Origin of the sequence: Nonomuraea sp. NPDC050310 (assembly GCF_040655795.1) — a bacterium.
Taxonomy (GTDB): Bacteria; Actinomycetota; Actinomycetes; order Streptosporangiales; family Streptosporangiaceae; genus Nonomuraea.
In genome coordinates, this window is the sequence record NZ_JBFAKP010000016.1 from 1 (window position 1) to 57,244 (window position 57,244).

Annotated in this window: 45 protein-coding genes (1 of these 45 cut by a window edge); 25 read left to right on the forward strand and 20 right to left on the reverse strand. The window is 72.6% G+C overall.

Features of this window, described 5'->3' with window-relative positions:
• Positions 1–211: 211 nt before the first annotated feature.
• From AB0I67_RS29770 to AB0I67_RS29780, 3 genes are read right to left on the reverse strand one after another with little or no spacing between them, the layout of a single operon-like run.
• Positions 212–1,111 (reverse strand): ABC transporter permease subunit, encoded by a 900-nt coding sequence (locus AB0I67_RS29770; protein ID WP_357929939.1) that lies wholly within the window; start codon positions 1,109–1,111, stop codon positions 212–214.
• On the reverse strand, positions 1,098–2,063 hold the full coding sequence (locus AB0I67_RS29775) for an ABC transporter ATP-binding protein (RefSeq protein ID WP_357929942.1): 966 nt from the start codon (positions 2,061–2,063) through the stop codon (positions 1,098–1,100). The genes AB0I67_RS29770 and AB0I67_RS29775 overlap by 14 nt, the downstream gene beginning before the upstream one ends.
• A gap of 5 nt (positions 2,064–2,068) precedes the next feature.
• The gene (locus AB0I67_RS29780; RefSeq protein ID WP_357929945.1) at positions 2,069–3,130 is read right to left on the reverse strand and encodes a DUF2092 domain-containing protein; all 1,062 of its coding nucleotides are present in this window, start codon (positions 3,128–3,130) and stop codon (positions 2,069–2,071) included.
• Positions 3,131–3,248: 118 nt separating this feature from the next.
• On the opposite strand from AB0I67_RS29780, the gene AB0I67_RS29785 reads away from it, so the two are divergent.
• From AB0I67_RS29785 to AB0I67_RS29795, 3 genes are all read left to right on the forward strand, one after another.
• The gene (locus tag AB0I67_RS29785; protein WP_357929948.1) at positions 3,249–3,923 is read left to right on the forward strand and encodes a response regulator transcription factor; all 675 of its coding nucleotides are present in this window, start codon (positions 3,249–3,251) and stop codon (positions 3,921–3,923) included.
• Entirely contained in the window at positions 3,916–5,259 is a 1,344-nt protein-coding gene (locus AB0I67_RS29790) for an ATP-binding protein (RefSeq protein WP_357929951.1), read from the forward strand. Before AB0I67_RS29785 ends, AB0I67_RS29790 begins: the two co-directional genes overlap by 8 nt.
• Before the next feature lie 64 nt (positions 5,260–5,323).
• A complete protein-coding gene (locus AB0I67_RS29795) occupies positions 5,324–5,467 on the forward strand; it encodes a hypothetical protein (protein ID WP_357929954.1) in 144 nt (47 codons plus the stop codon).
• Positions 5,468–5,557: 90 nt separating this feature from the next.
• Here the strand turns inward: AB0I67_RS29795 and AB0I67_RS29800 are convergent, their stop codons facing one another.
• Complete coding sequence (locus AB0I67_RS29800; protein ID WP_357929956.1) at positions 5,558–8,371, reverse strand: BTAD domain-containing putative transcriptional regulator; 2,814 nt, start codon at positions 8,369–8,371, stop codon at positions 5,558–5,560.
• A 123-nt stretch (positions 8,372–8,494) separates the two neighbouring features.
• On the opposite strand from AB0I67_RS29800, the gene AB0I67_RS29805 reads away from it, so the two are divergent.
• Positions 8,495–9,889 carry an aspartate aminotransferase family protein gene (locus AB0I67_RS29805; protein ID WP_357930397.1) on the forward strand — a complete coding sequence of 465 codons (1,395 nt, stop codon included), beginning with the start codon at positions 8,495–8,497 and terminating at the stop codon, positions 9,887–9,889.
• Here the strand turns inward: AB0I67_RS29805 and folP are convergent.
• The 5 genes from folP to AB0I67_RS29830 all read right to left on the reverse strand — a co-directional run bounded on the left by folP (position 9,871) and on the right by AB0I67_RS29830 (position 16,128).
• Positions 9,871–10,713: a dihydropteroate synthase gene (gene folP / locus AB0I67_RS29810; RefSeq protein ID WP_357929959.1), complete on the reverse strand. Its 843-nt coding sequence runs from the start codon at positions 10,711–10,713 to the stop codon at positions 9,871–9,873. The genes AB0I67_RS29805 and folP overlap by 19 nt on opposite strands.
• A complete protein-coding gene (locus tag AB0I67_RS29815) occupies positions 10,710–11,477 on the reverse strand; it encodes a family 16 glycosylhydrolase (protein WP_357929962.1) in 768 nt (255 codons plus the stop codon). The genes folP and AB0I67_RS29815 overlap by 4 nt, the downstream gene beginning before the upstream one ends.
• Complete coding sequence (locus AB0I67_RS29820) at positions 11,474–13,348, reverse strand: acyltransferase family protein (protein ID WP_357929965.1); 1,875 nt, start codon at positions 13,346–13,348, stop codon at positions 11,474–11,476. The genes AB0I67_RS29815 and AB0I67_RS29820 overlap by 4 nt, the downstream gene beginning before the upstream one ends.
• A 97-nt stretch (positions 13,349–13,445) precedes the next feature.
• Positions 13,446–14,798, reverse strand: coding sequence for a cellulose synthase catalytic subunit (locus AB0I67_RS29825; RefSeq protein ID WP_357929968.1), 1,353 nt, complete (start codon positions 14,796–14,798; stop codon positions 13,446–13,448).
• 454 nt (positions 14,799–15,252) lie between these two features.
• Positions 15,253–16,128 (reverse strand): LysR family transcriptional regulator, encoded by an 876-nt coding sequence (locus tag AB0I67_RS29830; RefSeq protein ID WP_357929971.1) that lies wholly within the window; start codon positions 16,126–16,128, stop codon positions 15,253–15,255.
• 334 nt (positions 16,129–16,462) lie between these two features.
• Here AB0I67_RS29830 and AB0I67_RS29835 point away from each other — a divergent pair, with 334 nt between their 5' ends.
• From AB0I67_RS29835 to AB0I67_RS29850, 4 genes are all read left to right on the forward strand, one after another.
• Entirely contained in the window at positions 16,463–17,788 is a 1,326-nt protein-coding gene (locus tag AB0I67_RS29835; RefSeq protein ID WP_357929974.1) for a neutral zinc metallopeptidase, read from the forward strand.
• Positions 17,789–17,888: 100 nt separating this feature from the next.
• Complete coding sequence (locus AB0I67_RS29840; RefSeq protein WP_357930400.1) at positions 17,889–19,439, forward strand: LCP family protein; 1,551 nt, start codon at positions 17,889–17,891, stop codon at positions 19,437–19,439.
• 197 nt (positions 19,440–19,636) lie between these two features.
• The gene (locus AB0I67_RS29845; protein ID WP_357929977.1) at positions 19,637–20,995 is read left to right on the forward strand and encodes a S8 family serine peptidase; all 1,359 of its coding nucleotides are present in this window, start codon (positions 19,637–19,639) and stop codon (positions 20,993–20,995) included.
• Positions 20,996–21,000: 5 nt separating this feature from the next.
• The gene (locus AB0I67_RS29850) at positions 21,001–21,213 is read left to right on the forward strand and encodes a hypothetical protein (RefSeq protein ID WP_357929980.1); all 213 of its coding nucleotides are present in this window, start codon (positions 21,001–21,003) and stop codon (positions 21,211–21,213) included.
• A gap of 4 nt (positions 21,214–21,217) precedes the next feature.
• Here AB0I67_RS29850 and AB0I67_RS29855 read toward each other — a convergent pair whose 3' ends face one another.
• Both AB0I67_RS29855 and AB0I67_RS29860 read right to left on the reverse strand, forming a co-directional pair.
• Entirely contained in the window at positions 21,218–21,940 is a 723-nt protein-coding gene (locus AB0I67_RS29855; protein ID WP_357929983.1) for an ABC transporter permease, read from the reverse strand.
• Positions 21,933–22,634: an ABC transporter ATP-binding protein gene (locus AB0I67_RS29860; protein WP_357929986.1), complete on the reverse strand. Its 702-nt coding sequence runs from the start codon at positions 22,632–22,634 to the stop codon at positions 21,933–21,935. The genes AB0I67_RS29855 and AB0I67_RS29860 overlap by 8 nt, the downstream gene beginning before the upstream one ends.
• A 53-nt stretch (positions 22,635–22,687) precedes the next feature.
• Here AB0I67_RS29860 and AB0I67_RS29865 point away from each other — a divergent pair, with 53 nt between their 5' ends.
• The gene (locus tag AB0I67_RS29865) at positions 22,688–23,320 is read left to right on the forward strand and encodes a TetR/AcrR family transcriptional regulator (protein ID WP_357929989.1); all 633 of its coding nucleotides are present in this window, start codon (positions 22,688–22,690) and stop codon (positions 23,318–23,320) included.
• Positions 23,321–23,381: 61 nt separating this feature from the next.
• Here the strand turns inward: AB0I67_RS29865 and AB0I67_RS29870 are convergent, their stop codons facing one another.
• Positions 23,382–23,693 carry a DUF4190 domain-containing protein gene (locus AB0I67_RS29870; protein WP_357929991.1) on the reverse strand — a complete coding sequence of 104 codons (312 nt, stop codon included), beginning with the start codon at positions 23,691–23,693 and terminating at the stop codon, positions 23,382–23,384.
• Between the two features lie 111 nt (positions 23,694–23,804).
• Between AB0I67_RS29870 and AB0I67_RS29875 the strand changes: the two genes are divergently transcribed.
• Complete coding sequence (locus AB0I67_RS29875; protein ID WP_357929994.1) at positions 23,805–24,275, forward strand: nitroreductase family deazaflavin-dependent oxidoreductase; 471 nt, start codon at positions 23,805–23,807, stop codon at positions 24,273–24,275.
• A gap of 71 nt (positions 24,276–24,346) precedes the next feature.
• A complete protein-coding gene (locus AB0I67_RS29880; protein WP_357929996.1) occupies positions 24,347–25,141 on the forward strand; it encodes an ion transporter in 795 nt (264 codons plus the stop codon).
• A 24-nt stretch (positions 25,142–25,165) separates the two neighbouring features.
• On the opposite strand, the gene rpsD is transcribed toward AB0I67_RS29880, so the two are convergent.
• Complete coding sequence (gene rpsD / locus AB0I67_RS29885) at positions 25,166–25,780, reverse strand: 30S ribosomal protein S4 (RefSeq protein ID WP_357930403.1); 615 nt, start codon at positions 25,778–25,780, stop codon at positions 25,166–25,168.
• Positions 25,781–25,845: 65 nt separating this feature from the next.
• Between rpsD and AB0I67_RS29890 the strand changes: the two genes are divergently transcribed.
• Entirely contained in the window at positions 25,846–26,547 is a 702-nt protein-coding gene (locus AB0I67_RS29890) for a DUF2470 domain-containing protein (RefSeq protein ID WP_357929999.1), read from the forward strand.
• Here the strand turns inward: AB0I67_RS29890 and AB0I67_RS29895 are convergent.
• Positions 26,544–29,627, reverse strand: coding sequence for a M14 family zinc carboxypeptidase (locus AB0I67_RS29895; RefSeq protein ID WP_357930002.1), 3,084 nt, complete (start codon positions 29,625–29,627; stop codon positions 26,544–26,546). The two genes, AB0I67_RS29890 and AB0I67_RS29895, sit on opposite strands and share 4 nt — an antisense overlap.
• A 124-nt stretch (positions 29,628–29,751) precedes the next feature.
• Between AB0I67_RS29895 and AB0I67_RS29900 the strand changes: the two genes are divergently transcribed.
• From AB0I67_RS29900 to AB0I67_RS29925, 6 genes are all read left to right on the forward strand, one after another.
• A complete protein-coding gene (locus AB0I67_RS29900; protein ID WP_357930005.1) occupies positions 29,752–30,294 on the forward strand; it encodes an MFS transporter in 543 nt (180 codons plus the stop codon).
• 139 nt (positions 30,295–30,433) lie between these two features.
• Positions 30,434–30,973: a copper chaperone PCu(A)C gene (locus tag AB0I67_RS29905; protein WP_357930008.1), complete on the forward strand. Its 540-nt coding sequence runs from the start codon at positions 30,434–30,436 to the stop codon at positions 30,971–30,973.
• On the forward strand, positions 30,963–32,216 hold the full coding sequence (locus AB0I67_RS29910; RefSeq protein WP_357930011.1) for a Dyp-type peroxidase: 1,254 nt from the start codon (positions 30,963–30,965) through the stop codon (positions 32,214–32,216). Before AB0I67_RS29905 ends, AB0I67_RS29910 begins: the two co-directional genes overlap by 11 nt.
• A gap of 159 nt (positions 32,217–32,375) precedes the next feature.
• Positions 32,376–33,671, forward strand: coding sequence for an ABC transporter substrate-binding protein (locus tag AB0I67_RS29915; protein ID WP_357930014.1), 1,296 nt, complete (start codon positions 32,376–32,378; stop codon positions 33,669–33,671).
• Positions 33,672–33,699: 28 nt separating this feature from the next.
• Positions 33,700–34,551, forward strand: a complete 852-nt coding sequence (locus tag AB0I67_RS29920; RefSeq protein WP_357930017.1) for a sugar ABC transporter permease — start codon at positions 33,700–33,702, stop codon at positions 34,549–34,551.
• Complete coding sequence (locus tag AB0I67_RS29925) at positions 34,548–35,441, forward strand: carbohydrate ABC transporter permease (RefSeq protein ID WP_357930020.1); 894 nt, start codon at positions 34,548–34,550, stop codon at positions 35,439–35,441. Before AB0I67_RS29920 ends, AB0I67_RS29925 begins: the two co-directional genes overlap by 4 nt.
• A gap of 4 nt (positions 35,442–35,445) precedes the next feature.
• Here the strand turns inward: AB0I67_RS29925 and AB0I67_RS29930 are convergent, their stop codons facing one another.
• A complete protein-coding gene (locus tag AB0I67_RS29930; RefSeq protein WP_357930023.1) occupies positions 35,446–35,814 on the reverse strand; it encodes an ArsC/Spx/MgsR family protein in 369 nt (122 codons plus the stop codon).
• A 106-nt stretch (positions 35,815–35,920) separates the two neighbouring features.
• Between AB0I67_RS29930 and AB0I67_RS29935 the strand changes: the two genes are divergently transcribed.
• Positions 35,921–38,056 (forward strand): hypothetical protein, encoded by a 2,136-nt coding sequence (locus AB0I67_RS29935; protein WP_357930026.1) that lies wholly within the window; start codon positions 35,921–35,923, stop codon positions 38,054–38,056.
• On the opposite strand, the gene AB0I67_RS29940 is transcribed toward AB0I67_RS29935, so the two are convergent.
• Positions 38,053–39,090, reverse strand: coding sequence for a glycosyltransferase family 4 protein (locus AB0I67_RS29940; protein ID WP_357930028.1), 1,038 nt, complete (start codon positions 39,088–39,090; stop codon positions 38,053–38,055). The two genes, AB0I67_RS29935 and AB0I67_RS29940, sit on opposite strands and share 4 nt — an antisense overlap.
• 54 nt (positions 39,091–39,144) lie before the next feature.
• Here AB0I67_RS29940 and AB0I67_RS29945 point away from each other — a divergent pair, with 54 nt between their 5' ends.
• The 5 genes from AB0I67_RS29945 to AB0I67_RS29965 all read left to right on the forward strand — a co-directional run bounded on the left by AB0I67_RS29945 (position 39,145) and on the right by AB0I67_RS29965 (position 49,652).
• On the forward strand, positions 39,145–41,118 hold the full coding sequence (locus AB0I67_RS29945; protein ID WP_357930030.1) for a glycogen debranching N-terminal domain-containing protein: 1,974 nt from the start codon (positions 39,145–39,147) through the stop codon (positions 41,116–41,118).
• Between the two features lie 186 nt (positions 41,119–41,304).
• Positions 41,305–45,498 carry a HAMP domain-containing protein gene (locus tag AB0I67_RS29950; protein WP_357930033.1) on the forward strand — a complete coding sequence of 1,398 codons (4,194 nt, stop codon included), beginning with the start codon at positions 41,305–41,307 and terminating at the stop codon, positions 45,496–45,498.
• A 46-nt stretch (positions 45,499–45,544) separates the two neighbouring features.
• Positions 45,545–47,896, forward strand: coding sequence for a SpoIIE family protein phosphatase (locus AB0I67_RS29955; protein WP_357930035.1), 2,352 nt, complete (start codon positions 45,545–45,547; stop codon positions 47,894–47,896).
• Entirely contained in the window at positions 47,893–48,492 is a 600-nt protein-coding gene (locus AB0I67_RS29960) for a hypothetical protein (RefSeq protein ID WP_357930037.1), read from the forward strand. The genes AB0I67_RS29955 and AB0I67_RS29960 overlap by 4 nt, the downstream gene beginning before the upstream one ends.
• Before the next feature lie 77 nt (positions 48,493–48,569).
• The gene (locus AB0I67_RS29965) at positions 48,570–49,652 is read left to right on the forward strand and encodes a methyltransferase (RefSeq protein WP_357930040.1); all 1,083 of its coding nucleotides are present in this window, start codon (positions 48,570–48,572) and stop codon (positions 49,650–49,652) included.
• Here the strand turns inward: AB0I67_RS29965 and AB0I67_RS29970 are convergent.
• The 4 genes from AB0I67_RS29970 to AB0I67_RS29985 form a co-directional block, all read right to left on the reverse strand.
• Positions 49,603–50,547 carry a hypothetical protein gene (locus tag AB0I67_RS29970; protein ID WP_357930042.1) on the reverse strand — a complete coding sequence of 315 codons (945 nt, stop codon included), beginning with the start codon at positions 50,545–50,547 and terminating at the stop codon, positions 49,603–49,605. The genes AB0I67_RS29965 and AB0I67_RS29970 overlap by 50 nt on opposite strands.
• Positions 50,544–53,753 (reverse strand): SMC family ATPase, encoded by a 3,210-nt coding sequence (locus AB0I67_RS29975; protein WP_357930045.1) that lies wholly within the window; start codon positions 53,751–53,753, stop codon positions 50,544–50,546. The genes AB0I67_RS29970 and AB0I67_RS29975 overlap by 4 nt, the downstream gene beginning before the upstream one ends.
• Complete coding sequence (locus AB0I67_RS29980) at positions 53,750–54,880, reverse strand: exonuclease SbcCD subunit D (protein ID WP_357930048.1); 1,131 nt, start codon at positions 54,878–54,880, stop codon at positions 53,750–53,752. The genes AB0I67_RS29975 and AB0I67_RS29980 overlap by 4 nt, the downstream gene beginning before the upstream one ends.
• A 104-nt stretch (positions 54,881–54,984) precedes the next feature.
• Positions 54,985–56,706 carry an ATP-binding protein gene (locus AB0I67_RS29985; RefSeq protein WP_357930051.1) on the reverse strand — a complete coding sequence of 574 codons (1,722 nt, stop codon included), beginning with the start codon at positions 56,704–56,706 and terminating at the stop codon, positions 54,985–54,987.
• 149 nt (positions 56,707–56,855) lie between these two features.
• On the opposite strand from AB0I67_RS29985, the gene AB0I67_RS29990 reads away from it, so the two are divergent.
• Positions 56,856–57,244: the 5' portion of a DUF6232 family protein gene (locus tag AB0I67_RS29990; protein WP_357930054.1), read on the forward strand. The gene runs 121 nt beyond the window's last position; 389 of the gene's 510 nt are visible here — the first part of the coding sequence; the start codon lies at positions 56,856–56,858; its stop codon lies off the right edge, out of view.

Sequence of the window (57,244 nt, forward strand, 5' to 3'; positions counted from 1 at the left end):
GCCGGCCCCGGACCACACTGCCCCGGGCCGGCGCGCGGCGGCCCGCCGAAAGAGGGGCGCGGGTGCCCGCCAGAAGAGCGGCGGGCCACCGAAAGAGAGGCGGGCCACCGAAAGAGAGGCGGCCCGCCGGGAGAAAGGCGGGGCCGCCCGAGGAGAGGCGGGCCGCCGAACGGAAGGCGGGCGCACAGGACGGGTCCGGAGCGCGGCCGGTCTAAGAGCTGATGTCCTTGCCGGTGAAGCGGGCCCAGGCGATCGACCCCGCCACCACGACGTACGCGCCGAAGGTCAGCAGCCCGGAGACCAGGTCCCCGGTGGCGACCGGGTCGCGCAGCACGCCGTCGAAGCCGGTCCAGCGGGTGGGCAGCAGGTAGGGGGCCAGCCAGTCGAGCTGCGGGATGGCCCGGAGCACCTGGGTGACGACAACCAGCACCACGGTCCCGGCGACCGCCCCGATGGCCACCTCGGTGAAGACCGACAGGGCCAGCCCGACGGCGGCCAGCGCCGCCATGCCCGCGGTTACGTAGCCGACGATGAGCAGGGTGCGCAGCAGCCCCTCGCCGAAGGAGATCGTCGTGCCCGACAGCAGCGTGAGCTCTCCGGTGGGGAACAGCAGCAGCCCGGTGAGCAGCGCGGTCGCCGCGACGACGAGCGTCAGGACCAGCGCGAAGATCACCGCGTTGAGGTACTTGACGGCCAGCAGCCGGGTCCGCCCGGCCGGAGCGGCCAGCAGGTAGCGCAAGGTCCCGGCGCCGGCCTCGCCGGCCACCGCGTCGCCCGCGACGACGGCGACCGCGACCGGCATGAGCAGCGGCACCAGCACGAAGAGCGAGGCGAAGGTGAGCATCAGGCTGTTGCCGGCGGTGGCCGCGAGCAGCCCGCCCGCGCCGCCCTCGCCGCCCTCGGCGCCAACGATGCGGATGACCACGCCGAGCAGCACCGGGACCACGCCGAGCAGCGCGAGCATCACCAGGTTGCGCGGCCGGCGGAAGGTCAGGCCGAGTTCGGAGCGCAGCAGCCGGCCGAACTGCCGGGCCAGACGGGCCGGCCGGACGGCCCCGTCGGCGGGCATCGGGCGGGCGGGCCTTGGACGTGCCGTGTCAAGCGCCGACATCGAATCCCTCTCCGGTCAGTCCGACGAAGACCTCTTCCAGGCTGGGCCGCGCGACCGCCAGCCCGCGTACGGCCACGCCCTGCCGTACCAGCTCGGCGGTGACCTCCTCGGGCGCGACGGCGCCCAGCTCGGCGGTGACCTCCTCGCCGGTGGCGCGGACGTCGGCCAGCCCGAGCGCGGCCAGCACGCCGGCGGCGCTGGTCAGGTCGGGGGTCTGCACGCGCACGCGGGCCGCGCGGCCGGCGTGCAGCGAGGCCAGGTCGCCCTGGGCGACCAGCCGGCCGTTGCTCATGATCCCGGCGTGCGTGCACATCTGCTCGACCTCGGCCAGCAGGTGCGAGGAGACGAAGACGGTGGTGCCCTCGGCGGCGATCTCCTTGACCAGCGCGCGGACCTCCCGGGTGCCCTGCGGGTCGAGCCCGTTGGTGGGCTCGTCGAGCACGAGCAGCTCGCGCGGCATCAGCAGCGCGGCGGCCAGGGCCAGGCGCTGGCGCATGCCGAGGGAGTAGGCGCGGTAGCGCTTGCCCGCGGCGGCGGTCAGCCCGACCCGGTCGAGCGCCTCGGCCACCCGCCAGGGCGCGTCGTGCGCCGAGGCGTGCGGGTTGGCCGCGTCGAACCGCAGCAGGTTGGCCGTGCCCGACAGGTACGGGTAGAAGGCCGGGCCCTCCACGACCGCGCCGACCGAGGGCAGCGCCCGGTCCAGCGGCCGGCCGAGCAGCTCGTGCGAGCCGGAGGTGGGCGAGACCAGCCCGAGCAGCATGCGGATGGTCGTCGTCTTGCCCGAGCCGTTGGGCCCGAGGAAGCCGAAGACCGAGCCGCGCGGCACGGTCAGGTCGAGCGAGTCGACGGCGACCTGCCCGCTTTTGAAGCGCTTGGTCAGGCCGCTGGTGGCGATGGCGGCGGGCACGCCCGCCCCGGAGACCGGGACGGGACGTGCCACTGCCTGCGTCATGGAGGTCACCGCTGACCGGCCGTCTCGACCAGCTTGTCGGGGGTGACCGCGCCGGCCAGGATGCGGCCGTCGTCGGTGACCAGCACGGTGAGCAGCTTGCTGGTGATCAGCTTGCCGCTGCCCCACGTGCCGCTGACCGGCTTGGCGGCGCTCAGCAGCTCGTCGAAGGACTCGCTCCGCTGGTACGGCAGAGCCGCGACCGTGCTCCACCCCGAGCCGAGCGTCTTGATCGCCGGGGTGGCCTGGTCGGCCTGGTGCTCGGCGAGGGCGCCGAGGTCGAGGGGGCGTTCCTCGACCTTGACCCCGGCCGGCGGGGTGAAGGTGAAGTTCTCCTCCGCCGGGGCGGTGAAGTTCACCTCGGTGAAGCCGACCTCGAAGGCCGGCTCGGCCGAGCCCTTGGCGTAGAGCTGCACCCGCATCGGCAGGTAGGTCTCGCCGTCGAGCGCGACCCGCACCTCCTGCACCAGCGTCCCCGCGTCCTTCGGAACCAGGGAGAGCTGGTAGACCGCCCGCCCGGCGACCTTGTCGTTGCCGCTCACCGAGACGGTGCTGTGCTGCTCGGCCTGGTTCAGCACCTTCTCGGCGACCTGCTGCGGGGTCAGGTCGGAGGGCTTGGGCGCCGGCGGCTGCTCGGCGGTGCCGGCCGGGAGCTTGAACTTGGTCGCGGTGTTGGTGGAGCTGTCCCACAACCAGGCCTGGGTGCCGTCGTAGATGAAGTTCTTCTCACTCATCTCCTCGGGCACCGCGAGCCGTACCCGGTCGCGCGAGCCGTACCAGACCTTCAGCTCGTGCGCGCCGGTCAGCAGCGCGGCGGGCGATTCGGGGCCGCCGGGCAGCGCGGGCAGCCCCAGGGAGGCGGTCTTGGTCACGGTTCCGGACATCGGGGGCAATCCCTTGCCGTCGCGGCTGGCGGCCGCGGCGTCGGCCAGCAACTGGCTCGCGGTCTTGCCGGGCAGCACCGGGTCGGCGCCGACCGCGGCGACCACCGGGCCCGCGGCGACCGCCGCGCCGATCACCGCGACCGCGGCCACCGGGACACCCCACCTCACGAGCTTGCCTGTTCGCATGTCACTCCTTCACGGTATTCGCTGATCCGTTCTGTGGTGGAGCCTGCGGCATGCGTCCTGTGCGGAGGCTGAGACCGGCTGAGAGGGCTCTCAGGCGGGAGCGCCTACACTCCACGCCATGAGGGTCTTGGTCGTCGAGGACGAGCGCCGGATGGCCGCGGCGCTGCAGCGCGGGTTGCAGGCGGAGGGCTTCGCCGTCGACCTGGCGCACGACGGCGAGGAGGGGCTGCACCTGGCCCGGGTCGGCGAGTACGACGTGGTCGTGCTGGACATCATGTTGCCGCGGCTGTCGGGCTACAACGTGTGCAAGCAGCTCAGGGCCGAGGAGAACTGGGTCCCGATCCTGATGTTGTCGGCCAAGGACGGCGAGTACGACATGGCCGACGGGCTCGATCTGGGCGCCGACGACTACCTGACCAAGCCGTTCTCCTACGTGGTGCTGGTGGCGCGGCTGCGTGCCCTGCTGCGCCGCGACGCCGGGCGGCGGCCGGCGGTGCTGGCGGCGGGCGACCTGTCGCTCGACCCGGCGCGGCGGCGGGTGCAGCGCGGCGAGGAGCCGGTCGAGCTGACGCCGCGCGAGTTCGCGCTGCTGGAGTACCTGCTGCGCCGGCACGACGAGGTGGTGTCGAAGGCGGAGATCCTGGAGCACGTCTGGGACACCTTCGACACCGACCCGAACGTGGTCGAGGTCTACGTCGGCTACCTGCGCCGCAAGATCGACACGCCGTTCGGCCGCAGCGCGCTCCAGACCGTGCGCGGCGCCGGGTACCGCCTGGCCGGCGACGGTGGCTGAGTCGCCGCTGACCTGGTGGCGGCAGCGCAGCCTGCGCTTCCGGCTGACCGCGGTGGCCTCGGCGGTGCTGGCCTTCGCGCTGGCCGCCTCCGCCTCGGTCCTGCTCAGCGTGCTCGCGCGCGCCCTCACCGACACCAGCGACGAGGCGATGCGGCAGCGGGCGCAGGCGCTGCGGGTGATGGCCGACGCCGGGACCATCCCGCGCGTGCTGACCTCGACCGACGGCACCGCCCTGCAGGTCGTGGAGAGCGGCGGGCGGATCACGCACGCCACCCCCGGCACCGACCGGCTGGTGCCGCTGCTCAACGAGCGCCGGCTGGCCCGGGCATTGGCCACCGGCGAGCCCGACTTCGCGCACGGCGCCTCCGGGCCGCTGCGGGTCATCGCGATCCGCGCCGACCAGGGCCGGATCGTGCTGGCCGCCCGCTCGGCGCGCGAGTTGGACCAGAGCATGGCGGTGGCGGGCAAGGTGCTGCTGGCCGGCACCCCGCTGCTGACCGTCGTGCTGGCCGGGGCGAGCTGGCTCATCATCGGCCGCTGGCTGCGGCCGATCACCTCGCTGCGCCAGAGCGCGACCGAGATCACGCACACCGCCCGCGCCCGCCGGCTGCCGGTCCCCACCTCCCGCGACGAGGTGCACTCGCTGGCCACCACGCTCAACGAGATGCTCGCCCGGCTGGAGGAGGCCGAGCAGCGCCAGCGGGCCCTGGTCTCCGACGCCGCGCACGAGCTGCGCAGCCCGCTGGCCAGCATCCGGCTGCAACTGGAGGTCGCGCTCGGCCACCCCGAGGGCCAGGACTGGCGCGAGACCGCCGAAGGCGTGCTGGAGGACACCCTGCGCCTGTCGCGGCTGGCCGAGGACCTGCTCGCGCTGGCCCGCCTGGACGAGCGCGGCGGCAGCCCGGCCCGGCACGACCCGGTCGAGCTGCACGAGGTGGTCAAGCGGGTCGCCGAGCGCTACCCCCTGGTCCGGGTCGGCCGCTGCGACCCGGTGATCGTCGAGGGCGACGAGCTCGACCTCAGCCGGGTGCTCACCAACCTGCTCGACAACGCCGTACGGCACGCCGCCACCGGCGTCGAGGTCACCCTCGACGCCTCCGGCAGGCTCACCGTGACCGACGACGGCCCCGGCGTGCCGGCCGAGGACATGGAGCGGGTCTTCCACCGCTTCACCCGCCTGGACGAGGGCCGAGGCCGCGACGAGGGCGGCGCGGGGCTCGGGCTGGCGATCGTCCGCGAGACGGTCCTGGCCCACGGCGGCCGGGTCCACCTGGAGGACGCGGCCCCCGGGCTGCGGGTGGTGGTCGCCCTGCCCTCCGGCCCGGGACCGGCGTAAAGCGAATCGATAGCGGTCCCGCCTACGCTCCCCCGCACGGATTCGTCCGTAAAGGAGGGAACATATGCGGAAATTTCTAGCCGCTATAGCCATCACTCTGGGGCTGCTCGGCGCCTCCTGGGCCACCGCGGGGGCGGCTCTGGCGGCCGACGAGGGCGGCACCCACAACCCGTGGCCGCGGCCGGACATGCCGCCGCCCCCAGACTAGCCGCCCCGGACTAGTCGCCATCGGACTGGTCGCCATCGGATTAGTCGCCCTCAGGATCGAGCCCGGCTGACCACAGCCGGGGTCCGGGGCTCAGGGCAGGCGGGCGAGCGCCTCCTCGGCTCTCGCCCGCAGGCTCTCCGCGCCGATCTCGGCGAACATGCCGCGCGCGTGCTCCAGGTGCTCGGCGCTGCCCAGCAGGGAGCCGAGGCTGAGATGGATACGGCCGGTGATGAGGCGGTCGCCCAGGGGTTCGGCGACCGCGAGCACCTCGACCAGGGTGCGTTCGGCCTCCTCGGGCCGGTCGAGGGCCCGCCAGGCCTCGGCCAGGCCCTGCATGACGTAGACCTCGCCGATCCGGTCGCCGATGGCGCGCACGATGGCGGCGGCCGACTCGAAGGCCCGCTGCGACTCCTCGGCCCGGCCCTGCCGCAGCAGGAGGCGGGCGAGGCTGTCGAGCGCCTGTGCCTCGCCGCGCCGTACGCCCTCGGTGCGGAAGATCTCCAGGGCCTTGCCGAGCAGGGCCTCGGCGCCGCCGGGGTCGCCGCCGGCGTCCTGGAGGCCGGCCATGTTGACCATGGCGTGTGCCTCGGCGGGCCGGTCGCCGGCCTCGTGCAGCAGCGGCAGGGCCTGGCGGTAGCGTTCCAGCGCCCGGCGGTCGTCGCCGCGGAAGGACTCGACCTGGGCCAGGTTGCGCAGCGCCAGGCCGAGGCCGTGCCGCTCGCCGGCGTGCGAGAACAAGACGATGGCGCTCTCCAGCAGCTCGCCGGCCTCGCCGTAGCGCTGGGCGAAGACCTGGACGGTGCTGAGGGCGTAGCGCATGGCGGCCTCGCCGCGCACGTCGCCCGCGCTGACGCACGCCTCCAGCGCGGTGCGCGCCGCGGTGCGCCAGTCCTCGAAGTAGCCGTAGTTCTCGTAGAGCGCGACGGCCGCCATGGTGATGCTCCAGCACAGTTCGGCCAGCCCGTGCGCGGCGGCCTGGCGGACGGCCGCGAGCAGGGTGACACGTTCGTCGTCGAGGCCGGCCAGGGCGTGCCGGGCCAGGTCGGCGGGGAGTTCGACGCGCGGGGCCGAGCCGCGGGGCAGCCGGTGGGAGTCGCCGTAGCGCTCCTCGTGGGCCCGTTCGGCGAGGGCGAGCAGGATCAGCCCGGCCCGGTGCACGGTGGCGGCGCGGGCCGGTTCGTCCTCCTCGGCGCGGGCGCGCTCGCCGGCGAAGGCGCGCACGAGGTCGTGCATGCCGTACCGGCCGGCCGAGTGGCGCAGCAGGGCCGCCTCGACCAGTTCGCCGAGGGCGGCGCCGGGCTCGGCGCCGAGCAGCGCCGCGGCCAGCCAGCCGGGCACCTGCGGGAAGTCGAGCAGGCCGATCGCGCGGAACAGCGCCTGGGCGGGCGCCGACAGGCCGCGGTAGCTGACGTCGAGGCTGGCGCGCACCGCCCGGTCGCCCTGGCGCAGCACGTCGAGCATGGTGCGCGAGTCGCTGAGCAGCTCCACCAGGGTGCGCACGCGCCAGCGCGGCCGGACGGCCAGCCGCCCGCCGGCGATGCGCAACGCCAGCGGCAGGCCGCCGCACTGCTTGGCCAGCACCGCGACCTCCTCCGGCTCCCCGGCGGCGCGCTCCAGCCCGATCTCCTGGGCGAGCACCTCGACGGCGCTGTCGTGGTCGAGCAGGCCGACCCGGACGACCTGGCCCTCGGCCAGGCCGACCAGGCGCTCGCGGCTGGTGATCAGCACCCCGCTGGGCGGGCCGCCGGGCAGCAGCGGCCAGACCTGGTCGAAGCCGGCGGCATTGTCCAGCACGATGAGGAGCTGCCGCTCGGCGACGGTGGAGCGGAACAACGCGCTGCGCTCGTCCAGCGTGGTGGGCGCGGCGCCGACGCCCAGGGCGCGCAGGAAGCGGCTGAGCACGTCGGCCGGCTGGAGCTGGCCGCCGCGCAGGTCCACGTAGAGCTGGCCGTCGGGGTAGGCCGGGGCGAGCCGGTGCGCGGCGTGCAGCGCGAGCTCGGTCTTGCCGACGCCGGCCCGGCCGGTGAGCGCGGCGACCGGCAGGCCGCCGCCGGCCTCGTCGGGCCGCAGCAGCAGCTCGACCCGATCGAGCTCGGCCTGGCGGCCGGCCAGGGCGCTGAGCAGCGGGGGGAGCTGGCGCGGCACCGACGGCCGGGGCGCGGGGCCCTCCAGGCGCGGCTCCTGGTTGAGGATGGCCAGCTCCATGCGGCGCAGCTCGTCGCTGGGCTCCAGGCCGAGGTTCTCGCGCAGCGTGTCGCGGATGGCCCTGTAGACCTCCAGCGCCTCGGCGTGCCGCCCGGAACGGTACAAGGCGAGCATGAGCTGGCCGTGCGGCCGCTCGCGCAGCGGGTGCTCTTGCACCGCGGTGCGCAGCTCGGCGACGAGCTGCTGGTGGCGGCCGAGGCCGAGTTCGAGGTCGACGCAGCGCTCGTGCGCCAGGATGCGGCGTTCCTCCAGGTCCTGGCCGATGCGCCGGATCAGCTCGCTTTCCACGTCGGCCAGCGCCGGGCCGCGCCACAGCGCCAGCGCCTCGCGCAGGCAGGCCACCGCGCGCACCGGCTCCTCGCCCTGCGCCCTGGCCACCAGGGCGTCGAATTCGGCCAGGTCGAGCGCGCCGGGCTCCAGCCGCAACTGATAGCCGGGCGGGCGGGTGAGCAGCAGCCGGTACGGCTGGGCCACGTCGCCGAGCATGCGGCGTAACTGCGAGATCCGGATCTGGATCTGGTTCCGTGCGGTGCTGGGCGGCTCCTCGCCCCAGGTGGCCTCGATCAGCCGGTCGAGCGGAACGATCCGGCCCGCGTCCAGCAACAGCAGGGCGAGCACCACCCGTTGCAGGCTGCCCCCCGTGCGCAACTCCTCGCCGTCCCTTTCGACGACGAGCGGTCCGAGAACCTTGAAACGCATCTGTCTCCTCTCCGGCCCTGGATCGTCTCAGCAGATCTTGCACCCCGCTTGCAGGGTGCCGACCCCGTTCGCCGGAATGCTTCGTTGACCGGACTATGCCATGCGCCGTACGGTCGTGTCGTGATCGACGAGCTACTCGCAGAGCTGGCCCGGCTACGGGCGCACGACTTGCCGGTGCGCGGCGGCAAGGTGACCGCCTACGTCTACGACACCGGCCGGCCCGAGGTGCACGAGGCCGCGGCCCGCGCCTATCTCGAGATGCTCGAGGTCAACATGCTCGACCCCACCGCCTTCCCGAGCGTGGTGGCGATGGAGCGCGAGGTGGTCGGGGCGGTCTCCCGGCTGCTGGGCGGCGGCTCGGGCATCTTCACCAGCGGCGGCACCGAGTCGATCATGCTGGCGGTGAAGTCGGCGCGCGACGCCTTCCCGCTGCGCGGCGGGAAACTCAACCTCGTGCTGCCGGTGACCGCGCATCCCGCCTTCCACAAGGCGGCGCACTATCTCGGGCTGGAGGTGCGCGCGATCCCGGTGGACCCGATCAGCCTGCGGGCCGTACCGGCGCGGATGGCCGAGGCGATCGACGAGCGCACCTGCCTGACCGTCGCCTCGGCGCCCGCCTACCCGCACGGCGTGGTCGACCCGGTCGCGGAGATCGCCGCGCTCGGGCCGCCGTGCCACGTGGACGCCTGCGTGGGCGGCTGGCTGCTGCCGTGGCTGCGGCTGGCCGGGGCCGACGTGCCGCCCTTCGACCTGTCGGTGCCGGGCGTCACCTCGCTCTCCTGCGACCTGCACAAGTTCGGTTACGCCCCCAAGGGCGCCTCCGTGGTGCTCTTCCGCGATCCGGCGCGGCGGCGCAAGGCCTACTTCGCCTCGGCCGCCTGGCCGGGGTACACGATCATCAACTCCACCGTGCAGAGCGCCCGCACCGCCGGGCCGCTGGCCGGGGCGTGGGCCACGCTGCGCGCGGTGGGCGAGGACGGCTACCTGGCGCTCGGCCGGGCGACCCTCGAAGCCGCGCTGCGGCTGCGCGAGGGCCTGGCCAAGATCCCGGGGCTCACCGTCATGGGCGACCCGCAGGGCTCGCTCATCGCCTTCTCCTCCGCCGAGCTCGACGTCTTCGTGCTGGCCGACGAGGCGCGCCGGCGGGGCTGGTTCCTGCAGCCGCAGCTCTCCTACGCCGGGATCCCCAAGAACCTGCACATCACCGTCACCGGCGTCACCCTGGCCGGGGTCGAGGCCCTGCTGGAAGTGGTCGCCGAGTGCGCCCGCGCGGCCCGCGAGCGCGGCCCGGTGGTCCTGCCCGAGGGCCTGGTCGAGCTGGTGGCGGGGCTCGACCTGGACTCGCTGGACGACGCCTCCTTCGCCGAACTGGCCGCGGCGGTCGGCGTGGACCTGACGCCCTCGGGCGGGCAGCCCGAGATGGCCGCGGTCAACGCGATCCTGGACGCGCTGCCGCCGGCCAAGCGGGAGCAGATCCTGATCAGGTTCCTGTCGGTGCTCTACGCCGACGGCGGCTGAAGGCGCGCGACCTCCGCCAGCGCGGTGCGGGCCGAGGCGGCGTCGTGCACGCGGAACATGCGCGCGCCGAGCAGCGCCGAGACCGCGAGGGTGGCGATCGTGCCGGCGTGCCGTTCCTCGACCGGCAGCCCGCCGAGCGTCTCGCCGACGAAGTCCTTGTTCGAGACCGCCACCAGCACCGGCCAGCCGGTCTCCGCCAGCTCGCCGAGCCGGCGGCTGACCTCCAGCGAGTGGAAGGTGTTCTTGCCGAAGTCGTGCGCCGGGTCGATGAGGATCGACTCGCGCGCCACCCCGGCGGCCACCGCCCGCTCGGCCAGCTCGACGGTGTAGGCCACGACGTCGGCCACCACGTCCGCGTAGGCGATCCGGTGCGGCCGGGTGCGGGGCGTCACCCGCCCCGCGTGCGCGCACACCAGGCCCACGCCGTGCGCCGCGGCCACGTGCGCGAGCTCGGGGTCGACGCCGCCCCAGGTGTCGTTGAGCAGGTCGGCCCCGGCCTTGGCGACCACCTCGCCGACCTCGGCGCGCCAGGTGTCGACGCTGATCAGCAGCTCGGGGTGGCGCTCGCGCACCGCCTCGACCAGCCCGGCGACGCGGCGGATCTCCTCGCGGGTGTCCACGTCGTCGCCCGGCCCGGCCTTGACCCCGCCGATGTCGACGAGGTCGGCGCCCCCGGCCACCGCCCGGTCGACGGCCGCCAGGGCCGCCTCGAAGCCGAAGGTCTTGCCCCGGTCGAAGAAGGAGTCGGGGGTCCGGTTGACCACGGCCATGATCGCGTGTTCCCCGGGGGCGAACTCCCGCCCGCCCAGGCGCAGTGTGCTCATCGAGACCTGAGCTTAACGCTCACGTGGTCGACGAGCATCGGCCGCCCGGAGGCGGTCGAGGCGTCCGGCGGGCCGGGCAGCCCGCCGCCGATGGCCACGTTGAGGATGAGGAAGAAGCGCCGCGGCAGGCTCCGGTCCATCGAGTGGTACGGCCGGCCGTCCAGGAACCACGTGGTGCGCTCGCCGGTCAGCTCCACCGCGTAGGTGTGGAAGGCCCCGAAGCAGGTCGCGCAGGGCTGCGGCCCGGTGGTCAGTCCCTTCGGCTCCTGGCAGGGGCCGCCGGGCATCACCCCGCAGTGCATCGCCCCCATGATCTCCGGCCGGCCGCCGGTGGCCTCCAGGATGTCGATCTCGCCCACGGCCGGCCAGCCGGTGTGCCCGCCGAGCATCCAGAACGCCGGCCAGTACCCCTTGCCGTCGGCCGGGCCCACCGCGGGCAGCGCGATCCGCGCCTCGACCCGCAGCGTGCCGCCGCCCTCGGGGACGCCGAAGTCCTCGCGGCGGCTGCGGATCCGCCCGGAGGTCCACCCGCCGCCCTCCCGTCGCGGGGTGATGGCCAGCAGGCCGCCGGAGAGCGAGAGGTTGTCCCGGCTCATCCGCTCGATCTCGCCGGTGCCCCAGCGGCCCTCGCCCTCCTCGGCCACCCACGCCTCCAGGGTGTCGAAGTCGTCGCGGAAGACCTCCCGCCAGCCGTCGCCGGGCGAGCACCCGGCGAGCGGCAGGAGCAGCAGGAGGGCCAGCAGGATCGTCCTGATCGTTTTCATAGCACGGTGGGGATCAGGTCGAGGTCCTCCAGGTCGCGCTCCAGGCGGGGCGCGAGCCGGACGACGGCGGTGTCGGTCAGGTGGGAGTCGTCGCGGTAGAGGATGACGCCGTCGAGCACCGCCGGGCAGGTCGTGCCCGGGCAGAGCAGCGGGGTGACGTCGAGGGTCCACAGGCCCGGGCGCGGGCGCTCGGCCAGCCGGTCGGGCGGCAGCGCGCGCTCGCGGGGGAAGCCGCAGGCTGCCGCGGGCCCGGCCGCCAGGCAGGCGGGCACGTCCAGGCCGGGCAGCGGGGTGTCGCGCAGGTAGACCAGCGGCGCGCCGAGCCGTTCGAGCCTGGCCAGCGTGGCCCGCCAGCCGCGGGCGGTGGCCTCGGGCGTGGCGTAGGCGTTGAGCGAGCCGAGCAGGACGAGCCGGGGCGGCGCCTCGGACTCCAGGCGGCGCAGCGCGTTCTCGCGCCAGGTGTCGCACTCGTGGTAGGTACGGCCCAGCCGCGGGTCGGTGACGGTGAGCCTGGGCAGCGGGCAGCCCGGCTTGACCAGCACCTCCAGCGCCCAGCCGCGGCGCTGCGCGATCCGCTGGGCCATGGCGAACCACTGCCCGGCGTGCGAGTCGCCGATCAGCACGATCCGGTCGCGGCCGGTGCCGAACCGGCAGGGCGGGCTGACCACGTCCGTCGGGCCGACCTCGCAGCCCTGCGACTTCGGGTAGTCGTCGCGCGCCTGCAGCGGGTCGAGCGCCGGGGCGGGCTCGGCCACGGCGGCCGTCGCGGTGCTCACGCGGGGCGCGGTCGCCCAGCCGAGCAGCAGTGTGGCCATCACCGGGACGGTGATCGCGGCGACGCCGACGGCCAGGCCGCGCCGGGGGCGTTCGGTGACCACCGGGGAGAAGCGCACCGGGTTCTCCACCAGGCGCATGGTCAGCCAGGCGGGCGCCGCCGAGGCCAGCACCAGGGCCAGGCGCACCGGCCAGGGCTGCTCGCCGAGCGCCGCCTCGGCCAGCACCAGGACCGGCCAGTGCCACAGGTACCAGGCGAACGACAGCCGGCCCATCGCCCGCAGCGGCGCGGTGCCGAGCAGGGCCGAGACCGGCGAGCGGAACAGCAGGAGCGCGGCCGTGCCCAGCGTCGGGGCCAGCGCCTCGGGGCCGGGGTAGCCGCTCTCCACGATGGTGAGCGACCAGGCCACGGCCGCGGCGCCTGCCGTACCGAGGGCCGCGGCCCAGAGCCGGGGCAGGCGGGTCAGGTACGGCACGGCGAGCGAGGCCAGCGCGCCCACCCCGAACTGCCAGGCCCGCGCCGGCGTCGCCAGGTAGGCGGCCGGTCCGTCCCAGGTGAGCGCCGGCCAGAGCGAGCCTGCGGTGATCACCAGCGCGAGCGCGGCCACCGCCCTGCGCCCGGCCAGCCGGAAGGCGAGCCAGGCCAGGGGCGCCCAGAGCAGGTAGTACTGCTCCTCCACGGCCAGGGACCAGAAGTGCAGCAGCGGGCTCGGCTCGCGGTCGGCGGCCAGGTAGTCGGTCTCCAGCGCGATGAAACGCCAGTTGGCCAGCGACAGCGCGGCGGCGAACAGGTCGGCGCCCAGCTCGCGCAGCCGCAGCGCGGGCAGCACCGCCCAGGCGGCCAGCGCGGTCACCACCAGCACGGTTCCGGCCGCGGGCAGGATGCGCCGGGCCCGGCGGGCGTAGAAGTCGGCCAGGGAGAAGGGCCGGGTGGTCAGCGTGGTGATCAGGAAGCCGGAGATGACGAAGAAGACGTCCACCCCGGCGAACCCGCCGCTCAGGCCGGGGACGGTGGCGTGGAAGGCGAGCACGAACAGCACGGCGACGCCGCGCAGTCCCTCGATGTCGGTGCGGTGCTTCATCGGGGTCTCGCTCACGGCAGCAGCGGGGGCAGGGCGCCGCCGGCGGCGACGAGCACGGCGAGCAGGAGCAGGGCGGTGATGGCCAGGGCCTCCGGCCAGCGCAGGCGGTGGTTCATCGCAGCCGCCACAGGTCGCGCAGGAGCGGGAGGGCGATGTAGGTGCTGGCCGCGGTGAAGGCGATCAGCGCCCAGTAGTGGTGCCAGCCGTACTCAGGGGCGCGCCAGGCGATCCCCGCCCAGGCCGCCGCGGTGACCAGGGCCAGCCAGCCCAGCGCGAGCCGGGCGATCGTCCTGACCATGCGGGAGCGGCGCGCCCCCGCGCCGCCGCTGGGCACCCACGCCGCCACCCGGTTGCGGACGGCGTGCCAGATGGCGAACAGGTGGCAGTAGGCGTACAGCGTCTGCGCGCGGATCACCTCGAACCGGTAGCGGCCGACCGAGACCGCCGGCAGCAGCACCAGCGCCACCCACAGCGGCCCGACGAACGGGATCATGTGCCAGGCCCGCACGTCCTGCGGGTAGGCGTACAGCATGATCAGCCCGGGCAGCGGGATCGCGGCGATGTTGAGCGCGGAGACGAAGTAGGACAGGAAGCCCGACCAGTACGACACCCGCACCCGCCACGGCATCGGCGTGCGGTGGAAGTCGCGGCTGAACAGCAGGCTCAGGCAGCCCATCGCCCAGCGGTACTGCTGGGCGATGTAGGAGCCGGCGTTGTCCGGCGACAGGCCCTTGGCCAGCAGCACCGGCACGTACTTGGTGCGCAGGCCGTGCCGCATCAGCGCGACGCTGGTGTAGATGTCCTCGCTGTGGTCGATCTTCGGGAAGCCGCCGATGGTCTCCAGGGCGCTGCGCCGGTAGAGCACGTTGCTGCCCACGCAGATCGCCCCGCCGTCGGCGTCGCGGCTCGGCTGCAGCCAGCGGTAGAACAGCTCCTGCGCGGCGCCGGCCGTGCGCTGCACCCAGGGCAGGTCCGCGCCGGTGTCGAAGAACTGCGGCGACTGCGCGATGGCGATCTTCGGGTCCTCCAGGTAGGGGGCCAGGTGGTCGAGGAAGTCGGGGCGCGGGGCGAAGTCGGCGTCGAAGACCGCCACCAGGTCGCCGTCGCTCAGGCTCAGGCCGTGGTTGAGGTTGCCGGCCTTCTTCAGGTGGCCGCGGTCGGGGCGGCTGCTGTAGCGGAAGCCGTGCCGGGCGGCCAGTTCCTCGACCTCGGGCCGGGCGCCGTCGTCGAGCGCCCACAAGGTCAATGGACCGTTCCAGCGCATCCGTGCGACGTGGCGGAAGGTGTTGTCCAGCACCTCCAGGGGCTCGCCGTAGGTGGGCACGAAGACGTCCACGGACGGTACGGCAGGCGGTCGCCAGGAGCGCACCAGCAGCAGGTGGGACTCCCAGGTGGTCGAGCGCTGGCGCTGGCCGTCCACGTAGGACAGGATCCAGCCGGCCAGGTTGAGCAGGAGGGCGAGCAAGAATGGCGTCAGAATGGCGTGGCGTAGGGAGAAGAGGAACAATGTTCCGGCGGTCAAGGTGAGGGAAAGCGGGATGGCCAGGAGCACCCAGCGGCGCTGCGGACCGAAATAGAGGGATATTTCGGAGTCGGTCGGGGGTTGGGGTAGGTAGCTGTGATCTGCACGAATCGTCGGCTCGGCCAGTGTTGCGGTCACGGGGTCTACTGTAAAGAAACTTTCCCGTTGGTGATCGTCGAGCCGGGTGAACATTCAGGAAACCGGCGGAGATTAAGCGTTTCATCGCTTTCCCGACCGCTCCCGATCAACCCCTTTGTCCGATTTATCGGCTTATTGGGTGTGGGGTATTTCACAGGGCAATTAGGTGAAATATCAAGCAGAAAGCGATTTCCGGAGCATTGTTCGCCCCTCGCCGGTCGGACGAGGGGCGAATTGGACCGTTCCGTACGGATATCGGCTAGGCGGCGGACCCTGAGCCCTTCTCGGCGGTGACGAGGAAGTCCTGGGCGATGAGCGGCAACCGGCGGCGGGCGTGCACGACGGCGATCACGCGGCGCACGGCCGGATCCAGGGAGCGCACGACGAGCCCCGCCCGGCTGGCCTGCTCGGCCATGCCGCGGTACCAGAGCAGGGACGCCTGGCCGGAGCGGACCGCCTTGAGCCAGCCGTTGCGCTCGTCGGTCTCCAGCACGACGATCGGATTGACGGCGTACTTGCCGAACATCGCGTCCAGCTCCCGGCGGCGCACGCTGCCCCGGGCGGGCAGGGCCAGGCGCAGGCCGTCGAGGAGGTTCATCGGAACGGGGTTGGGCAGGTCGAGCCCCGGCGGGGAGATGAGCACGATCTCCTGCCGTTCCACCGGATGGGTGACCAGGTCCGGCGGGACGGGCAGGTCGGTCAGGCCGAGGTCGGCCCGCGAGTCCCGTACCGCGTTGACGACGGCGTCCCGGCCGTCGCAGCGGACGATGTGCACCCGGACCCCCGGATGCTCGGCGGCGTAGGCGGGCAGCAGCCGCCCGGCCAGCCCGGGCTCGAGGTTGGGGGTGGAGGCGATGCGCAGTTCGGCCTCCGATGTGCCACTGTGGCCGGCCAGGCCCTCGATTTCGCGGACCGCGTCGAGAGCCTCCCTCGCCAGCTTGACCACCCGGCGACCCTGGGCGGTGACGACGACACCCCGGCCGGAGCGGGCGAAGAGCGTCATGCCGAGCTCCCGCTCCAGATCCCGGATCGCACGCGACAGTGCGGGCTGCGCGATGTAGAGCGACCTGGCCGCGTCGGTCATGGTGCGGTGCTCCGCAGTCGCGACCACGTAGCGGAGCTGCTGCAGGTTCATGCCTTTGAAGCTAGGGCAACGCCCGGCGCGTGGTCCGGGACATAGCGGAGATCACCTCGTCTGATTTCGGAGGGTAACCGAGTGGTGCTACATCCGTGACGGGTGATAAATCAGTATGCTTCTGCCCCATATTTGGCAAAGATCCATTAGCGGGGGTGGCACGATGTCGGGAAACGGGCACTATCCCCCGCCGGATCAGGGGCAGCCGGGGCCCCAGCGGCCGCACTCGCTCCCCTGGCCGCCGCCGAACTACCCGAACCGCCAGGCACAGCCCGCACCCCACCCGCCGGCCCCTCAGCAGCCGCCCGCCCCGGTGGGACCGCCGGCGCCGGCCATGCCGCCCCATGGCGCCCCGCACCCCGGCCCGGCCGGCCCGCAGTACCCGCAAGGCCGGCCCTACCCGCCGGCCGGACCCCAGGGCCAGCCGTACCCGCAGGGCGCTCCCCACCCGCAGGGCCAGCCGTACCAGCAGGGCCGGCCGTACCAGCAGGGCCAGCCGTACGGCGGGCAGTACCCCGGCCCGCAGGGCGGCCCCGGGTGGGCGCCGCCGCCACCGCCGGTGCCGCCGCGCCCGCACGGCGGGCAGTGGCCGCCGCAGCCGCAGCGCAAGCGGGGCGGCGGCGCGATGACGGTGCTGGGCGTGGTGCTCGGCTCGCTGGCGGCGGTGTTCATCCTGCTGGTGGTCGCCACGAACGTGCTGAAGAGCCCGTCGAAGACCTCGACGACCACGCCGATCGCCCTGCCCGACCCCGACGAGACCCGGCCCGCGATCCGGCCCACCAGGCGGCCGACGCTGCCGCCGGTCCAGCGCCCGACCAACCGCCCCACCAGCCGGCCGACCAGCCAGCCGACCAGCCAGCCGACACAGCAGACACCGGAAGAGGAGCAGGGCGAGCAGCGCGAGGAGGTCCCGCGCCCGCGTCCGGTGGACACGAGCGTCAGGACCAACAGCCTGTACCGGAGCGTCGCCCTCCCCCGGCTGAACTGCCCGGCGGGCAATCCGAGCATCTTCAACCACAGCCAGCTCAAGGCGCTGATCCTGAAGACCGGCCGGTGCATGGACAAGGCGTGGGCGCCGGTGCTGGACCGGGTGGGGATCGAGTGGAGCCCGCCCGGCTACGCCATCGCCTCGGGCCGCGGCCGGGGCGCGTGCGGCGACTACCCGTCGGCGGGGAGCATGGTGCCGTACTACTGCCCGCGCAACAACACCATCTACGCCTCGACGAGCGCGATGGCGCGCGGCAACGGCAACTCGATCGGCTACGGGCAGATCATCAGCTGGCACGGCGGCATCATCAGCATGATGGCCCACGAGTACGGTCACCACGTGCAGAACCTCACCGGCATCCTCGACTCCTACTGGCAGCGCCACCAGGCGACCGGCAGCGAGAGCGCCCGGCTGGCGCTGAGCCGCCGGCTGGAGCTGCAGGCCAACTGTTTCGGCGGCATGTGGATGCGCTCGGTGGCGGGCAGCTATCCGGTGCCGACCGGGCGGCGGGCCGAGCTGTTCGCCTTCTACGGCCGGGTGGGCGACCATCCCGGATACCCGCGTGACCACGGCTCGCTCACCAACAGTCAGCGCTGGTTCCGCCAGGGGTGGGAGCGCAGCAAGCCGCAGCAGTGCAATACGTGGATGGCTTCGGCTTCCGCCACCTCCTGAAACGTTCATCTGAGATTTGCGTGTTGTCTCGGTTGTCCGTATATAGGGGCTAAAATCCTCTCCAGCCTTTGACCTGGTAGAGAAGGAGCTGGGTGTGCGCATGCGCAACGGGGGACGCGCCGGGAAACCGCGGCGTGGTGGCACGCCACGCTTCGCCCAGCCGATCACGCTCGGGTCCATCCTCGGCTGGACGGCGCTGTCGGCGCTCGTCCCCGGCCTGGCCCACCTGCGGGCCGGGCACCGGCGCACCGGATTCGCCCTGCTGGGCATCTTCGGCGTCCTGCTGGTGACCGGCCTGATCTTCGGCCTGACGCGCACGAAGCAGAATCTCGGCGCGCTCGCCACCACCGGCAACCTGCTCGCGCTCACCATCGGCGCCGCCGTGCTCGCGCTGGCGTGGTTCGCCCTGGTGCTGTCGTCCTACATCAGCCTGGGGCCCAACCGGCTCGACGGCCGGGGCCAGATCGTCTCCGGGGTCCTCATCGGCCTGCTGTGCGTGGCGGTGATGGCGCCGTTCGCGATGGTCGCCAACACCGCGGTGACGTTCAAGTCGACGGTCGAGGCGATCTTCAAGCCCGGCGGGAGCGGCGACCCCGACCTCGTCCCCGCGGTCAAGAACCCCGAGACCGACCCGTGGAACGGCAAGGAGCGGGTGAACTTCCTGCTCATCGGCGGCGACGCCGCGGGCAACCGCGAGGGCGTGCGGACCGACAGCATGACGGTGGCCAGCATCTCGGTGAAGACCGGCAACACGGTCATGTTCAGCCTGCCGCGCAACCTGCAGCACGTGCACTTCCCGCCCACCTCGCCGCTGGCCAAGCACTTCCCCAACGGCTTCATGGCCGACCTGCCCAACGGCGGCCTGCTCAACGAGGTCTGGCAGTACGGCAACGACCACCCCGAGATCATGGGCGGCCCGCACCGCGGCCCGCGCGCGCTCATGGACGCCATCAGCCACACCCTCGGGCTCAAGATCGACTACTACGCCCTGATCAACATGTACGGCTTCGCCGCGCTGGTGGACGCGATCGGCGGGCTCCAGATCCGGGTGGACAAGGACATCAAGTTCGGCGGCCTGTACGGCACGGCCGGCACCATCAAGGCGGGCACCCGGCGGCTGACCGGCGAGGAGGCGCTCTGGTACGGGCGCTCCCGGGTCGGGTCCGACGACTTCTCCCGGATGAGCCGGCAGCGGTGCGTCATCGGCGCCTTCGCCAAACAGGCGACGCCGGACGTGATCCTCACCAAGTTCAACCGGATCGCCGCCGCGGCCAAGCGGATGGCCGAGACGAACATGCCCCAGGAGCTCCTGCCGGCCATCACCCAGCTCGCCCTGAAGGTCAAGGGCGCCAAGATCACCAGCCTGCAGTTCGTGCCGCCGGAGTTCTGGCCGGGGTCGGCGGACTGGGCCAAGATCCGGCTGGCCGCCGCCCGGGCGGTCCGCGACTCCGCCAAGCCCGCCCGCCAGCAGCTCGCCGCCGGCGCGCCGTCCACCACTCCCAATCCCACCGGCGCCACCCCGCCCGCCTCCGCATCGGCCAGCGCGTCCGCCACCGGCACCCGGCCGGGGCAGGCCTCCCCCAGCCAGACGCCGACGCGCAACGACAACAAGGCCGCCAAGTCCCTCGACGAGCTCTGCGGCCTGAGCTGAGGAGCGGCCGCGCCGAAGTGATGGGGCAGGCCCGGCGGATGGGTTCGGTCAGCGGTGGGGATCACGGCTGACCGAAACCCGATTCGCCCGGTATGCCGGGTATTTGTGCAGCTCAGAACCCTCCGTTCTGCTGGACGCGTCCCCGCCGATGAAGCAGTGTTGGAAAGTTCGATCCCTCCAAGCATTCGGTGGTGCCCATGCGGATCATGATCCAGCTACGCCCGACGCCAGATCTCGTCGCCGCGGTCACGGAACCCGGCCCCAGCCCCAGCACAGCCGACGTGGCCGGAGGCCTGCCGGGCGTCGAGCTCGATCCGGCCTTCGTCCCCGTCGCCATCCCCCGCCCGCTCCCCCGGTCCGGCGGTGACCCGCTCAGCCTCGATCAGCCGCTCGACTTCTCCCTCGCCGCCGAGGACGCCACGGTCTTGGTGCGCGGCACGATCTCCGACGACGACCTGGCCGCCCGGGTGGCCCTGCTGTCCTCGCTCCGCCCGGACGTGGTGGGCGTCCACGCCGACCCGGTGATCGAGACCAGCCTGACCTGCGGCGGCGACGCCCCGGTGGGCGACTGGCGCGACGTCGAGCGGCTGCTCAACGTGGCCGCGCTGAGCGCCGAGGGCCTCGACGGCTCGGGCGTGGCGCTGGCCGTGCTGGACACAGGCATCAACGCCGCCCACGTGGCCCGCCAGCTCGGCCGGAGCGTCACCCTGGACGCCGAGCGGAGCTGGAACCCGTCCGGCGTGCCGGGCCGGCCGGGCGAGTTCGACGTCGACCACGGCACGATGTGCGCCTTCGACACGCTGATCGCCGCCCCGCAGGCGTCGCTGATCGACGTCCCGCTGCTGATGTCGAGGCGACCCGGCGGCTCGGCGCTGGACGGCCTGCTGTCGGACGCGGTAGCTGCCTTCGCGCACCTGCGCACCGTGCTGGAGGCCCAGCCGGCGGAGAGCAGGGCCCTGGTGATCAACAACTCGTGGGGGTCGTTCTCGCCGCGCTGGGACTTCCCGGTCGGGCATCCCGGCAACTACTCCGACAACGCCGCCCACCCGTTCAACCTGATCGTCGCCAGCCTCGACCGGGCCGGGGCGGACGTGCTGTTCGCCGCGGGCAACTGCGGGCGCGAGTGCAAGGACGGCCGCTGCGCCTTCCCCGACCGGCCGATCGTCGGCGCCAACTCGCACGCCAGGGCGCTGTCGGTGGGCGGGGTGGACGTCAACGGCGAGCGCGTGGGCTACTCCTCGCAGGGCCCCGGCCGGCTCACCGCCCGCAAGCCGGACCTCTGCGCCTACACGCACTTCCTCGGCTCCAGGGCCTTCGGCGAGGCGGAGCCGGACTCGGGCACCTCCGCGGCCTGCCCGGTGGCCGCCGGGCTGGTGGCGGCGATCCGCACGCAGTGGCCGGCCTCGCGGCTGTCGCCGGCGCAGTTGCGCTCGCTGCTGCGCCGTACCGCGGACGACCGCAGCGAGATCGGGTTCGACTTCGACTACGGATACGGGATCGTGGACACGGCGGGCGTCGTGGCCGCGTTGCGGCGGCGGGCCAAGCGCGTAGCGTAGACGTCATGATCCTGGTCACGGTACGGCTCCCGCCCGGCGCCACGCTGGAGGACGCGATCGAGCGGCTGGACCTGGCGCCCGAGGAGGTCGACTCCGCTTACGGGCTGGTGCTCATCGACCCCGACCAGGGTCTGTACGGCCTGCGCGTGACGGAGAAGGCCTGGCGCGAGGGGGCCTTCTCCGATCCCCGCATCGAGCCCTACGGCCCGCCGCAGTAGCCGCTCAGGCGTTGGCCCGGTTGAAGGTCCGCACCCCGACGGCCAGGCAGAGCGCGGTCAGCGCCGCGAGCACCGCCGCCCCGGTGGCCACCGCGCCGGTCAGGTAGTGCCCGGCGAACAGGTCCCGCACCGCGTCGAGCACGTGCCGGAAGGGGGTGACGCGTGACAGGACGTCGAGCCAGCCGGGCGCCATCGACATCGGCAGGAAGGTGCCCGACAGCAGCATGAGCGGCACCACCGCGGTCGTCGCCACCGGCGCGAAGAGCTCCTCGGGCAGGGCCAGCGCCGCCGCGTAGGACAACGCGGCCAGCGCGGTGCCCAGGACCGCGATGACCAGCAGCGACAGCAGCACCCCGGCCAGCGGCGCACGCAGCCCGAAGGCGTAGCCCGCGCCGACCAGCACGACCGTCTGCACCAGCAGGGTCGTCACGTCGCTGAGCACCCGGCCCAGCAGCAGCGGCAACCGGCCGGCCGGCGTCACCCGCAGCCGTTCGAGCACTCCGGACTGCCGGTCGAAGAGCACCCCGAAACCGCACAGGCCGGCGCTCAGCAGCCCGAGCTGGAGCATCAGCCCCGGCACCAGCGTCTCCCAGGTGCCGACGGTGACGAACAGCGGCCCGAACAGCGCGAGGAACAGCAGCGGCTGGATCGCCCCGATCAGCAGCCCGAACCAGTTGCGGCCGGCCAGCCGGCGGTAGTGGCGCAGCAGAAGCCAGGTCTCACGCATCGACGGCCTCCGCGAACGCCTCGGCCAGGGTGCGGCCCCGGCGCAGCTCGTCGGGGGCGGCGTCGGCGACGATCCGGCCGCGGCTGATGATCACCACGCGGTCGGCCAGCGCCTCGGCCTCCTCCAGGTAGTGCGTCGTCAGCAGCGTGGTCACGCCGAGTTCGCGCACGTGCTCCCACAGCGCCGCCCGGCTGCCGGGGTCGAGGCCGGTGGAGGGCTCGTCGAGGAAGAGCACGTCCGGCCGGTGCAGCAGGCCGAAGGCGAGGTCGAAGCGGCGTTTCTCGCCGCCGGACAGGGAGGCGCCGAGGCGGCCGGCCAGGTGGGTCACGCCCAGCCTGTCCAGGGTGTGCTCCACCGCCCGGCGGGCTTCGGCGCGGCGCATGCCGTACAGCATGGCCTGCAGGAGGAGTTCCTCGCCGAGCGGGGCGAACAGGCCCGCTCCCCCGGCCTGGGAGACGTAGCCGATGCGCCGCCGTACCTCGCGGGGCTCGGCCAGCAGGTCGCGGCCGGCGACGGTGGCACGGCCGCCGGTGGGGCGCAGGAGGGTGGCCAGCATGCGCATGGTGGTGGTCTTGCCCGCGCCGTTGGGGCCGAGGAAGGCGACCGTCTCGCCCGCCTCGACGGTGAGGTCGAGGCCGTCCACGGCGCGGAGGCCGGAACGGAAGGTCATGCTCAGGGCCTGCGTTCGGATCATATTTTTAGAGTAACCACAAATTTGGAGTCACTGCAAAGTTGTACCATGCCCACATGGAGGAGAGCCTGCGCGAGCGCAAGAAGCGGGAGACCCGGACGCGGATCTCGGACGTGGCCACCGGACTCTTCCTGGCCCACGGCTTCGACAAGGTGACCGTCGCCGACGTCGCCCGCGCGGCGGACGTGTCGGTGAACACGGTCTTCAACTACTTCGGCACCAAGGAAGACCTCTTCATGGACCGCCGCGGCGAGGCCGAGGACCTGCCCAGCAGGCTGGTGCGCGAGCGCCGCGCGGGCGAGGGCGTGGTGGCGGCCTTCCGCCGGGAGTTCCTGGCGGCGATCGAGGCGCGCGACTGGCGCTTCGGGCTCAACGCGGGCGCGGAGGTGTTCGGCCAGGTGATCAGGGACAGTCCCGCGCTGACCGCGCGGCTGCGCGAACTGGAGACCGAGCAGGTCGAGCGCCTGGCCCGCACCCTGGCGGAGGAGTCGGGCGCGCCGCCCGACGACCTACGGCCACGCCTGGTGGCCGGGCTGCTGATGACGACGCTGGGCGTGCTGTCCCAGCAGGTGGTACGGCTCGGCGAGGCCGGTGAGAGCTGGGAGCGGATCGCCCCCTGGCTGCGGGCCGAGGCCGAGAGCGCCTTCGGGCTGCTGGAGGACGGGCTCGGCGCCTACGGGGCCGGCTGAGGAAGGGCCCGGGAACAGATGAGGCCGGGGCGGCACGACACCCCGGCCCTGCTGCGGCGGATCAGTAGTTCACGCTGGTGCTGACGGCCACCAGGAAGACACCGAAGATGACGTAGAGCACGATCACGATCGCCCAGAGGATGGTGCCGATCATGCCGCAGATCTTGCCCGCCTGGACCATGCCGCGGTTCTCGTACACCTGGCCGCTGGCGTCGATCTCCTTCAGCGTCTTGTTGCCCATCGACCAGGCGAACGGGCCGATGAGGCCACAGACGACCAGGCTCAGGATGCCGAGCACGAGAATGGTGGTGCCCTGCGGGTGGGTCAGCGGGGCGCCGTACTGCGGGCCGCTGCCGTAGGGAGGGTATGACATGGAGATTTGCCTTCCTTGTTTAAGTTCGATGGTTTATACCATGGGCCCGGCAGGATGACCTTGCATTTCACTTGCATGACATCTTGACCTAGCGCTTGCTACACTGCGCGCGTGCTCAAGCGCCTCCTGCAGTGGCTGACCACCCGCGACTGGTTCAGCCGGGTGGGCCCGAGGATCATCCCGCCGCTCGACCGTGCCGTCCACCGCCTGACCAGGGGCAAGGGCCTGACCGGCGACCTGCTGATCCCCACGCTCATGCTCACCACCACCGGCGCGAAGAGCGGGCTGCCCCGGCAGACGCCGCTGGCCTGCCTGCCGGAGCCGGACGGCGGCTTCCTGGTCGTGGGAAGCAACTTCGGCCGGCCCGAGCATCCCGCGTGGAGCGGGAACCTGCTGGCCGCGCCCGAGGCGAGGGTGCGCTTCCGCGGGCGGGAGTTCGAGGTGACCGCGACCCTGCTCACCGGCGAGGCGCGGGAGGAGGCCTGGAAGCGGCTGCTGGAGCTGTGGTCGGTGTTCGCCCATTACACCGATAAATCAGGACGAGAGCTTCGCGTCTTCCGGCTCACCCCTAAGATCATTTGACGGCCTTCATCGGACGTCGAGGCGGCTCGATGGAGGGCTGACCGCCGTCTGCCTTGGAGTGACCCCCTGCCATGCGTGACCGCCTGCGCGCGACCTTGGAAAGCGCCGGTTTCCAGCGTTTCCTCATCACCGTCATCCTGGTCAACGCGGCCACCCTCGGGCTGGAGACCTTCCCCGAGGTGATGGCGGGATACGGCACCGCGCTGCACGTCATCGACCACGTGGCGCTCTACGTCTTCGTCGCCGAGCTGGCGGCCAAGATCTGGGTCTACCGGCGGCAGTTCTTCCGCGACCCCTGGAACCTGTTCGACGCCACGATCGTGGCCATCGCCCTGGCCCCGACTGCCGGGCAGTTGTCGGTGCTGCGCTCGCTGCGCATCCTGCGCGCGCTGCGGCTGCTGTCGGTGGTGCCGAGCCTGCGCCGCGTGGTGGCCGCGCTGCTGCGCGCGATGCCGGGGATGAGCTCGATCGTCGTGCTGCTGTCGCTGGTGCTCTACGTGGCCGCCGTCATGGCCACCAAGCTGTACGGCCAGACCGCGCCCGACTCCTTCGGCTCGCTGCAGACCTCGCTGTTCACCCTGTTCCAGACGATGACCGGCGAGGCGTGGCCGGACATCGCCCGCGAGGTCATGGCCGAGCACCCGAGCGCCTGGATCTTCTTCGTGCTGTTCATCCTGGTCTGCTCGTTCGTGGTGCTCAACCTGTTCATGGCGGTCGTGGTCAGCGCCATGGACGAGGAGTCCAAGCGCGAGCTGGCCGAACTGGAGGAGAGCACCGAGGCGGCGACCGACCAGATCCTGGCGGAGCTGGCCGAGCTGCGCCGGGAGGTCAGGGAGCTGAGGGAGGTCAGGGAGCCGAGCCGGTAGCGCCGGCTCCCGCGCCACGTCCGGTCAGCGGGAGTAGAACTCCACCACGAGCTGCTCGTCGACGGGGACCACGATCTGCTCGCGCAACGGGGTGGCGTGCAGGGTGAAGGTCAGGTTCGGCAGGTCGGCGCCCAGGTAGGCGGCGATGCGCTCGTCGGCGTAGAGGCCTTCGGCGGCGGCCACGAAGGGCTGCATGCGCCGCGACTTCTCGCGCACCGCGACGACCTGGCCGGGCTTGACCAGGTAGCTGGGGATGTCCACCTTGCGGCCGTCCACGGTGATGTGCCCGTGCGTGACGTACTGCCGGGCGGCGTAGATCGACGGGGCCAGGCCGGCGCGCAGCACGAGCGAGGCCAGGCGGCTCTCCAGGATGCTCACCAGCTCGGCGCCGGAGGAGCCCTGGCGGCGCACGGCCAGGTCCCAGTAGCGACGGAGCTGGCGCTCGGAGACGTCGTAGTACCAGCGCAGCTTCTGCTTCTCCATCAGGCGCAGGCCGTAGTCGCCGGTGGAGCGGCGGTTGGTCTTGCGCCCGTGCTCGCCCGGCGGGTAGGGACGCTGCTCGAAGTAGCGGACCGCCTTGCGCGTCAGCGGGACGCCCGCTCGCCGGGACAGCCGCACCTTGGGGCCGGTGTAGCGCATCTTCACCTCAATATGGTTAGGTAGACCTTACTAAGGCAAGCCTAACCTACTTTGAAGAGGATGTCATGCCGCCACTCGCCGAGCGCGTCCGCACCCTGGCCTCGGCCGCCAGCGTCACCAAGGTGACCGTCGACGGCGTGCCGTACCCCGCCCGAGGCGGCGTGGACCACCGCGGCCGCCCGGTCGTGCTGGTACGGCGGGGCGAGCCGTTGCACCGGTTGCCGGAGGACGCCGTGGTCGCGGTCAACCTGACCGCCACCCGCCTGCTGGGCGGCGTCGAGCACCCGCGCGGCCTGGTCGAGGTGCAGGGCTGGACGCAGGCCGTACCTGAACGTGACCTGCGGCCGACGGCGGTGGCGGTGGCCGAGCGCTGCCCCGACGAAGGCTTGTTCGAGGCGCTGGAGCGGCACGGCGACCCGTCGGCGCCGCTCCTGCTGCGGCTGGACGTGGGGCAGGTCGTCTACCTGACCGGCGAGGAGTCGGGTGTCCTGGACGCCGACGACTACCTCGACGCCGAGCCCGACCCGCTGCTGGAGACCGCCGAGCGAGTGCTCGCCCACGTCAACGGCACGCACCGGGAACAGCTGAGCGGCGGGGTGGCCCGCCTGCTCGGCCGCCCCGCCGGCGAGGTGTGGTTGTGGGAGCTCGACCGGTACGGCGCGACCGTCCGGGCGGACGGCACGCTGGTCCGGGTGGGCTGGGAGCAGCCCGCGCGCAGCGGCCGGTGCCTGGAGACCGCCCTGCGCGGGCTGCTCTGCGTCTGCTAGCGAGCGGGGTCGCTCAGCAGGTAGTCGGCCGCGCGCTTCATGACGAGGTCACGCTCGGCCGGGGTGGACAGTTGCTCCAGGCCGAAGCCGAGGAGCACGGAGTCGGCGGTGACCACGGCGGGCGCGCCGAGCGAGTTGGCCCGGGTGAAGTCCGAGCCGACGTTGACGCTCCCGGCCGGCGGCCCGGGCAGCGTCCACGGGCCGAGGCCCGTCTCGAAGCCCTCGGCGTCCAGCACGCCGCCCGAGGTCGTCACCTTGGTGTCGTCCACGAACGCGCCCTGGAAACCGGTGCCGGGGTCGGCCACGTAGCTGATCGACAGCTCCACCTTCTTGCCGGCGTAGGCGGCCAGGTCGAAGGCGACCGGCTGCCAGCCGCCGGAGTTGCCGGTGAAGGCGTTCCAGCTCCTGGCCGTGCACGGCGTGCCCGCGGTCAGGTAGTTGAGCAGGTGCGGATGGCTGGCCAGGTAGTAGCCGACCTCGCACTCCTGCGGGATCGCGGTGGTGGTCCTGCCGTTCAGGTCGGGCAGGGTGACCCAGTCGTCGCCGCCGGCCGTGCGCGCCTCGACGATGACGTGGTCGTAGCCCTCCTCGACGTTGTAGGAGAACTGCGCCTCGAACTTCGGCGCCTGCGCCGCCACGACCCCGGTCAGGTCGATCGTCCGGGTCATCCGGCTGTAGGTGTCGTTGACGTGCCTGGCCGCCATGTACCACTTGCCCTCGACCGGCTCGAACGGCCCGGTCCTGCCCTGGTAGATGGCCGCAGGCGCGCTCTTGAACAGCGGGAAGTCCCGCTCGTTCAGCAGCGTGCTGGTCACCACGAAGTTGCCCGCCTCGTTCAGCGGGTTGTCGCCCGCGGCGAAGCCCGCGCTGACGCCGGTGAACGGCTCGCCGGTGCCCTCGACGCCGGTCGGCGAGGCGACCGTGCCGCGGCCCGAGGCGCCCAGCCAGTACTGCATGAAGTCGTTGGACAGGGTCTCGCAGTCGTCGCGGGTGCTCACAGTGACCACGCACGGCCGGTCGGGGTAGCCCTTAAGGCCGTAGAAGATGCCGGTGGTCATGACCGAGCCGAAGTAGGCCGCGGTCTCGCCGGCGTGCAGGACCTTGCCGCCCTCGTTGAGGTAGTCGCGCACGGCCAGGGTCAGATGGAAGGCCCGGTCGGCGACCTGGGCGTTCTGCCGGGGCGCGCCGAAGACGGTGATCGTCTCGTCGGCCGCGTCCTGGGTGAGGCGGTTGTCGCCGAGGTACCAGACCACGCCCTTGAAGTGGCCCAGCGCGCCCAGGTGGTGCGGCACGCCGTCGGCGTCGATGTCCCAGACCAGGGCCTTGCGGCCGGCGTTCTGGAGCGCCTGGACGTACTGCTGGGCGTACTTGGGCGCGTTGGTGCCCGCCGGGTAGACGGGGTTGACGCCCTTGTAGTCCTCGTCGGCGACGACCAGGACCTCGGCCCCGGCCTTGTCGCGCACGGTGTAGGTGAAGCGGGAGCTCTTGGAGGTGGCGGCGGTGAACCAGACCTCCACCTTGTCGCCGGCCTTCTGGCCCTTGACGGTGCCGCGGTACTCGGCGAAGTAGTGGTCGTTCTCGTCGCCGTAACGCTCGCCGCCCTTCCACTCGCTCACCGGCACCGACCGGGTCCGGCCGCCGTTGATCCGGTAGTGCAGCAGCTTGACCGGCAGCGAGCGGCGCATCAGCGCGGCCACCTGCTGGTCGCCGGAGTAGGCGACGGTGAACTCGTCGGGGTCGATGTCCGGCACGGTCCGGCCGACGACCGAGACCGGGCGGTCGGGGGTGTAGGCGGACTTGGCGACGCTCAGCGCGTACGGGACGTTCTTGGCGACCTCCCAGGCGATCAGCCGCTCGTCGTCGGGGAAGACGAAGCCGGTCGCGTCGCAGTCGTCGCGGGTCCACTCGTCGGCCGGGTCGTGATCGGCGGCCCGCTGGCAGGTGGACATCTCCGGCGTGTGCGTCAGCGCGCCGAAGGCGTTCTCGAAGTGGCCGTCGGTCTCGCCGTTGGTGGTGTAGAGCTGGGCGCCGATCTCCGGCACGTAGTTCTCGACCGCCGGCTTGGCGGTGTCGCCGAGGATCGCCTCGTGGACCAGGTCGTCGGGGGTCGGGGTGAAGAACTGCCAGCCGGTGCCGTGCAGGAGCAGCTCGGCGGCCGAGTGCCAGTTGATCACGAACTTGGGCTTGACCTTCTGCATGAAGGCGAGCTGCGCCTTGGTCTCCGGCTCCGAGCCGGGCGAGGGGCCGCGGTAGGTGCCCGAGGACGGCACCGGCGAGGAGCCCTCGTTGTCGTAGCCCCACTTGTGCGGGAAGTTGCGGTTGAGGTCGACGCCCTCGTTGGTCTCGATCACGCCGTCGCCGTCGTTGTCGCGCAGGTTCTTGCGCCACAGACGGTTGCCCTCGGTGAAGGTGTGGTCGTAGCCGTCGACGTTGATCACCGGCAGGAACCACAGGTCGACGGTGTTGACCAGCTTGGTGATCTCGCGGTCCTTGCCGTAGCCGTCGAGGTAGTGGTGCATGAGGCGGCGGACCATCTCGGGGGTGATCCACTCGCGGGCGTGCTGCGCGGCCTGGTAGACCACCGCGGGCTTGACGCGGTCGGGCAGCACGCGGGCGCCGAGCGTGACGCGCAGCGCGGTGATCGGCTTGCCCTGGACCGTCGTGCCGATGTCCACGGCCTTGGCGATCAGGGGGTGGTCCTTGGCGGCCTTCAGCAGCTCCTCACGCAGGTTGCCGGCGCCGCTGTAGGGGCGGAACACGCCCGCGGCGGCGGCCTTGGCCGCGCGGGCCTGCGGGAGCGCCTGCTCGGTGAGGGCGATGCCCTGGGCGCGGAACTTGGCGGCCTCCGGCTCGTTCAGCACGGCCGAGAGCTTGATCTTGCCGCCGGCGCCGGGCTCGGCGCGGAAGTCCTCGCGGTCGAGGGCCTCCTGCCGGAGCAGGTCGAGCTGCTCCAGGGTGACTTCGGCGGTGTACACCTTCGGGCCGGTCGCCTCGACCTTCCCGGGGTCGGCGCCGGCGGGGGCGGCGACGAGGAGCGCGCATAAGAGGGATAAGGATGCTAGGACGGGTAAGCGCCTCATAAGGTCATTTGTCAGCCCAGCGGCAACGGCAGTCAATCACGATGTCGTATCGGTACTCTGACCCCTCCCGCCGCGCCCCGGGGCGCATTCGCCACCCGCGGTGCCCCATGGGAGGATTCCGGGCGTGACCTCGCTGCCCTTCCGACTGGTGCGCGCCACGGCCTTCGCCGCGGTGAGCACGGGTCTGGGGCTGCTCGCCCATCTGTTCGCCGCGCCGGGCGGCTCCCCGATCGCGCCGCCCGCCGTCCTGGCGGGGGCCGCGGGCTGCCTGGCCGCCGCGTTCTGTACGGCCGGCCGCGAGCGCGGGCTGGGCGCGACGCTCGCGCTGATGGCCGGGTCGCAGGTGCTGCTGCACCTGTTGCTCTCGCTCTCGCACGAGGGTGCGGTCCTAGCCGCCGGCGGGCATCCGCACGCCGGGCTGGTGCCGGGGCTGGGCATGCTGGTGATGCACGGCTGGGCCGTCGCGCTGACCGCGCTCTGGCTGGCCCGGGGCGAGGCCCTGTTGTGGGCGTTGCTGCGGCGGCTGGCCGTACGGCTGCGCCTGACCCTGCCGGTCGCCCTCGCCGTTCCCTCCTGGGCCCGGGCGCCGCATCCCGCGCCGCGGGTGTTGCGCTCGGCGGTGCTGCGGCACGCCATCAGCGGCCGCGCGCCGCCCGTCTTCTCCTGAGTCCACGCCCGCGACCGGATCCACGCCCGCGACTGAGTCCATGCCCGCGGCTGAGTCCACGTCCGCGACTGGATCCACGTCTGCCGCGCCCCTGATCCGGGGCGTTCCTCAGCCATGCCTTTCTCAGGAGAGACCTTTCATGAAGCTTCGCCCTGCCCTGCTCGCGTTCGCCGCGGCCGCCCTGCTGACCGCCTGCGGCTCCACCGAGCCCACCACGACCGCCGCCGCCCCGTCCGCCGGTGTCGCCAAGGGCGTCGCGGCCGACCCGACCGCGCCGGCCACCTGGCTCACCGTCACCGACCCGTGGGTGAAGACCGCCGCCAAGGGGATGAGCGCCGCCTTCGGCACCCTGGTCAACCACAGCGCCTCCGACCTGACCGTCGCCTCGGCGGCCACGCCCGTCTCGCCCATGGTCGAGCTGCACGAGACCGTGGAGGACGGCGGGAAGATGCAGATGCGGCCCAAGAAGGGCGGCTTCGTCATCCCGGCCGGGGGCTCGGTGGAGCTCAAGCCGGGCGGGAACCACATCATGCTGATGGGGGTCAAGGCGCCGATCGAGGCGGGTGCCGAGGTGCCGTTCACCCTGACCCTCGGCGACGGCACCACCGTCACCTTCACCGCGGTGGCCAAGGACTTCGCCGGCGCCAACGAGAGCTACGCCCCCGGCCATGGCGGCTGACCGGACCACCCCGCCGGTCAGCCGGAGGCGGCTGCTCGGGGGGCTCACCCTCGCCGGCGGCGCCGCGGCGGCCGGGGCGCTGACCGCCTGCTCCCCGGCGGCCACCTCCGCCGACCCCAGCGCCCTGGCGGCCTCCTCCCCCACCCCCGGCGCCCGCACCGCCCAGGCGGCCACCTCCTCCACCCCCTCGTCCCCGGTAACCACGGCGGCGGGGACCGAGGTGGTGCCCTTCCACGGCGAGCACCAGGCCGGGGTGGCCACCCACCCCCAGGCCCACGCCGCCTTCGTCGGCCTGACCCTGCGCGAGGGCACCGACCGGGACGGGCTCGGCCGGCTGCTGCGGGTGCTGACCGACGACGCCCGCCGGCTGACCGCGGGCCGCCCGGCACTGGCCGACACCGAACCCGGCCTGGCCGAGCTGCCCGCCCGGCTGACGGTCACCTTCGGCTTCGGCCCCGGCCTGTTCCGTGCCGCCGGGCTGAGCACCGGCCCGTCCCCCCTGCCGTCCTTCGGCATCGACCGGCTGCAGGAGCGCTGGAGCGGCGGCGACCTGCTGGTCCAGCTCTGCTGCGACGACCCGGTCACCCTGGCGCACGCGCTGCGCATGGTGGTGAAGGACAGCCGCTCCTTCACCACGGTCAAGTGGATCCAGCGCGGCTTCCGCCAGGCCACCCGCCCGGCCGGGGTCACCCAGCGCAACCTGATGGGCCAGCTCGACGGCACGGTCAACCCGGTCGCCGGGACGCCGGAGTTCGACCGGGCGGTCTGGATCCAGGAGGGCCCGCTGCGCGGCGGCACCATGCTGGTGCTGCGGCGGATCCGGATGGAGCTCGACAAGTGGGACGCCGCCGACTCGGCCGCGAAGGAGTTCGCGGTCGGGCGGCGGCTCGACACCGGCGCCCCGCTCACCGGGGCCCGCGAGCACGACGAGCCCGACTTCGGGGCGGTCAACGCGCTCGGCTTCCCGGTGATCGCCCCGGAGGCGCACGTCCGCCGGGCGCGGGTGGCCGATCCGGGGCTGCGGATGTGGCGGCGGGCCTACAACTACGACGAGGGCGGCGAGTCGGGGCTGCTGTTCGCCGCCTACCAGGCCGACGTCGAGCGGCAGTTCACCGCGGTGCAGCGGCGGCTGGCCGAGGTGGACCTGCTCAACGAGTGGACCACGCCGATCGGCTCGGCGCTCTTCGCCATCCCGCCGGGGTGCGCGGAAGGCGGCTGGATCGGGGAGTCGCTGCTCGGCTGAGCGAGCCGTCGCCGGGGGTACGGCAGGCGTGCCGTACCCCCGGTGACGCGGCCGGCAACCGCAGCGCAGCCGGGCGTTGACATCGGACCATTGCGGGGCTTCGATGTGAGGAAACTGGGCGTATTCGGGGAAAGATGAGCCTTCCGGGTGGAGGATCCGATGACCCGTCCCCTGTCCCGCCGTTCCGTGCTCCTCGGCAGCGCAGCCGCCTTCGGCGTCCCCGCCCTGCTGGCCGGCTGCTCGAACCCGGCCACCCGCACGACCGGCTCCCCCGCCGCCACCGGCAGCGGCCCGGCCGCCCGAGGCGTGGTCACGATCGGCTCCAACGCCTCCGACGAGATCCCCAAGAAGTCGCTGACCGAGGTCACCAAGGCGTTCACCGCGCACGACCTGAGGATCAACACGGTCGACCACAACACCTTCCAGGAGAACATCAACCGCTACCTGCGCGGCACCCCGGACGACGTCTTCACCTGGTTCGCCGGGTACCGGATGCAGTTCTTCGCCGCGCAGGGCCTGGCCACCGACATATCCGATGTCTGGGCGGAGATCGGCGGCGACTACACCGACGCCTTCAAGGCCGCCTCGACCGGCGCGGACGGCAGGCAGTACTTCGTGCCGTTCACCTACTACCCGTGGGCCGTCTTCTACCGCAGGTCGCTGTGGCAGGAGAGGGGCTACACCCCGCCGGGCACGCTGGACGAGCTCACCGCGCTGGCCAGGAGGATGAAGGCCGACGGGCTGATCCCGATCGCCTTCGCCGACAAGGACGGCTGGCCGGCGATGGGCACCTTCGACATCCTCAACATGCGGATCAACGGCTACGACTTCCACATCTCACTCATGGCGGGCAAGGAGTCGTGGACCGACCCGAAGGTCAGGCAGGTCTTCGACACCTGGCGCGGGCTCATGGAGTTCCACCAGCCGGCGGCGCTGGGCCGTACCTGGCAGGAGGCCGGGCAGTCGCTGGCACAGAAGAAGACCGGGATGTACCTGCTCGGGATGTTCGTCGCCCAGCAGTTCCCCGAGGCCGACCGCGACGACCTCGACTTCTTCACCTTCCCGGAGATCAACCCCGAGTTCGGCACCGACTCCCTCGACGCGCCGATCGACGGCTACATGATCTCCGCCAAGGCCCGGAACGTCGAGGGCGCCAAGGCGCTGCTCAAGCACTTCGCCCAGGCCTCGGCGCAGAACATCGCCACCGCGCTCGACCCCGGCACGCTGGCGGCCAGCTCCAAGGCCGACACCAGCGGCTACAGCGCCCTGCAGAAGCGCGGCGCGGAGCTGGTCTCCCAAGCCAAGCACATCGCGCAGTTCCTCGACCGCGACACCCGCCCCGACTTCGCCTCGACCGTGATGATCCCCTCGCTGCAACGCTTCGTCGGCAGGCCGGGCGAGATCGACGGCCTGCTGAAGTCGATCGAGCAGCAGAAGGCGAACATCTTCCGATGAGCGCCCCCCTCGGCCCGCGGGGCGGCTCGTGACCGGCCGCGACCGGGCCCTGGTCGTCGGCGGGCTCGGGCTGGCGATCATGGTCGACCTGCTGCTCATCTGGATCCCCACGCTGGCCTCGGTGGGCCTGTCGGCGACCGACTGGGACGGCATCTCGGCGATCGGCCTGGTCGGCGGCGAGAACTACCACGACCTGGCCGCCGAGTACCCGCCGTTCTGGTCGGCGGTCACCAACAACCTGCTCTGGCTGGGCTTCCTCGGCCTGGTCGCCACCCCGCTGGGCCTGCTGTTCGCGGTGCTGCTGGACCGCCGGATGCGATTGTCGCGCCTGTACCAGAGCGCGCTCTACACCCCGGTCGTGCTGTCGCTGGCGGTGGTGGGCTTCATCGCCCAGCTCGTCTACTCCGCCGACTACGGCGTGCTCAACGCGGTGACCGGGCTGACGACCGACTGGCTGGGCGACCCGTCGCTCAACATCTGGGTGGTGATGGTCGCCGCCGCCTGGCGGCACGTCGGCTACGTGATGATCATCTACCTGGCCGGGCTCAAGGCGGTCGAGCCGGCGCTCAAGGAGGCGGCCGCGATCGACGGCGCGAACGAGGCGCAGGCCTTCTTCCGCGTCGTCTTCCCGACGCTGCGGCCGGTCAACGTGATCGTCCTGGTGATCACCGTGATCGAGGCGCTGCGGGCCTTCGACATCGTCTACGCCGTCAACAAGGGCCGCAACGGGCTGGAGCTGCTGTCGGTGCTGGTGACGGAGAACATCGTGGGCGAGGCCAGCCGGATCGGCTTCGGCTCGGCGATCGCCACCGTGCTGCTGGTCATCTCGCTCGGCTTCATCGTGACCTACCTGGCCCAGCTCTTCCGGGATCCCCGATGACCGCGACCCGGCCCGCGACCCGGCCCGTGACCCGGCGGCGTCGCCCGCTGCGCGGGCTGCTGCACCTGTTCCTGGTGCTGGTCGCGCTGGGCTGGCTGGCGCCGCTGGCGCTGGCGGTCTACGCCTCGCTGCGGCCCTACGACGAGACCGCGCGGCTGGGCTACTTCTCGCTGCCGGAAAACCTCACCCTCGACTACTACACCGCGGCCTGGACCCAGGCTGAGCTGCCCAAGTACTACCTCAACACGCTCATCGTGGTCGTCCCCGGCGTGGTGCTGACCCTGCTGCTGGCCTCCTTCGCCGCCTTCGTCATCGCCCGGCTGCGCGTCCCCGGGCGCAGGACGCTGCTGATCGTCTTCACCGCCGGGAACCTGCTGCCGCCGCAGGTGCTCATCACGCCGCTCTACACCATGTACACCTGGATCGAGCTGCCCGGCTGGCTGTCGGACTCGCACTCGCTCTACGACTCCTACCTCGGGCTCATCCTGATCCACGTCGGCTTCCAGTTCGGCTTCTGCGTCTTCGTCATGGCCAACTACATGGCCACCATCCCCGAGGAGATCAACGAGGCGGCGCTGGTGGACGGCGCCTCGGTCTGGCGGCGCTACTGGCAGCTCACCCTGCCGCTGTGCCGGCCGGTGCTGGCGGCGCTGTCGACGTTGCAGTTCACCTGGATGTACAACGACTTCCTGTGGGCGCTGGTGCTGATGTCCTCGGGCGACAAGCTCCCGGTGACCAGCGCCCTGAACAACCTGCGCGGCCAGTTCTTCACCGACCACAACCTGCTCGCCGCCGGGTCGATCCTGGTCGCGCTGCCGACGCTGATCGTCTTCCAGCTCCTGCACAAGCAGTTCGTGGCCGGCCTCACCCTCGGCGCCACCAAGGGCTGAGCGGTCAGGACGCCGTCGCCCGCACCGCGGCCTCGACCGCCTCCGGCGTCCGGGCGACCACCGCGGTGTCCTCGTCCAGCGTGATGATCGGCCGCTGGATCAGCACCGGGTGCGCGGCCAGCGCCGCCACCCACCGCTCCCGCTCCTCCGGCCCCCGCGCCCAGCCCGCCAGCCCGAGCTCGCCGGCGACGGGCTCACCGAGCCGCGTGATGTCCCACGGCTCCAGCCCCAGCCGCTTCAGCACCTCCCGCACCTCCTCGGCCGTGGGCGGGTCCTGGAGGTAGTGCCGGACGGTGTAACCGGCCCCGGCCTCCTCCAGCAGGTCGAGCGCGGAACGGCACTTGGAGCACTCGGGGTTGATCCAGATTTCCACACCGCCATCATCCACCAGCCCGCCTGCGCTTGACCGCGGGAGTCGCGGGAACGTCCTGGTGGCGGCCAAGATTGACTAGCGGTTCGCACTGGGATATTCCCAAAGCATGTCACGTGCCCGATTAGCACCCCTTTTCGCGCTGGCCCTGCTGCTCACCTCCGTCGCGGCGGCGCCACCCGCCACCGCGGCGAGCGCAGACCCCCAGGACCACGGCTCCGGCAAGTCCGTGATCCGGATCCACCCGGACGAGATGAAGCTGCCCAAGCTCAAGGGCGTCCCCGACACGCCCCCGCAGAAGCGCGCCGCGGCCCCCGGCCAGACGCCGCCGGTGGGAACGGTCCGCCAGTGGCCCGCCCTCGACACCATCAACGGCGAGTACCTCAAGCCGTTCACCCTGCGCGCGGTCGGGGCGAAGATCGAGGTCTGGGTCGCCAACGACACCGCCTACCCCGAGGGCGACTGCCGCCGTGCGGTGGCCGGCGACACGACCGTCACCGACGCCCAGGTGGCCAGCCTGGTCCAGGAGTTCGACGGCAACATCTACCCCAAGGAGGTCGCGCAGTTCAGCACGCCGCCCGACCGTGACGGCAGCGGCTCGCTGATCCCGCTCGACTACTCCGGCGCGGGCGACAAGACCGTCACGCTGGTCGACAACGTGCGCGACGACGACTTCTACGACATCGACGCGCCCGGCTACATCGCCGGCTTCCACTACGGCGTCTTCAACGACTACACCGACCGCAACGTCATGACCATCGACGCGTGGGACTGGAAGCACCGGACCGGGCCCAACCCGCCCGACGAGCCGACCGCCGACCCGTGCACCAGCCGGACCGCCGAGCCGTACCAGTACGAGAGCACCTTCGCCCACGAGTGGCAGCACCTGCTGCTGAACTACGCCGACCCCGGTGAGGCCGGCTGGATCAACGAGGGCCTGTCGGACTGGGCGATGACGCTGACCGGGTACGTCGACCCGCGCAAGGAGATCACCGAGCGCGGCTGGGACGGCCACATCCAGTGCTTCCTGGGCTGGACGACCGCGGCCGAACGGCCCTTCGAGTGCGGCGGGCCGGAGAACTCGCTGAACCTGTGGGACGAGACCACCCATCCGGCGGCGGTCTTCGCCGACTACGGCATCGCCTACGCCTTCATGCACTTCCTGGAGGACCGGTACGGCAAGCCGTTCATGAAGACGCTGCACACCAGCCGCGTCACCGGCATCGCCGGCCTGGGCGAGCTGATCGGCGGCGACCCGTACAAGGTGATCCACGACTTCCAGACCTCGGCTCTGCTGGACAAGCTGCTGGAGTCACGCCGTTCGGTGCTGGTGGGCCTGCCCAAGAGCCGGATCGCCTCGCCGAGCCTGCGCATGTCGCTCAACCTGGCCAACCCCTTCGTCAACCGCACCCCCGGCGCGGCGCCGAACGGGGCCGACTTCGTGCCGCTGCAGAAGGCCGACGGCACGCTGCTGCGCGGCCGTGACCTGCGCTCGCTGCGCTTCGAGGGCGCCAAGACGGTGCCGGTCAGCCCGCTGGCCTGGACCGTCGTCTCCGACGACCCCGACCGCGCGGGCAACCCCGTGCTGTGGTCGGGCGACGGCAACGACATCAACGAGGCGGCGATCACCCAGGTGACGCTCCCCTCGGGCACCGTGACGCTCAGCCTGCTGGCCAAGTACGGAGCCGAGGCGGGCTACGACTACGGCTACGTGATCGTCTCGACCGACGGCGGCGCGACCTACACCGCCGTGGCCGGGGACAAGACCGTCGCCGGACCGCTCGGGCCCTCGCTCAACGGCGCCACGAACGGCTTCGAGCCGCACACCTTCGACCTGAGCGCCTACGCGGGCAAGAGCGTCCTGCTGGGCGTGCAGTACGTCAGCGACGGCGGGGTCAACGAGGGCGGCCTGAAGGTCGACGACCTGACCGTCAACGGCACCGTGATCAGCGACGGCTCCTCGCTCGCGCCGTTCAAGTCGAAGACGGAGATCAAGCCGGTCGACATCAAGTGGAACCTGCGCCTGGTCGGCCTCGACGAGCGCAACCACATCGCCGCCGTGCACGAGTTCCGCAACCGCAACCCGCTGCGCCTGGGCGCGGTCGAACTGCTGCCCGCCCTGGTGTTCCCCAAGGTGATCGCGATCGTCAGCTACGACGACGCCACCGAGCTGGTGCGTGACTACCAGCCGTACACGCTGACCGTGAACGGCGTGGTCCAGCCCGGTGGCAAACCGCTCCTCTAGAAGCCCGGTGGCTCCCCTTCGCGGGGAGCCACCAGCTTGCGGTAGAGGCGTTCGTAGCCCTCGGCCATGACCGGCACCGAGAACTTGCGCTCCACGTGCGCGCGGCAGCCGGCCGGATCCAGCCGGCCGGCGGCCTCGACCGCCTCGGGGAAGCCGGCCACCGAGTCGAGCACGAACCCGGTGACGCCGTCCTGCACGACCTCGGGGGCCGCGCCCCGGCGCAGCGTCACCACGGGCGTGCCGCAGGCCATCGCCTCGACCATGACCAGGCCGAAGGGCTCGTCCCACTGGATCGGGAAGACCAGGCAGCGCGCCCGTGACAGCAGATCCCGCTTGGCCTCGGCGTCGGCCTCGCCGATGTACTCCGCGTCCGGGCCGAGCAGCGGCTTGACCTGGGAGTCGAAGTACTCGCGCTCGAACTCCTCCGACAGCTTGCCGGCCAGCACGATGCGCCGGCCGGAGGCGCGGGCCGCCTCGACCGCCTGCCGGGCGCCCTTCTCGGGGCTGAAGCGGCCCAGCCAGAGCACCCAGTCCTCCTTGTCCTCGCGCAGCGGGAAGGACGGCACGTCGATGCCGTTGTAGATCACCCCCGCCCAGTTCAGGTCGGGCATCTTGGCCCGCTGCGCATCGGAGATGGCCGCGAGGTGCACCGAGGCGCCCATCTGGCGGTAGTACTCGCCCAGCTCGCCCTCGGTGGGCCCGTGCGCGGTGAGCAGGGTGGGCGAGCCGCGCCCGTCGGCGGTCAGCGGCCCCGCCAGCGTGTGGTCGTGCACGATGTCCGGGTCGATCCTGGCCAGCTCCTGGGCGGCCTGCGCGGCGTGCAGGACCTCGGGCATCGGCTCGCCGATGCGCTCGGAGGGCGCCTCGGCGTAGGTGGGGAAGAACCGGGCCGTCGTCTCGGACGCGCCTGCGCCGATCAAAGTGACCTCGTGGCCCCGCTCGACCAGGGCTCCGGCCAGGTCGGCGACCATCGACTCGATGCCGCCGTAACCGTCGGGCGGAAGTTCGAACCAGGGCGGGGCGAGTATCGCCACACGGAGTGGGGGTAGTGACTGCATTTCCGCCCACTACCCCAAGGAGCCTGGAAAGTGTCCACACTCGTGACATTGGTGGAAGGCGACTCCTTCGCGGTCTCGACCAGGAACGGCGACATCGTGCCGGGAGACGCCCAGGGCGTCTACCACGCCGACACCCGGCTGATCTCACGCTGGGAGCTGCGGGTCGACGAGGCGCCGGTCGAGGCGCTGGAGGTGGTGGCCGCCGCGCCGTACCACGCGACCTTCGTCGGCCGCGCCCGGCCCAGACCGGGGGCGGCGGAGAGCACGCTGCTGGTCGTGCGCGACCGGTACGTGGGCGGCGGGCTGCGCGAGGACCTGACGTTGCGCAACCTGTCGGAGGAGCCGGCCGGCTGCATCGTCGGCCTGCACGTCGGCTCGGACATGGCCGACCTGTTCGAGGTCAAGGGATCGGGCCCGGTCACCCACGTGGCCGACGTGGAGTCGGCGATCACCCCGGACGGGCTGATGATCTCGGCGGCCAGCCGGGGCCGCGGCAGCCGGGTGGTCGCCGGCGGGCCCGCGCTGGCCGCGCCGGGGCTGATCACCTTCCGGGTGGTCGTGCCGCCGCGCGGCCAGTGGTCGGTGGTGCTGCAGGTCAACCCGATTATCGAGGGCGAGGAGCGTGGCGCCTGGTTCGCCGCGCACCAGCCGGTCGAGGAGGCCGAGCCGTACCGCCGCCGGGCCGACTGGCAGCGCGACAGCCCGGTGATCAGCACGCCCAGCCGCGCGCTGGCCCGCACGCTGGGCCGCTCCCGCGACGACCTGGGGGCGCTGCTGCTGCGCGACGGCGCGATCGCCGCCGGGGCGCCGTGGTTCATGACGTTGTTCGGGCGCGACTCGCTGCTGGCCTCGTGGATGGCGCTGCCCTTCGACCAGAGCCTGGCCCTGGGCACGCTGCGCCGGCTGGCCGAGTTGCAGGGCGTGCGCGACGACCCGCTGACCGAGGAGGAGCCGGGCAAGATCCTGCACGAGCTGCGGCACGGCGTGTTGTCGCTGGGCGGCAACGCCGGGGCCTACTACGGCTCCGTGGACGCCACGCCGCTGTTCGTGATGCTCCTGGGCGAGCTGCGGCGCTGGGGAGCGCCGGAGGAGGCCGTGCGCGAGCTGCTGCCGGCGGCCGACCGGGCGCTGGAGTGGATCACCACGCACGCGCGCCCGTTCCTGTCCTACCGCCGCCGCACCGACCAGGGACTGGCCAACCAGGGCTGGAAGGACTCCTTCGACGGGGTGAACCACGCCGACGGCACCCTGGCCCGGCCCCCGATCGCGCTGGCCGAGGTGCAGGGCTACGTCTACGCCGCCTACCGCGCCCGCGCCGCCTTCGGCGAGGCCGAGGTGTGGGAGCGCCGCGCCGAGGAGCTGCGCGAGGCGTTCAACAAGCACTTCTGGCTGCCCGACCGCGGGTACTACGCCATGGCGCTCGACGGCTCGGGCCGCCCGGTCGACGGGCTCGGCTCCAACATGGGCCACTGCCTGTGGACCGGCATCGCCGACCCGCGCTACGCGCCCCAGGTCGCCGCCCACCTGCTGGGTCCGGAGATGTTCACCGGCTTCGGCGTGCGGACCCTGGCCTCCTCGATGGGCGCCTACAACCCGATGAGCTACCACAACGGCTCGATCTGGCCGCACGACAACGCGCTGATCGTCGCCGGGCTCATGCGGTACGGCTTCGCCGACGAGGCGGTACGGCTCGCCACGGGTCTGCTGGAGGCGGCCGAGTTCTTCGACGGCCGGCTGCCGGAGCTGTTCTGCGGCTTCGACCGGACCGAGTTCGCGGTGCCCGTGCCCTACCCCACGTCCTGCTCGCCGCAGGCGTGGGCGGCGGCGGCGCCGATCCAGCTTCTGCGCGCGCTGCTGCGCCTCGAACCGGACGGCGCGGACGGGCCCGAGCTCGATCCCGTGCTGCCCGAGCCGTACCGTCCGCTGCGCATCTCCGGCCTGCCGGTCGGCGGCCGCCGGATGGCCGTGGACGTGGGCGAGAAGGCCGAGATCAGGCAGATCTAGCCCCGGGCAGCGCCGCGCCGGACGAGATCGTGAGATAACCTCTCACGGATAACCTCACGGCGTTGTCATGAGTCAACCAATCAGGGACAAAGCCTCGTGCCGTGTCCCCCGAACGGAACAAACGGTGGCATGAGCGACACGGCTTCCGGATCGCGCTCCGCTGGAGCGGTCCGCGATAACGGTGAGATGGGCGAGCAGGAGCTGAGGCGGCTCCTGGCCGGCCTGACGGCGGTGCGCGACGGCGACTTCGGCACCCGCCTGCCCGGTGACGCCGACGGCCTGATGGGCGAGATCGCGACGGTCTTCAACGGCATGGTGGACCAGCTCTCGCTGTTCACCTCCGAGGTGACCCGCGTGGCCCGGGAGGTCGGCACCGAGGGCCGGCTGGGCGGCCAGGCGGAGGTGCCCGGCGTCTCCGGCACCTGGAAGGACCTCACCGAATCGGTCAACGCGATGGCCGGCAACCTGACCGACCAGGTGCGCTCCATCGCCGAGGTCACCACCGCGGTCGCCAAGGGCGACCTGTCGCAGAAGATCACCGTGGACGCGCGCGGCGAGATCCTGGAGCTCAAGAACACCGTCAACACCATGGTCGACCAGCTCTCCAGCTTCGCCGACGAGGTCACCCGGGTGGCCCGCGAGGTGGGCACCGAGGGACAGCTCGGCGGCCAGGCCGACGTGAAGGGCGTGGCCGGCACCTGGCGCGACCTCACCGACTCGGTCAACTACATGGCCGGCAACCTGACCGACCAGGTCCGCAACATCTCCCAGGTGGCCACCGCGGTGGCCCGGGGCGACCTGTCGCAGAAGATCACCGTCTCGGCGCGCGGCGAGATCCTGGAGCTGAAGGAGACCATCAACACGATGGTCGACCAGCTCTCCGCCTTCGCCGACGAGGTCACCCGGGTCGCCCGCGAGGTCGGCACCGACGGCCGGCTCGGCGGCCAGGCCGACGTCAAGGGCGTGTCCGGCACGTGGAAGGCGCTCACCGAGTCGGTCAACGTCATGGCCGACAACCTCACCGCCCAGGTGCGCTCCATCGCCCAGGTCACCACCGCGGTCGCCAAGGGCGACCTGACGCAGAAGATCCGGGTCGACGCGCGCGGCGAGATCCTGGAGCTGAAGGAGACCATCAACACGATGGTCGACCAGCTCTCCGCCTTCGCCGACGAGGTCACCCGGGTGGCCCGCGAGGTCGGCACCGAGGGCAACCTCGGCGGCCAGGCCACCGTGCGCGGCGTCTCGGGCACCTGGAAGGACCTGACCGACAACGTCAACGTCATGGCCTCCAACCTGACCGGCCAGGTGCGTTCCATCGCCCAGGTGGCCACCGCGGTCGCCAAGGGCGACCTGTCACAGAAGATCAACGTCGAGGCCAAGGGCGAGGTCGCCGCGCTCGCCCAGACCATGAACACCATGGTCGACCAGCTCTCCAGCTTCGCCTCCGAGGTCACCCGGGTCGCCCGCGAGGTCGGCACCGAAGGCCAGCTCGGCGGCCAGGCGCGCGTTCCCAACGTGGCCGGCACCTGGAAGGACCTCACCGACAACGTCAACTCGATGGCCGACAACCTGACCAACCAGGTGCGCTCCATCGCCCAGGTCACCACCGCGGTCGCCAAGGGCGACCTGACCCGCAAGATCGACGTCGACGCCCGGGGCGAGATCCTGGAGCTCAAGACCACCATCAACACCATGGTCGACCAGCTCTCCAGCTTCGCCGCTGAGGTCACCCGAGTGGCCCGCGAGGTCGGCTCGGAGGGCAGGCTGGGCGGCCAGGCCGAGGTCGAGGGCGTCTCCGGCACCTGGAAGCGGCTGACCGAGAACGTCAACGAGCTGGCCGGCAACCTGACCCGCCAGGTGCGGGCCATCGCCGAGGTGACCAGCGCGGTGACCTCGGGCGACCTGACGCGTTCCATCACGGTGGACGCCTCCGGCGAGGTCGCCGAGCTCAAGGACAACATCAACTCGATGGTGGAGTCCCTGCGCGAGACCACCCGCGCCAACCAGGAACAGGACTGGCTCAAGTCCAACCTGGCCCGCATCTCCGGCCTCATGCAGGGTCACCGCGACCTCGACGTGGTCGCCGAGCTCGTCGTCAACGAGCTGGCCCCGCTGGTCTCGGCGCAGTTCGGCGCCTTCTTCCTCGCCGAGGAGAACCAGCTCAAGCTGATCGGCGCCTACGGCTACCCCGCAGACACCCAGCGCACCCGCTTCCAGATGGGCGAGTCGCTGGTCGGCCAGGCCGCGCACGCCCGCCGCACCATCGCCATGGAGCAGGTGCCGCCGGGCTACGTCACCGTCTCCTCCGGGCTCGGCAAGACCGAGCCGTCCTCTCTGATCGTGTTGCCGATCGGCGTGGAGGAGCAGGTGCTCGGCGTGATCGAGCTGGCCTCGGTGACCCCGTTCACGCCGGTCCACCGTGCCTTCCTCGACCAGGTCATGGAGACCATCGGGGTCAATCTCAACACCATCGTCGCCAACGCCCGCACCGACGAGCTGCTGCAGGAGTCCCAGCGCCTGGCCGCCGAGCTCCAGGCCCGCTCGGAGGAACTCCAGAACCAGCAGGAGGAGCTCCAGCGCTCCAACGCCGAGCTGGAGGAGAAGGCGGCGCTGCTGGCCTCCCAGAACCGCGACATCGAGGCCAAGAACCTCGAGATCGAGCAGGCCCGCCAGGAACTGGAGGACCGCGCCCAGCAGCTCGCGCTGGCCTCCCGCTACAAGAGCGAGTTCCTCGCCAACATGAGCCACGAGCTGCGCACGCCGCTCAACTCGCTGCTCATCCTGGCGCAGCTCCTGGCCCAGAACCACACCCGCAACCTGACGCCCAAGCAGGTCGAGTACGCCAGCATCATCCACTCGGCCGGCTCCGACCTGCTCCAGCTCATCAACGACATCCTCGACCTGTCCAAGGTCGAGGCGGGCAAGATGAACCTCGCGCCGGAGCGGGTGCCGCTGCGCCGCCTGCTCGACTACGTCGAGGCCACCTTCCGCCCGATGACCACCCAGAAGAGCCTCGACTTCCGCATCACCACCGCGCCGGGCGTGCCCGCCGAGCTGCTCACCGACGACTCGCGGCTGCGGCAGGTGCTGCGCAACCTGCTGTCCAACGCGGTCAAGTTCACCGAGGCCGGCAGCGTCGAACTGCGCATCGAGCCGGTCGCCGGGGCGGAGGTGCCGCCGTCGGTGCGCCAGCACGGGCCGGCCATCGCACTGCGCGTGATCGACTCCGGGATCGGCATCGCCGAACAGCACCTGGAGGCCATCTTCGAGGCCTTCCAGCAGGCCGACGGCACCACCAACCGCAAGTACGGCGGGACCGGGCTGGGGTTGTCGATCAGCCGGGAGATCGCCTACCTGCTGGGCGGGGCGATCGCGGCCGAGAGCGTGTTCGGGCAGGGCAGCACGTTCACGTTGTTCCTGCCGATCGCGCGGCCCGACTTCGCCGAGCAGGCCATCGACTCGGCGGGCGGCTCCGCCGTACCGGCCGAGGAGGAGACCGAGACGCCGGCGCCGGCGACGGCGTCGGCGGGCGACCCGCAGGTGACGCAGCGGCGGCTGCTGGTGATCGAGGAGCGCGCCCACGGGCTGCTGTCCCTGGTCGCCGAGAGCGCGCTGGCCGATCTGGCGCCGGGCGTGGAGCTGGTCACCGCGGCCGGGCCGCAGGAGGCGGCGGCGATCCTGGCCGCGCAGCCGTGCCACTGCATCGTGCTCGACCTGGCGATGTCCGAGCGGGCCGGGTTCGACCTGCTGGACGCCATGGACGGCGACGCGGCCCTGCACCGGGTGCCGGTGCTGGCCTACAGCAACTGGCGGATGGCGCCGCAGGAGGAGCACGAGCTGCAGGGCCGGGGCGAGGACGCCCGGCCGCTGGAGCTGCTGGCCAGCCTCGACGAGCTGCGCGAGCGCATCGCCCTGCACCTGACCGCCGAGCAGCCGGGCGACGTGGTGCCGCTGGTGCGCAACCAGCGGGTCGCCGAGCCCACCGCGCGCAAGGTGGACGGCACGCTGGCCGGGCGCACGGTGCTGGTCGTCGACGACGACACCCGCAACCTGTTCGCGCTGACCAGCATCCTGGAGATCCACGGCATGCAGGTGCTGCACGCGGAGAACGGCCGCAAGGGCATCGACACGCTGGTCGCGCACCCGGAGATCGACCTGGTGCTGATGGACGTGATGATGCCGGAGATGGACGGCTACGCCGCCACCTCGGCCATCCGCGCGATGCCGCAGTACGCCGAGCTGCCGATCATCGCGGTCACCGCCAAGGCGATGCCGGGCGACCAGGAGAAGAGCCTGGCCTCCGGAGCGAGCGCGTACGTCACCAAGCCCGTCGACTCCGACCACCTGCTCGGCCTCATCGAGCGGTACATGGCGGGGTGATCCGACCCCTCCCCCGCCAGCCCGCGATCGACCGCAAGGAGCAGTAGTGCCCGTCGCCCCGACCCCGCGCGAAGCCGGCTCCACCGACCCCAGAGCGGGAACGGTGGGCCGGCTCGCCGCGACCATCGAACGGCTGCGCCGGGAGATCCAGGAGGCCCAGCTCGCCGCCGAGGGCCGGGCGCTGATCGAGCTGGCGCGCGGCATCCTGGTGGAACGGCTGCGCTGCGGCCCCACCCAGGCCGCGCAGCAGCTCGCCTCGCTGGCCGCGCAGGCCGGCACGAGCCAGCTCGAACTGGCCGCGGAGATCATCAACCAGACCTCCCAGGACCGGCTGAGCGACACCATCCACGAGTTCCTGACCCAGGCGGGCGTCCGGGACACGAGCGATCCCTCGGTGGGGGTACGGCTGCGCGCCGCCGAGAGCGGCATGCTGCACGCCGGCGACAGCCAGATGGTCGCCGAGTCACTGCTGGAGCACGCGCTCACGCCGCTCGGCGCCTCGCTGGTGGCGTTGTGGGTGGCCGGGCCCGACGCCTCGCTCACCCTGGCCGGCGTCGCCGGGATCAGCACCGAGGAGGCGCGCCGCTGGCGGTACGTGCCGCCCGGCGTCTCCACGCCCGCCCGCCGCGCGCTGGTGGAGCGGCAGTCGGTCTGGTTCCGGTCGCTGAACGAGCTGAGCCTGCCCTCGATCGGCTACCGCGACTGCTCCGGCGGCCGGGTGGTCGTCCCCGCCGGCACCGGCGGGCGCATCTTCGGCGTCCTGGAGATCGGCTGGACCGGCCCGCTGGAGCCGCAGCCGCCTGCCGTACGCAAGCAGGTCGAGGCGCTGGCCGAGCTCTGCGCCCGCACCCTGGAGGATCCCGACCCGCCCGGCCCCCCGGCGCCCGGCATGACCGAGCTGGTGGACCTGGCCGACGCGCTGCCGGACCCGGCGCTGGTCCTGCGCCCTGAGCTGGCCGAGGACGGCACGCTGGCCGACTTCCGCATCCACCACGTCAACCGGCGCTTCATCGACCCGGCCGGCCGCCCGCGCGGCAGCGTCACCGGCTCGCTGCTGCTGGAGGCCTACCCGCTGGCGTCCGGCGACAGCGGATTGTTCGAGAAGATCGACCACGTGCACGCCACCGGCGAGCCGTTCAGCGCGGACGCGATGCCCCTGACCGAGCTGGTCGACCAGGTGCCGCTGACCACCGTCGCCGACATCAGCCTCACCCGGCACGGCGAGTGCGTGCTGCTCATCTGGCGGGTCCAGGACGAGGCGGTACGGCTGGCCAGCCTGCTCCAGCACGCCCAGCGGCTGGGCCGGCTCGGCGGCTTCGAGGAGATCCCGGCCATCGGCCGGATCACCTGGAGCGAGCCCGTCTACGCCCTGTACGGCCTGTCTCCCTCCGAACAGCCGGTCCCGCTGGAGCGGCTGCGCGAGCACGCCCACCCCGACGACGGCGAGGCCATCGACCGGTTCCTGCGCACGATCCTGCACCGGCGGATGCCCGCCGCGACCGCGTTCCGCCTGGAGCGCGAGGACGGCATCGTCCGGCACATCCGCGTGGTGGCCGAGCCGGCCTTCGACGCCGAGGGCCGGATGATCGCCATCCGCGGCGCCTACCAGGACATCTCCAGCCAGCACTGGACCGAGGTCGCCCTGGCCGCCACCCGTGACCAGCTCGCGGTCACCGAGGAGGAGTCGCAGGAGCGCAACCGGCTGGCCCTGCAGCTCCAGCACGCGATCATGCCGCCGGCGCGCGGGCCGGTGGAGGCCTTCGGGCTCAACATCGCCGTGCGCTACCGGCCGGCCGAGGCCGAGCACCTGGTCGGCGGCGACTGGTACGACACCGTCGTGCTGCCGTCCAAGCAGGTGCTCCTGTCGGTCGGCGACGTGGCCGGGCACGGCATCGAGGCGGCCACCGGGATGGTGACCCTGCGCAACGCCCTGCGCGGCCTGGCGGCCACCGGGGCCGGGCCCGGGCAGTTGCTCGGGTGGCTCAACATGGTCACGCACCACCTGACCGAGAGCGTCACCGCCACCGCCGTCTGCGCGCTGTTCGACCCCGAGAGCCGGATCCTGCGCTGGGCCCGCGCCGGGCACCTCCCGCCGGTCCTCGTCCGTGAGGCGCAGTCGCTGGAGCTGCCGGCGATCGACGGGCTGCTGCTGGGCGCCATCGGGGACGCGGAGTACGCCGAGGGGCAGGTCCAGCTCGAGGAGGGGGACACGCTGCTCATCTACACCGACGGGCTCATCGAGCGGCGCGACCGGACCCTGCAGCATTCGCAGCGGCAGTTGCTGGAGATGGCGCGGCGGGCGACCGGGGGGCTGGACCAGCGGCTGGACTACCTGCTCACGCACTGCATCTCCGACACCGACGACGACACCTGCCTCATCGGCGTGCAACTCGTATGACCGGCCCGGGCGGGGGTCCCCGTGGTTCGTGGCGGAACACCACGCACGACTGGGCCGCCGAGGTCGACCGCGACCACCTCGCCCTCATCCGCTCCGGTCCCTGCTCGGGCGGGGCCTGGCACCTGGTCCTGGAGGTGGTGGCCTACGCGGCCGACGAGGCCGAGTGCCGCGGCGGCGGCCGGTGCACGGTCGCCTTCCACGCCGACGGGTCGGTCTCGGTGGCCGACGACGGGCGGGGCACCGACACCCGGTTCGACGCCGGCCGTCCGGTGCGCAAGCCGGTCATGGCCACCAAGGACCTGCGCTTCTTCGACCACCCCGGCGCGCAGCTCCTGCCCGACGGGCATCCCCGCCGTGGCATGTCGGTGGTCGCGGCGTTCAGCCCGTGGCTCGTGCACACCAACCGGCGCGAGGACGGCGCCTGGGAACAGCGCTACGAGCACGGTGTGCCGGTCACCGGCCTCACCCCGCTCCCCTGCCCGCGCGGCACCGGCACCACCGTGCGCTTCCTGCCCGGGATGCCGCTGGTCGTCCCCGCCGATCCCGAATCGGCGTTCGCCGCCTGGCCCTGGCTGACCGTCGAGTTCCACCGCTGACCGGGCGGCGTCCCTTGCCCCTCGCCCAGGGGATGTCGAAGATGAGGTGAGACATCCGCGACGGAAGGGGCCCTGCGGTGACCGGCGCGGAGGACGAGCGAGGACGCCCGTCGGCATGGGAGGCGGCCTGGCGGGTCCTGGCCCCGGCGACCGACCTGGTCACCCCGATGGCCGTGCGGGTGGCGGCCACGCTGGGGATCGCCGACCTGCTGAGCGCCGGCCCACTACCCGCCGCCGAACTGGCCCGCCAGTCCGGCGCGGACCCAGAGGTGCTGACCTGGCTGCTGCGCCACCTGACCGGCCGAGGCGTGTTCGCCGAGCCCGAGCCGGGGGTGTTCGCCCTGAACGAGCCGGCCGAGCTGCTGGTCAGCGACCATCCCGCCGCCATGCGGGCCTGGCTCGACCTGGAGGGGTTCGGCGGCCGGATGGACCTGGCCTTCACCGGCCTGCTGCACACCACCCGCACCGGCGAACCGGCCTGGGAGACGGTGTTCGGCGCACCGATCTGGACCTATCTGGCGCAGAACCCCGGCATGGGTGCGTCGTTCGACGCGGCGATGGCCACCGGCGCCGAGTACGTCGCCGACGCGGCCGGCGCGTTCGACTGGACGGCGGTCCGGCACGTGGTGGACGTGGGCGGCGGGACCGGCGGCTTCCTGGCTCATCTCCTGCGGACGCACCCGCACCTGCGGGGCACCCTCGTCGACCTGCCCGAGACAGCCGCCCGCGGACGTGAACACCTGGCCGGCCTCGGCGACCGCTGTACGGTCTCCGGCCAGAGCTTCTTCGACCCGCTCCCGGCCGGAGCCGACGTCTACGTCCTGCGGCGGGTGATCCACGACTGGCCGGACGCCGACGCCGCCCGCATCCTGCGCCGCTGCGCCGAGGCAGCGGGTACGGCAAGCGCGGCGGATGCGGCGGGGCGGGTGCTGTTGATCGAGTCGCCGAGCACCTCCGACGGCGACCCGGCCGCCTTCGCCGAGATGTGCCTGCGCATGCTCGTCATCGGCGGCGGCCGGGAGCGGACCATCGAGGAGTTCGCCACCCTGGCCGCCTCAGCGGGCCTGGAGCTCGCCACCACCCGGCGCACGCCGCTCGGTCAGATCGTCCTCACCTTGATCCCTGAACCGACTCGGCCGAGCGCAGTGCGCGGTACATGAGCTGCGGGTCCCCCAGGTGGTGACGCAGCAGCTTCTCCAGGCCGCCGATCGGCACCAGGTTCTGGGGGGCGCGCGGGTCCTTGTACGGCACGCCGGCCAGCGGCGGCAGCGCCAGGGTGACGGCGTCGGCCAGCCGTACGACCTCCTCCGAGCTCATGTCGGCCCCCGCCTCGCAGCGCGCGATCCCCGACCACGGCGCGGACGAGGTGGTCGGCAGGCGGATGTACCAGGCGTGCCGGCGCCAGGTGGTGCCCATGAGGAACACCGGCGTGCGCTGCCCGGGGGCGAGCGCGCCGACGACGGCGGACTGGGGTGCGGGCAGGTAGGAGATGTGGTGGGTCTTGATGTAGCCCACCGTCCCGGCCAGGTGGCCGCGTCCCCGCAGCGGGCCGTCGACGAGCAGCAGGTCGGTGCTCTGGCGGCGGTGCCGTACGGAGAGTTCGAGCTCCAGCTGGGTGACCTGGCGTTGCAGGGCCAGGGTGAGCGCCTCCAGGCTGGAGTCGGTGGCCTGGGCCGGGTGGAAGGTGGCGTAGCGGGTCTTGACCTCGGGCGTGCCGGGTGAGGCGCTGATCAGCGCTCGCCGGACCTCGATCTCGGCCAGCTCGGCCCCGCCGGGGCCGCAGCGGACGATGCCCGCGGCGAACGAGGCGGCGATGCCCGGCACCGGCACCGGGGTGTCGTGCACCCAGACCCGGGCGTCGATCCGGCGCACCCCGTCGGCGACCAGCAGGGCGGCGGGGGCGCTGCCGCTCGGCGTGACCGGGGCCCAGTCGCCGGCCTCCGCCTCGACGCCCAGCTCCAGCTCCGCGCTGGTGGACCCGCGCTCGGCCAGCGCCTCGGAGGTGAGCGCGGCGGCGTAGCCGGGGTCCCACGGGTCGATGGAGAACTCGGTCACGCGTCCACTCTCCGCAGGTGTGAGCCGGTGGCGTCGCGGCTGACGGCGAAACGCACCGGCACGCGGTCGGCCAGGGCCTGGACGTGGGTCACCACGCCGACCATCCGTTCCTGCCCGGCGGCCAGCCGTTCGAGGGTGGCCGCGACGGTGTCGAGGGTGGCCGGGTCGAGCGTGCCGAACCCCTCGTCCAGGAAGATCGAGTCGAGCCCGCGGGCGACCGTACCGGACAGCGCCAGGGCGAGCGCGAGCGCCGCCTGGAAGGTCTCCCCGCCGCTGAGGGTGCGGGCGCTGCGCCGCAACCCCGCCTCGGCGTGGTCGATCACCTCGATCTCGCTGCGGTCGCCCAGCTCCAGCTCGTACTGCCCGTCCGACAGCTCGCGCAGTGTCTCGGAGGCGGTGGCCACCAGCACGGCCAGCGCCTCGGCGCACAACCAGCGCTCGAAGGCGTTGGCCCGCAGCCGCAGCGCCAGCTCGTGCGCCACCTCGGCCTCGCGGTCCTTCTCTGCGATCACCCGTTCGAGCTCGGCGATCCTGGCGAGGTCCTCCCTGACCCGCTCCAGCGTGCTCTCCGCCCTGGCCAGCGCGGTGGCCACGGCGGCGGCGAACTCGTCCGGACGGTCACCCGCGGCGACCCCGTGCTCGGCCAGCCGCGCGCTGATCCGCCCGGCCTGTTCGGCCCGCTGAGCGGCCAGTTCGGCCAGCCGCTGCTCGGTCTCGTCGGCCCTGGCCCGGGCGGCGGTGCCGATCCGGTTGCGCCAGGCGATCAGTTCGCCCCAGGCCGCGTGCAGGTCGGTGCGGTCGACCGGGGGCGCGGCCTCCTCGTCCAGGCCCAGCACCATCAGCCGGTCGCGCGCCTCGCCGAGCGCCGCCCACGCCTGCTCGGCCCGCCGGGACACCTCGGCCGCCGTCCGCCGGGCTTCGTCCAGGGCGGTACGGCAGGCGCGGGCGGCCTTCCTCGCCTCCACCGCGCGCCGGTCCGCCTCGGTCGCGGCGGCCAGCCTGGCGCTCAGCTCGGCGCGGTCGGCGCCTTCCGGGAGGGTGGCGCGGTGCTGGGCCAGCTCCGCGTCGAGCCGGGCGACCTGGGCGGTCAGCTCGGCCTCCAGGCGGGCGGTCTGGGCGGCCAGGTCGTGCTCCCTGCGGGTGAGCTGGTCGGTGAGCTCCTGTTCGCGGCGGGCTCGTTGGTGGGTGATCTCCTGTTCGCGGCGGGTCAGGCGGGCCGTGGTGTCGCGTTCCAGGGCGGTTCGGCGGGCGGTGGTCTCGTTCTCCAGGGCGGCGAGGCGGTCGGCCAGGTCGGTGCGCTGGCGGTCGAGCAGGGCGGCCAGCTCGCGCTCGGCCCGGGCCGCCTGCTCGGCCAGCTCGTCCGCCAGCCGGGTGGCCCGGTCGGCGAGCATGGCGGCGGTCGTCTCGGCCTTGCCCAGCACCTTCCTGGCCCGCTCGTCCTCCGCCTTGGCCGCGTCGGCCCTTCGCTCGGCCCGCCGCAACACCTCGTCAGGCCCACCCGCCGCACGGTGATCCGCTAGATCAGGGGACCCGCTCGTGTCGGCCAGCCCTCGGAGGTCGGTCTCCTCCTCGACGGCGGCCTGGTCAACGGGCCCGCCCGGGGAGGCCTGGCCAAGGTGGTCGGTGGGCTCGTTCGGGCCGGGGCGGTCGCGGAGGTTGGCGGGGCCGTCCGGGTGGCGGTGAGGGGCTGAGGTCGGGGGTGCCTGGTGGGTGGGAGGGAGGTGGGTGACTTCGCGGAGGCAGACCGGGCAGGGGGCGCCGAGGGTCAGCCGGGCGGCCAGGCCGGCGGCGGCGTGGGCGTCACGGAGCCGGTCGTGGTCCGCCACGGCGGCGGCCAGCGCGGCTTCCGCTCGGGCGGCGGCAGCGGTCAGGGACTCCAGCTCCACGGAGGCCGCGGCGGCTCGCCGCCGAGCCTCGGCCAGCGAGCGCGCGCCCTCCTCGCGGGCCGCGACCAGGGCCTTCTCCCCGTCCGCCCGCGCCTGGTCGAGCGACCGTTCCCCACTGGCCCGCGCCTCGGCCAGCGACCGCCGCCCAGCCTCCAGCGCCTCCGCCACCACCCGCCGCGCCTGCTCCCGCTCGGCGGCCAGCGCCGCCCGGGCCTGCTCGACGGCCTCGGTCCGGGCCTGCGCGACGGAACGCCGGGCCTCCTCGACCGCCTGCGCCGCAGCAGCCCGAGCCGAGGCCAGCGACCGCTCGGAGTCGGCCCGCGCCGAAGCTGCGGCCGCCGCCAGCCGTTCGACCGTGTCGAAGGCCGCCAGCGCCGCGCGCAGCCCCGCCACCTCCCCCAGCCCCGCCAGCGCCGCCTCCGCCTCCTGCTCGGCGACGGCCAGCACAGCGGCCCGTTCCTCCAGCTCGGCCACCTGGACGGCGGCCTGCTTGGCCGAGGCGGCCAGCGTCGGCACCTCCGGCGGCATGGTCAGCGCCCGCAGCCCGGCCAGCCGCCCGGCGAGCTCGGCCGACTCCCGCCGGATCCGCTCCAGCTCGGCGTCCCGCGCCCGCAACAGGTCGAGCTCGGTCCCGAGCTCACGTTGCGCCGTCCGCAACGCGAGCACCCCGGCCTCGGCCTCCGCCTCGGCCTGCGGGGTGGCGGTGAACTCGGCCCGCTGCTCGCGCGCGTGCAGGGCGGCCTGCTTGGCGACCTCCTCCTCGCGGGTGGCCTTCAGCCGGATCTCGTTGTAGACCTCGGCGTCGAGCAGCTGGACCAGCAGGTCCTGCCGCTCGTTCGGCTTGGCGTGCAGGAACTCGGCGAAACGGCCCTGCGGCAGCACCACGCACTGGGTGAAGAACTTGTACTCCAGCCCGGTCAGCCGCTGCACCTCGGCGGTGACGTTCTCCCCCTCGGCCAGCGAGCGGGTGACCTCCTCCCACCCGCCGGACAGCTCCTCCAGCCGCGCCTCGCGGGTGCGCACGATGCCCTTGGCGTCACGCGCCATCGCGCGGACCACGCCGTACCGTTTTCCGCCGCTCTCGAAGAGCAGCCCCACCTTGCCGGCCGCCGCCGAGGGCGCCAGCGCGTAGGCGACCGAGTTCTCCCGGCCCCAGCGCGGCACGGTGCCGTAGAGCGCGAAGCAGATGGCGTCGATCACCGTGCTCTTGCCCGCGCCGGTGGGGCCGACCAGGGCGAAGTACTCGACGTCGGTGAAGTCGACGGTCAGCGGCTCGCGGAAGCTGCCGAAGTTCTCCAGCGTCAGTTGCAGCGGCCTCATGCGCTCGTCACCTCGTCGTGCAGGCGGTCGAACAGGGTGGCGACCTGCTCGTCGTAGCGTTTGCTGGCCGTCAGGTAGTCGCGGAACAGCTCGCCGGGCGCGCGCGTGCCCGCACCCGCCTGCCGTACGGCACGCACTGGCCGGAAGCGCTCGTCGATGCTCACGTCGATCGCGTACGGCAGCAGCGCCCGCACCTGGTCGGCCAGGCCGACCCGGGGCTGCTCGGCCACCACGACCCGCAGCCAGTCGTCGCCCGTCTCCAGCGCTTCCAGCTCGGCGAGGCTGCCGCTGACGGTGCGCAGCCGCCGTGCCTGGCTGACGAGGAGCTCGGTGACGACGGCCGGCCGGCCCGGTTCGACGTCGACCAGGAGCGCGCCGGGCAGGTTGGCCTCCTCACCGAAGTCGACGGCCAGCGGCGAGCCGGGGTACCAGATCGGGCAGGGGCCGGGGATCTGCTGGCGGCGGTGCAGGTGGCCAAGGGCGGCGTACTGGGTCGAAGCCGGGAAGGCGGTGGGCTCGAAATAGTAGGAGAAGACCGACTGCGCCTCCCGCTCGCCGCCGCCGAACCGGCCGCCGGGCAACGTGCCGTGGGTGGTGACGAGATTGACCGTTTCGCCGGAGAACCCCGAGGTCAGGGCGGCGATCAGCTCGCCCATGCGGGCGGCGTAGTCGCGGTTGTGCTCGATGGCGGTGCCGGCCAGCACCTCGGCCGCCCGGACGACGTAGCGGTGCGAGAGGAAAGGCAGGGCGGCCAGCCGTACCGGCTCGCCGGAACGGGCGGTGAACTCCACCGCGGTCCGCCGGAAGGTGCCGACGACGTGCACGCCGAGCTTGCCGAGCAGCGGGCGGTAGACCTCGAACAACTGCGGGTTGTCGTGGTTGCCGGCCAGCACCACGACGTCGCGCCCGTCCTCGTGCAGCGCCAGCAGCGCGGGCAGCACCAGCGACTGCGCCTCGGGGGTGGGCGCGGAGGTGTCGAACAGGTCGCCGGCCACGATCACGGCGTCCACGTCGTGCTCGCGGGCGGCGCCGACCAGCTCGCGCAGCACGGCGCGGTGCTCGTCGGCGCGGGAGTGCCCCTTGAGCACCTTGCCCACGTGCCAGTCGGCGGTGTGCAGGATCTTCACGACAGACCTCTCAGAACGGGCGGGATGTCCTCTTCCTCCGGATTCCTTCCGAGTTCCCTAAAGGCAGGGTTCCCAGAACGGCGGGATCCTGGGGCGGCGGGATCTCAGAACGGTGGGATGTCCTCTTCCTCGGGCAGGCCCTGGAAGGGGTTGCCGGTGATCCGGGCCGGGGCCGCCGCTTCCGAGGGCCGGGTGGCCCAGGCCGGGAAGGGGAAGGCCACCGACAGCGGCACCGGGATCTCCGGCTGGGCGACGAACATGGTGCCCGGTTTCGCGATGGTGGCCCGGTCTCTGACTGTAGGCGGCAGCCAGCCGTACTCCGACCGGGCGGCCTCGGCCGGGTCGAGCCGCCCCGCCACCCGCACGGCGCTGTTGGCCACGATGCGCCGCTCCACCTCGGAGGCGGTCTGCTGGGCGCCGATGAGGATCACCCCCAGCGACCGCCCCCGCTCGGCCACGTCCAGCAGGATCTCCTTGATCGGCGAGTCGCCCTCGCGCGGGGCGTACTTGTTGAGCTCGTCGAGCACCACGAACAGCAGCGGCTTCGCCGTACCCGCCGACTCCTTGCGGTGGAACTCGCCGCGCAGCACCACGCCGACGACGAACCGCTGCGCCCGCTCGGGCAGGTTGTGCAGATCGACGATGGAGACCTGGGCGTCGGAGGTGCGGATCGAGTGGCCGCGGTAGAACGGCAGGTCGCCCCGGACGATCGGGGTCAGCGCACGCACCGCGCTGCGCAACCGCCGCAGGAACGCGTTGACCGTGCCCAGCGGCGTGGTCGAGCCCGTCCACTCGCGCCGTTCCTCCTCGTCCTGCAACTGGTCGGACAGCAGCTCGACCAGGTCGGAGAAGGTACGGCAGGCCGTACCCCTGATGCGGACCGCTCCCCCGTCGCCCACCGGTTCCGCCCAGCTCTGCAGCCGGGCGGCCACCTGCCCGACCAGCAACGAGTACCCCGCCCGCTCGTCGTCGGCGTCGGCGAAGACGAAGCGGAGCAGCTCCTCCTGGCAGAACTCGACCAGCGTCCAGTAGAACGCGCTGACCCCGTGCGTGCGCGCCGACACGTGCGGCACGCCGTTGGGATCGTTGGGCCGGGGCGGGGCGAAGACGTGCACGCTGCCGAACGGCTGGGCGGGCAGCCCGAGCCTGGCGTAGGCGGCGGTGTCGGTCAGCTTGATGTTGGGGTGGTCGAGGAAGAGCAGGTCCTCGCCCTTGACCGAGAAGATCAGCGCCTTGGTGTTGGCCGCCTCGCCGCCCAGCACGCCCGAGTTGAAGATCGAGTACAGCAGGAAGGTGGCGAACGAGGTCTTCGTCGCCACGCCCGACACGCCCGAGATCGACACGTGCGCGCCGCGGGTGCCGTCCATGAAGTCGAAGTTGAGGTAGAGCGGGCCGCCGTCGCGGCCGGTGCCGATCGGGATGCGCCGGTCCATCACGTCGAAGTAGAGCGCCTGGTCGCGGTCGAGCGCCTCGGCCAGGTAAACCTTCTCCCCCGGCAGCGGCGGCACGAAGACCTCCGGCTCGACGCGCGTCACCCGGACCTCCGCGACCTCGACCACCGCCGCCGGGAGCGACCCGTCGGCGATCAGGAACACGTCGCTGTCGAACGCCGCGCCCTCGTGCCTGGCCTCGACCACGGTCACCACGCCGGCCACCAGGACCGGCCCGTGCCCGGGCACGTCGCGCCTGGTCACGACCACGTCATCGAGCTGCACGACCTTGCCCGGCTCCAGCCCGATCCAGAAGGACAGGGGCGAGGCCGCCTGGGTGCCGAGCACCCGGCCGACCGCCACGCCTGTCGTCACACCTGTCGCCACTGCTGTCACAGCAGGCAGCGTAACCGGTGCCTCCGACGATTCCCGGCGACCGGACGCAACCGCGATGGCCGATCCGCCGCGCATTTGAGTAGGGGGTACCCATGTGCTTCCCGCGCCGGTCGAGGAGCATCGGCCTGTAGCCATGGGAGGGACGGAACATGCCCAGAAACTCCACGATCGAGGTGAAGGTCCACCGGCGCGTGCTGTGGGTCGGCGGCGAGGCTTACCCCGTGCAGAACATCGCCCGTGCCTACACGATGGCCCTGCGCCCCAGGCGCGGCCTGGCGCTGGCGCAGTTCCTGCGCGCCGTCGTGCTGTGGACCCTGCTCGCCGCCGCCGCGATGGTCGGGTCCGACTACGTGGACCTCGGCGTGGACCGCCGGCTCATCGTCGCCGCCCTGTGCGTCGTCGTGCTGATCAGCGCCGTCCAGTACCTCGTGCGAGTCCTGCGGCGCACCTACTACGCGCTGGTCATCGAGACCGCCGGCACGCCCCGCACCGCCTTGGTCAGCTCCGACCACGGGGAGGTCGCGCGCATCGTGCACGA

Excerpts from the sequence above, each read along its gene's own strand:
- AB0I67_RS29770 (WP_357929939.1), bottom strand. The coding sequence starts at position 1,111 with ATGTCGGCGCTTGACACGGCACGTCCAAGGCCCGCCCGCCCGATGCCC.
- AB0I67_RS29775 (WP_357929942.1), bottom strand. The coding sequence starts at position 2,063 with ATGACGCAGGCAGTGGCACGTCCCGTCCCGGTCTCCGGGGCGGGCGTG.
- AB0I67_RS29780 (WP_357929945.1), bottom strand. The coding sequence starts at position 3,130 with ATGCGAACAGGCAAGCTCGTGAGGTGGGGTGTCCCGGTGGCCGCGGTC.
- AB0I67_RS29785 (WP_357929948.1), top strand. The coding sequence starts at position 3,249 with ATGAGGGTCTTGGTCGTCGAGGACGAGCGCCGGATGGCCGCGGCGCTG.
- AB0I67_RS29795 (WP_357929954.1), top strand. The coding sequence starts at position 5,324 with ATGCGGAAATTTCTAGCCGCTATAGCCATCACTCTGGGGCTGCTCGGC.
- AB0I67_RS29800 (WP_357929956.1), bottom strand. The coding sequence starts at position 8,371 with ATGCGTTTCAAGGTTCTCGGACCGCTCGTCGTCGAAAGGGACGGCGAG.
- folP (WP_357929959.1), bottom strand. The coding sequence starts at position 10,713 with ATGAGCACACTGCGCCTGGGCGGGCGGGAGTTCGCCCCCGGGGAACAC.
- AB0I67_RS29815 (WP_357929962.1), bottom strand. The coding sequence starts at position 11,477 with ATGAAAACGATCAGGACGATCCTGCTGGCCCTCCTGCTGCTCCTGCCG.
- AB0I67_RS29830 (WP_357929971.1), bottom strand. The coding sequence starts at position 16,128 with ATGAACCTGCAGCAGCTCCGCTACGTGGTCGCGACTGCGGAGCACCGC.
- AB0I67_RS29835 (WP_357929974.1), top strand. The coding sequence starts at position 16,463 with ATGCCGCCCCATGGCGCCCCGCACCCCGGCCCGGCCGGCCCGCAGTAC.
- AB0I67_RS29840 (WP_357930400.1), top strand. The coding sequence starts at position 17,889 with ATGCGCAACGGGGGACGCGCCGGGAAACCGCGGCGTGGTGGCACGCCA.
- AB0I67_RS29845 (WP_357929977.1), top strand. The coding sequence starts at position 19,637 with ATGCGGATCATGATCCAGCTACGCCCGACGCCAGATCTCGTCGCCGCG.
- AB0I67_RS29850 (WP_357929980.1), top strand. The coding sequence starts at position 21,001 with ATGATCCTGGTCACGGTACGGCTCCCGCCCGGCGCCACGCTGGAGGAC.
- AB0I67_RS29855 (WP_357929983.1), bottom strand. The coding sequence starts at position 21,940 with ATGCGTGAGACCTGGCTTCTGCTGCGCCACTACCGCCGGCTGGCCGGC.
- AB0I67_RS29860 (WP_357929986.1), bottom strand. The coding sequence starts at position 22,634 with ATGATCCGAACGCAGGCCCTGAGCATGACCTTCCGTTCCGGCCTCCGC.
- AB0I67_RS29865 (WP_357929989.1), top strand. The coding sequence starts at position 22,688 with ATGGAGGAGAGCCTGCGCGAGCGCAAGAAGCGGGAGACCCGGACGCGG.
- AB0I67_RS29870 (WP_357929991.1), bottom strand. The coding sequence starts at position 23,693 with ATGTCATACCCTCCCTACGGCAGCGGCCCGCAGTACGGCGCCCCGCTG.
- AB0I67_RS29880 (WP_357929996.1), top strand. The coding sequence starts at position 24,347 with ATGCGTGACCGCCTGCGCGCGACCTTGGAAAGCGCCGGTTTCCAGCGT.
- rpsD (WP_357930403.1), bottom strand. The coding sequence starts at position 25,780 with ATGCGCTACACCGGCCCCAAGGTGCGGCTGTCCCGGCGAGCGGGCGTC.
- AB0I67_RS29890 (WP_357929999.1), top strand. The coding sequence starts at position 25,846 with ATGCCGCCACTCGCCGAGCGCGTCCGCACCCTGGCCTCGGCCGCCAGC.
- AB0I67_RS29895 (WP_357930002.1), bottom strand. The coding sequence starts at position 29,627 with ATGAGGCGCTTACCCGTCCTAGCATCCTTATCCCTCTTATGCGCGCTC.
- AB0I67_RS29905 (WP_357930008.1), top strand. The coding sequence starts at position 30,434 with ATGAAGCTTCGCCCTGCCCTGCTCGCGTTCGCCGCGGCCGCCCTGCTG.
- AB0I67_RS29910 (WP_357930011.1), top strand. The coding sequence starts at position 30,963 with ATGGCGGCTGACCGGACCACCCCGCCGGTCAGCCGGAGGCGGCTGCTC.
- AB0I67_RS29915 (WP_357930014.1), top strand. The coding sequence starts at position 32,376 with ATGACCCGTCCCCTGTCCCGCCGTTCCGTGCTCCTCGGCAGCGCAGCC.
- AB0I67_RS29925 (WP_357930020.1), top strand. The coding sequence starts at position 34,548 with ATGACCGCGACCCGGCCCGCGACCCGGCCCGTGACCCGGCGGCGTCGC.
- AB0I67_RS29935 (WP_357930026.1), top strand. The coding sequence starts at position 35,921 with ATGTCACGTGCCCGATTAGCACCCCTTTTCGCGCTGGCCCTGCTGCTC.
- AB0I67_RS29950 (WP_357930033.1), top strand. The coding sequence starts at position 41,305 with ATGGGCGAGCAGGAGCTGAGGCGGCTCCTGGCCGGCCTGACGGCGGTG.
- AB0I67_RS29960 (WP_357930037.1), top strand. The coding sequence starts at position 47,893 with ATGACCGGCCCGGGCGGGGGTCCCCGTGGTTCGTGGCGGAACACCACG.
- AB0I67_RS29975 (WP_357930045.1), bottom strand. The coding sequence starts at position 53,753 with ATGAGGCCGCTGCAACTGACGCTGGAGAACTTCGGCAGCTTCCGCGAG.